The following is a 54,964-nucleotide window of genomic DNA, read 5'->3' as shown; positions in this document are numbered from 1 at the left end:
CGCCCTTGGTGCCCGGCTCCGCACACGGGCCAGGCGCAGACGGTATGGGCTAGGTCGGCCCTTGCTTGATCCCTTTCGGAGCGCTTACGGCCGGTCTTCGTCGCTGGCCGGCGGGGTGCCGGCGCCGTCCGCCGGTTTCGTTTCGCCCCGGGCCTTTTCGATGCGCCGGGCGAACACCGTCATTTCCTTGGCCGCCTGCATGTCGCCCTTGGCCGTGGCGGCGGCGATGCCCTGACGCCAGGCGTCCAGGGCACCGTCGTCGTCGCCGCTGTCGGCCAGGGCGTGGCCGAGGCCCTTCCAGGCGGCGGAATAGTGGGGGTCACGCTCCAGGGCCTGGCGGTAGTAGGGCACGGCCCGGAGCGGGTCGCCGGCCTTGCGCCATTCGGTGGCCAGGGAGAAGCGCAGCAGCGCGCCGTCCCGGGGGCCGCCGAGCAGTTTTTCCAGGGTGGCGATGATGGGGGATGTCATGGTCGTTCTCCAGGGGAATCGGGCGGGGGCGCCGCCCGGATGCGGTTTTTCCGGCAGCGTTCGATTTGCTGCGAATAGCGCTTTCTTTCAATGTTTTAGCCGCTTTTTGGCGGTTTTTGCACAGATCAAATTTCCTTGGGGAGGGCGGGCCTAGAGTTCGCCCTGCGACAAATCGCCGCGCCCTGGGCGTCGGCGAGTTTAGCGGCACACAACGGGGAATGCGCCCCAGGGAGATCACAATGAACAAGCACGACACGCAACAGGTGGAAAATCGCGACGGGGCCGATCAGGGGCGCCGCCGCTTCCTCAACACCGCCGCCCTGACCGGCCTGGCCGGCGCGGGCCTGGCCACCGGCCTGGCGGCCTGTAAGGACGACAAGCCCGCCGCGGCCGGTGCCGCCGCACCTGCTGCGGCCAGCCACGCCGAGGGCGGGATGAAGATCCACATGGCCCCGGGTGAGCTGGATACCTACTACGGCCTGTGGTCCGGCGGCCACTCCGGCGAGATGCGCGTCCTCGGCCTGCCTTCCGGCCGGGAGATCAAGCGCATTCCCGTGTTCAACATGGACTGCATGAGCGGCTGGGGCATCACCAACGAGTCGAAGAAGATCATGGGCACCAAGCCCGACGGCTCGCTCAAGTACCACATCGGCGATACCCACCACGTTCATGCCTCGTACACCGACGGCACCTACGACGGCAAGTACGCCTGGGTGAACGACAAGATCAACAGCCGCCTGGCCCGTATCCGCCTCGACACCTTCGAGTGCGACAAGATCACCGACATCCCGAACATCCAGGGCTTCCACGGCATCTTCCCGGACCGCTGCGACCCGGTGGACGAGAAGATCAACCACACCACCCGCGTCTTCTGCGGCAGCGAGTTTCACCTGCCCCAGCCCAACGACGGCCGGGACATGGACGATCCGAAGAAGTACGGCACCCTGTTCACCTGCGTCGACGCCGAGACCATGGACGTGCGCTGGCAGGTGAAGATCGACGGCAACTGCGACCTGGTGGCCACCTCCTACGACGGCAAGCTGACCGCCACCAACCAGTACAACACCGAGGGCGGCGCCAAGTACGAGGACATGATGTCCGCCGAGCGCGACGCCTGCGTGTTCTTCAACGTGGCCCGCATCGAGCAGGCGATCAAGGACGGCAAGTTCAAGACCATCGGCGACTCCAAGGTCCCCGTGGTGGACGGCACCAAGGCCGCCAACACCGATCCGAAGACCGCCCTGACCTGCTACGTGCCGGTGCCGAAGAACCCCCACGGCGTGAACGCCAGCCCGGACGGCAAGTACTTCATCTGCTCCGGCAAGCTGTCTCCCACCGCCACGATCATCGAGATCGCCCTGGTGCACAAGTACTTCGCCGGCGAGCTGAAGGAGCCCCGTGACGCCGTGGTCGGTGAGCCGGAACTGGGCCTTGGCCCCCTGCACACCGCCTTCGACGGCCGCGGCAACGCCTTCACCACCCTGTTCCTCGACAGCCAGATGGTGAAGTGGAACGTGGAAGCGGCGATCAAGGCCTTCAAGGACAAGAACGTCAAGTACGTCATCGACCGCCTCGACGTCCAGTACCAGCCGGGCCACACCAACGCGTCCATGAGCGAGACCAAGGAAGCCGACGGCCAGTTCCTCGGCGTGGGCTGCAAGTTCTCCAAGGACCGCTTCCTGCCGGTGGGCCCGCTGCACCCCGAGAACGAACAGCTGATCGACATCCGCGGCGAGAAGATGGTGCTGCTGGCCGACCACCCGGTCTACCCCGAGCCCCACGACTTCATCATCGTCAAGCGCGACAAGATCAAGACCCGTCAGGTGGGCACCCTGGACGACTTCCCGCTCGCCACCAAGGACCCGAAGGATTCCCGCATCGAGCGCAACGGCAACAAGGTCACCGTGCATCTGGTGTCCCAGGCGCCGGCCTTCTCGATGCGCGAGTTCAAGCTCAAGAAGGGCGACGAGGTCACCATCATCCTCACCAACCTGGACAAGGTGGAAGACCTGACCCACGGCTTCGCCATTCCCAAGTACGACGTGAACTTCATCGTCAACCCGCAGGAAACCAAGTCGGTGACCTTCAAGGCCGACAAGCCGGGCGTCTTCTGGTGCTACTGCACCCACTTCTGCCACGCCCTGCACCTTGAGATGCGTTCGCGCATGATCGTGGAGAAGTAAGGCCACGTTGCTTCACCCGCATGGAGAGTTGGGGAGACGCTTGCGTCTCCCTTTTTTTCCTTGCGGCGCAGTTCGTGACGATGGAATGTGGCGTGTGTTTTTTGCTCTTGATTTGCGTTAAGGGCAGATGGGGCGCCGTAAATCACCATTTGCTGAAGTAACGCTCAGGGAGTCGTAAATGATGTTCGCCCGCCTTTGCCGGCGTTTTCAACGGTCCATCGCCGGCGGCCTGCTCGGCATGGTCATGGCCGGCGCGCTGGTGCTCCTGTCGGAGCCGGTCCGCGCCGATTCCTACGAGGCGGCCCTGCCGCCGGAGCTGCACAGTTCGCCGCGCATGTGCGACTACGTGGCCTGCACCGAGGTGCTGCCCGGCGCCGACAGCTTCTCCGAGCGGCGCGGCCAGCCGCCCTTCGTCGAGGGCTACAAGACCGAGGGCGGGCAGAAGACCCTGGTGGGCTACGTCATGCTGTCCACCGACATCGTGGACATCCCCGCCTACTCGGGCAAGCCGGTGGTCACCCTGATCGGCATGGACGCCACCGGCCACTTCGTCGGGGTGAAAATCCTCAAGCACTCCGAACCGATCCTGCTGCTCGGCATCCCCGAGTCGGCCCTGATCAAGTTCAACCAGCAATACCTGGGCAAGTTCGTCGGCGACCAGATCGAGATCGGCAAGGCCCGCCCCGAAGAGAACATCATCGGCCTGGACGCCATCACCGGCGCCACGGTCACCGTGATCGCCCAGAACCAGGTGATGATGGTGTCCGGCGGCGAGGTGGCCAAGCAGGTCGGCATCCTCAAGCCCCAGGTGCGCCCGCCCGCCACCTTCATCGACACTGGCGAGACCCTCACCTGGGACCAGCTGGTGGCCGAGGGCAGCGTCGCCCGGCTCACCGTCAAGCCCCAGGACGTGGGCCTGGTGAGCACCGGCCAACCCTACGTGGACCTGTGGTTCGGCCTGCTCAACGTGCCCACAGTGGGCCGCAGCATCCTCGGCAAGGACGGCTACGAGCGCCTGATGGCCGGGTTGCACCCGGGCGAGCAGGCCCTGTTCGTCGTCAAGACCGACGGTATCGAATCGTTCAAGGGCTCCGGCTTCGTCCGCGGCGGCCTGTACGACCGGGTCCAGGTGCGCCAGGAGCGGGACACCTACACCTTCCGCGACCTGGACTACCTCAACCTCTACGGGGTCCAGGCCGCCGGGGCGCCGAGCTACACCGAGTCGGCCATCTTCATCGTGCGCGGCAAGACCTTCTCCGCCGCCTACCCCTGGCAGTTCGTCTTCCTCGCCAACAAGCTCGACAAGACCACCGGCGCCAAGACCTTCGCCAACTTCGACCGGGAAGTGTGGCTGCCCGCCCGCTACCTGGAAGGCGGCCGTCCGGCCTACAAGCGTCCCGACGCCCCCTGGCTGAAGATGTGGAAGGACCGGGCCGTGGAGATCGCCGCCTTCGTCGTCCTGCTCGTCGCCGTGGCGGCGGTCTACTCTCGCCGCGACGCCCTGGTGCGCCGCGCCGACCGCAAGAACAAGTGGCCGGTGAACGCCTTCAAGTACACCGGCTGGGTGGTGTCCATCGGCTTCGTCGGCTTCCACGCCATGGCCCAGCCGTCCATCACCCAGGTGCTCACCTGGTTCCATTCCCTGCTGTTCCAGTGGAAGTGGGAGCTGTTCCTCTCCGACCCCTTCATCTTCATCTTCTGGATCTTCATCATCGTCACCGTCTTCCTCTGGGGACGGGGCCTGTTCTGCGGCTGGCTGTGCCCCTTCGGCTCCCTGTCCGAGCTGCTCTACAAGGTGGGCGAGCGCATCGGCCTGAAGCGCTTCCAGGGCAAACTGCCCAAGCCGCTGCACGACAAGCTGAAGTGGGTGAAGTACGGGGTCTTCCTCGGCCTCCTGGCGGTGTCGTTCTTCTCCATGCCCCTGGCCGAGAAGCTGGCCGAGGTGGAACCGTTCAAGACCACCTTCCTGGTTGGCCTGTTCAACCGTTCCTGGCCCTACACCCTGTTCGCCGCCGGCCTGCTCGGCCTGTCGATCTTCATCGAGCGGCCCTTCTGCAAGTACCTGTGCCCCCTGGGCGCCTCCCTGGCCATGCCCACCACCTTCCGCTGGTTCGGCCTGAAGCGGAAGCAGGAGTGCACCAGTTGCAACGCCTGCGCCCACGGCTGCGGTTCCCAGGCCATCGACGCCGACGGCCGCATCGACCAGCGCGAATGCCTGCTCTGCCTCGACTGCATGGTCCTCTATCACGACGACCACGCTTGCCCGCCCCTGGTCCAGGAGCGCAAACGCCGCACCAAGGCCGGCCAGCCCCTGACCCCAATCGGCCAGGACGGCTATTTCATCCCCATCATCCCGGTGCCTGCCGGCGCCGCAGCGAAGGAGACGACCCATGGTTGATCCGGCCATGCTCACCGAACCCGTCGAGCCGGCCTACGCCGCCGGCGCTACCACCCGGCGCCTGGCCGCCGAGGCCTGGGACCACCTGTGGCCGTGGAGCCGGGCCGGCTTCTCGCGGCAGAAGCTGGTGCAGGCCGTGGGCCTGGCCCTGGCGGTGGCGGTGACCACCGTCTGGGTGCTGGCCGGCATGGGCGAGATGGGCGCCGGCGCCCTGATCGGCTGGTGGGTCGGCTGGAGCGCCTGCGAGGTACTGGTGCGCCTGTCGGCCAAGCCCTACGTCAAGGAAGGCCCCTGGTGGGGCCGGCGCTACCGGGCGGCCAGCGTGATGGACATGCTCTGCTACGTGGCCTTCAAGAACCTGCTGGTGGGCGCCCTGCTGTTCCTCACCCTGAAGGCCCTCGGCCGGGTGGTGGTGTGACCGTCGATTCGTTCAGGCGGCCCGGGCAAACCCCGCGCCAGTATTGGTTCTTCGGGCGGTGCCTGTGGATCGCCGCGTCCCTGCTCGTTCTCCGGGCGGGGGGGCTGGAGGCGGCCGAGGCGCGCGCGACTTGGCACGTTATGCCCGGCCAGTCGATCCAGGCCGCCATCGACCGGGCGGCCCCCGGCGACACCGTGACGGTGGCCCGGGGCCACTACCGGGAAAACCTGCGCATCGCCAAGCCCCTCACCCTGCGCGGCGAGCGGGCCGAGCAAAAGCCCACGGTGGACGGCGGCCTCAAGGGCGACACCATCCGCGTGGCCGCCACCGACGTGACCATCGCCGACCTCAACGTGGTGGCCTCCGGCGAGGACCTGGGCGAGCAGAACGCCGGCATCTACATCCAACCCGGCGCCCACCGCGCCACGATTCGCGGCTGCACCCTGGCCGACACCCTGTTCGGCCTGTGGATCGAGGGTGTCGAGGACGTGGCGGTCGAGGGCAACGTCATCACCGGCAAGCGCGACCTGGGCTCGGCCCAGCGGGGCAACGGCATCCAGCTCTACAACACTGAGCGCGCCCGGGTCGAGAACAACCGCATCAGCTTCGTGCGCGACGCCCTCTACGTGGACGTGTCGCACCACGCCCTGTTCCGCGGCAACCGCCTGCACCACAGCCGCTACGGCACCCACTACATGAACTCCTACCACAACGTCTGGGAGGACAACGAGGTGTACCGCAACCGGGGCGGCCTGGCGCTGATGGAAGTGCGCGACCAGGTGGTGCGCAACAACCGGGTGTGGGGCAACACCGACCACGGCATCATGCTGCGCACCATCCAGGACGCCATCGTCGAGAACAACGTGGTGGCCGGCAACGCCCGGGGCTTCTTCATCTACGATGCCGAATACAACACCCTGCGCGGCAACCGGGTCATCGACAACGACGTGGGCGTGCACCTGTGGGCCGGCTCCACCCGCAACACGGTGGAGAACAACGACTTCATCGCCAACCGGGAGCAGGTCAAGTACGTCGGCGCCCGGGACGAGGTGTGGGGCGGCAAGGGCGACGGCAAGGGCATCAGGGGCCACGGCAACTACTGGAGCAACTACGTGGGCTGGGACCGGGACGGCGACGGCATCGGCGACGTCGGCTACGAGGCCAACGACCTGGTGGATCGCCTCTCCTGGCGCCACCCCATGGTCAAGCTGCTCATGGCCAGCCCGGCCATCCAGACCCTGCGCCTGATCGCCCAGCAATTCCCCCTGCTGCGCGCCCCCAGCGTGGTGGACCGCTACCCGGCGATGCGCCCGGCGGACCCCCACTGGAACCACTGGTTGAATACCCATGAACGCTGATACTTCCCTCTCCCTGGCCGCCCTGTCGGGTGGAACCGGCGTCGCCGTATCCCCGCCCATCGCGCCTCCGATCATTCTTGCCGGGGTGGAAAAGCGCTTCGGCCCCACCGGGCAGATCCGCGCCGTGGACGGCGTGGACCTGGAGGTGCCGGCCGGCGCTCTGTTCGGCCTGATCGGCCACAACGGCGCGGGCAAGAGCACCCTGTTCAAGATGATGCTCGGCCTCGTCACCCCCAGCGCCGGCAGCATCACCGTGCTCGGCCGGCCGGTGAACGGCCCGGACTTCCGCCAGGTGCGCCGCTCCATCGGCTACCTGCCGGAGAACGTGGTCCTCTACGACAACCTCACCGGCCTGGAAACCCTGCGCTTCTTCGCCGATCTGAAGGGCGTCACCCACGCCGGCTGCCCGGCGGCGCTGGAACGGGTCGGCCTGGCCCACGCCGCGGGGCGGCGGGTACGCGAATACTCGAAGGGCATGCGCCAGCGCCTCGGTTTCGCCCAGGCCCTGCTCGGCGACCCGCGCCTGCTGTTCCTCGACGAGCCCACCACCGGCCTCGATCCGGAAGCCATCCGCGACTTCTACCGCATCGTTGCCGAGCTGCGCGGCGACGGGGTGACCGTGGTGCTCACCTCCCACATCCTGGCCGAGATCCAGGAACGGGTGGACTGCCTGGCCATTCTCGAATCGGGCCGCATCAAGGCCCAGGGCACGGTGCAGCAACTGCGTGACGGCCTCGACCTGCCGGTGACCCTGGCGCTTAGGCTGGCCGAGGGCCACGGGCCCTTGCTGCGCGCCGTGCTGGCCGGCCTGCCGGTGACCCTGCCCGAAGATGACGGCACGGGTGGCGGAGTGTTGTCCCTGGCCTGCCCCCGAGACGCCAAGCTGGCGGTGGTGGCGGCCCTGATGGGGCTGGGCGACCGCCTTCTCGATCTCCAGGTGCAGGAACCGTCCCTGGAAGACGTCTTTTTCGGAGCCCGGGGATAAGCCATGGCCATGCTCGATCTGCACCCCATCGCCGTCATCGCCGGCAAGGAATTCTGGGACCGCATCCGCAACCGCTGGGTGCTGGCGGTGGCCCTGGTGTTCACCGTCTTCGCCCTGTCGATCGCCTACTTCGGCACCGCCCAGCAGGGCAGCGTCGGCTTCCGCTCCATCGACCTGACCATCGCCTCCCTGGTCAGCCTGGTCATCTACCTGATCCCCCTGATCGCCCTGATGCTCGGCTTCGACGCCATCGTCGGCGAGAAGGAGCGGGGCTCTCTGGACCTGCTGCTGACCCTGCCGGTAACCCGGGTCGAGGTCATCCTCGGCAAGTACCTGGGCCTGGCCGGGGCGCTCACCTTCTCGTCGGTGGCCGGCTTCGGCCTGGTGGGGCTGATCCTCTCGCCCCAGCTCAACGTCGCGGCCCTCATCCACTACGCCGGCTTCATGGGCAGCGCCATCCTGCTCGGCATGGCCTTTCTCTCCCTGGCGGTGATGGTCTCGGTGCTGGCCTTGGACCGCACCCGGGCCTCGGGCCTGGCCATCGCCCTGTGGTTCTTCTTCGTCCTCATCTTCGATCTGCTCATCCTGGGCATCCTGGTGGTGAGCGGCGGCCAGTTCGGCGGCGACGCCTTCCCCTACCTGCTGCTGCTCAACCCGGCCGACGTGTTCCGGGTGCTCAACGTCTTTTCCCTCGACGAAGTGCGCACCCTGTACGGGCTGGCCACCGTCTTTCCCCCCGCCCTGTCCCATCCCGCCCTGCTCTGCGCGGTGATGGCCGCCTGGATCGCCGCGCCCCTGGGCGTGGCCATGTGGAGATTCAAGCCGTGATTCCCTTCGTTTCCATTGCCCGCCCGGCCCTCGGCGCCGGGCCCCTGGCCGGCCTGGCCGCCGCCGCCCTGGTGGCGCTGCTGGCCGGCTGCGGCCCCGCCGCCTCCTCCGGGCCGAGCGTTCCGGTGGAACTGTCCCGGGACACCTCCTGCGCCCTGGACGGCATGCTGCTCGCCGACTTCCCCGGACCTAAGGCTCAGATCCACTACGCCGGCGCCGACAAGCCGGACTTCTTCTGCGACACGGTGGAGATGTTCTCCCTCTACCTCAAGCCGGAACAGCAGAAGCGGGTGCGCGCCCTCTACGTCCAGGACATGGCCCAGACCGACTGGGACGCGCCGCAAGGCCACTGGATCGACGCCAAGGCCGCCTTCTACGTCAAGGACAGCAAGAAGCGCGGCTCCATGGGCGCCACCCTGGCCTCCTTCGCCCAGGAGGCCGACGCCCAGGCCTTCGCCGCCAAGAACGGCGGCACCGTGCTGCGCTTCGACCAGGTGACGCCGGAAATGGTGGTCCTGGACGGCGGCGCCCTCCACGACAAGCGCATGTGATCGGCGCCACCACCGCACGCAAAGGACACACCACGATGCACGTCTTCTACGAAGGCCTCGCCCCCGACGAAGCCCTGGCCCTGGAACAGCTGGCCAAGCTCCTCTACGAACTGCGCGAGAACCGCCAGCAACTGCTCGCCGCTCACGGCGCCGCCGACGAAGCCGCCTTGCTGGCGGCGATCCAGGCCGGCGGCGTGGCCGAGCACCCGGGCTACGAAAGCTACCTGTCGGCCCTGACCCTGGCCGCCACCCAGGAGGCGGTGCGCGCCGACCTGAAAGCTCGCACCCTGGCCCTCAACGGCGCCCCCCTGGCGGCGGACGAGATGCTGGGCAGCGACGCCCCGGCGGCGGTGTGGCTGCTGGAAGTGGCCGAGCCCCTGGAAGAGCGCTGCGGCGAGTGCCTGGAGCAGCCGGTGGCGGTGAAGCAGGACGCCCTGGTGATCCACATCGAGGGCGGGGTGCGCCTGGAAGCCCGCTGGGCCGGCCCGGACGCCTATGCCTACCGCTGGACCTGGGGCGACGCCGAGCTGTGCCTGGACACGGCGCCCCGGCCGGCGGACCCGGCCCTGGGCGCGGCCAAGGCCCACCTGCACCGGCCCGACGGCAGCGTCGGCCCGGCACCGGTCACCGTGCCCGGCGAGCCGTCCCTGGACAACCTGGAGGCCCTGGTGCGGGCCCTGGCCGACGATCCCCTGCTGGGCGGCGGCCTCGCCTGAACATCCCATGGCCAGCGCCCCCGTCACTCCGCCGCCGCCGCTGGAAACCACACCGGCTGGCGCCCGCGCCGCCCGGCGCGGCTGGTGGCTGATCCCCCTGCGTACCCTGGGGTTGGCGCTGGTGGTGGGCTTTCTCGCCGGAGGCGTGGCGAAGATGGCGCCGCACTGGCTCGACCCGTTGCAGCAGCGCCCCTTCCCGCCCCACGTGGTGACCGCCGACGACCGTTGCCCGGTATGCGGCATGTACCCGGCGCGCTTCGCCAAGTGGCGCGCCCAGGCGGTGTTCCACGACCAGGGCTACGCCGCCTTCGATTCGGCCGCCAGCCTGTTCCGCTACCTGGGGCGGATCGAACGCTACACCCCCGCCCGGCGTCGGGAGGATGTGGCCGACCTGTACCTGACCGACTACGACAGCGGCGCCTGGCTGCCCGGCGAGACAGCCCTGGTGGTGCTCGGCTCGAGCCTGGCCGGCCCCATGGGGGACCCGGGGCTACCGGCCTTCGCCAGCCAGGAGGCGGCGGAGCGCTTCGCCGCCGCCCGGGGCGGGCAGGTGCTGCCCTTTTCCCAGGTGCTGGCGGCGCCGGAATTGCAGGGGCGTATCACCGCCGGGCGTTGAGATTCAGCGGAACCCCGCGGTGCCCGCAATGGGCGCCGGGGGACCGAGGCGCGCGGCGCGCAGCCCCTGGCGGCGGTGCCTGGCGCCGGATTCAGCGCGAGCAGATGACCCGCCGGTTGCCCCGTCCCGCCTGGGTTTCGGTGAGCTGGCCGGTGCTCTTCACCCGGCCACTGGTCCGGTCGAAGATGGCGTAGAAGCGGGCCGCCTCGTCGTAGTCGTCGCAGAAGCGCCATTCCCATACTTCTTCGTTGCGCCGGTCGTAGAAGGTCACCTCCCGGGGCGGTCCCAGGGTGCGGCGCACCGTCTCCCGGTCGTCGTCCACCTTCACCCGGGCGAAACCCTTCGGTTCCAGCACGTTTTCGACGCCCACCAGCCGGCCGCTGCCGTCCAGGGTGACGCGGAAGGTGTGGAAGCCCTCGGGTCCCCGGGGATAGAGCAGCACCCGGCTGCCGGCGTCGTCGAAGGCCAGGGCCGGTTCGCCCATGGCCGCGCGCACGTCGGCCTCCCGGGCCTGGCCCGGCGCCAGGCCGTGGCCGCTGTAGTGGGCGGCAGTGGCGCAGCCGGCCAGCAGGACGGCGAGTAACAGGGAACGGAGGAGGGCGGGGCGGCGCGGCCGGGCGTTCATGGGAACGGGAGGGGCGACGTGGGCGGGGGCGGCAGGGAGGGGGCGGGACATGGTGCGGCAATCAAGCATCAAGGGGGGGAGGTATGAGTGCGTCGGGCACGCCCAGTTCCCGGGCGGCGGCGGTGATCTGGGCCCAGACCTTGTCGCCGTAGTCGATGCCCCGTCCCAGCTGTTCGGCGCGCCGGGCGGCCTCCAGCTCGCCGGGCAGCACCACCGGGCGGCCGGGGTCCAGGGGGCGGGAATCGACGATCCAGGCGCAGGCGTTGCGTACGTGCTCCTCGAAGGCGTCGCCCCCCAGCTTGTGGGGGTCCACCAGGATCATCAGGGTGTTGTTGGTGATGACCCGGGGCGCGTCCGGCGGCAGGCCCCGTTCGATGCCGCCGCCGGTGGCGGCGCCGGCCAGCAGTTCGATCATCACCGCCAGGGCGTAGCCCTTGTGGCCGCTCTGGCTGCCGCCGAAGGGCAGGATGGCGCCCGGCGGCGTGGCGAACAGGGCGCCCGGGTCCAGGGTCGGATTGCCGGCGGCGTCCACCAGGACGCCCGGGGGCAGCTGTTCGCCCCGGGCGTGGGCCACCCGGATCTTGTTCAGGGCCATGGCCGAGGTGGCGAAGTCGAGCACCACCGGCGGCTGGCCGTCGGGGCGCGGCACGCCCATGGCGATGGGGTTGGTGGTGAGGCGCGGGTCCCGGCCGCCGTAGGGCACCACGTTGGGGTCGATGTCCACCACGTTGGTCATGACGATGGCGGCCAGCCCGGCCTGGGCCGCCAGCTCCACGTAGTAGCCGACCCGGGCGCAGTGGTAGCTGCGGCGCACCGCCACGGCGGCGACGCCGAACTGTCGGGCGATTTCGATGCCGGCCTCGGCGGCGCGCTTGACCGCCACGTGGCCGAAGGCCATCTGGCCGTCCCACACCGACAGGGCGCCGACGCGGGACAGCTCGATCCCTTCGGCCTGCACGTCCACGCCGCCTTCCCGGGCGGTCTTGGCGTAGGTGGGCAGCATGGAGAAACCGTGGCTGAAGTAGCCCACCAGGTCGGCGGCGATCATGTGCTCGGCGACGGTGGCGGCGACGCCGGGGGCGCAGCCCAGGGCGGCGAGGCTTTCCCGGGCGAGGGCCTGGGCGGCGGCAGCAGCGATCCGCATGGGAATTCCTTGGCGAGTGGTCGACAAGGACGATGGTAGGCCGGTCGGGCACCGCCGGGCAATGCGCGGGGGCAAAAACGACAGGAGCGCCCGGTGGGCGCTCCTGAGGCGTTGCGTTGCGGCTGGGATGCGAAGGGGATCAGCCCTGGGCGTTGCCGCCCAGTAGTTGCTGCAGTTCGCCGTTCTGGTACATCTCCCGGGCGATGTCGCAGCCGCCGACGAACTCGCCGTTCACGTACAGCTGGGGCAGGGTCGGCCAGTTGGCGTAGACCTTGACGCCTTCGCGGATGGCCGGGTGCTCCAGCACGTTGACGCTGAAGATGTCCTTCAAGCCGCAGGCCTTCAGGATTTGCACCACGGTGCCGGAAAAGCCGCACATGGGGAACTGGGGGGTGCCCTTCATGTAGAGCACCACGGGGTGGCCGGTGACCTGTTCGCGGATGAGGTCCTGGATGGCGGGACTGGTGGGGTCCACGTGGGCGCCGGTATCGACGGTCATGCTGGTTTCTCCTAGGGGGTGAGGCTAAAGCTGTTGTTGGACGGAAAGGGAACCGCCAGGGTTCCGTCCCGGGCGGCAAATTCTAGCCGAGGGCGGCGGTGGCCGGCGTAACGCCGATCAAATCCGGGGCCGCATCAGGCCGCTGCGCTTCCGGTGCCGCCGGCCCAGACGCCGCCGCTGACCCGGTCCAGGCCGGCCAGGTCGGTCCAGGTGGCGACCTGGGCGAAGCCGGCGGCGGCGAGCAGGTCGCGGCACAGGGGGCCCTGGTCGTAGCCGTGCTCCAGCAGCAGCCAGCCGCCGGGATGCAGGTGGGCCGGGGCGGCGGCCACGATGGCGCGCAGGCAGGCCCCGCCGTCGCCGCCGGTCACGCCATCGGTGAGCGCGCCGCGCGGTTCGAAGGGCAGGCCGTCGCCTTCCAGGTGCGGGTCCCCCTCGGCCACGTAGGGCGGGTTGCCGGCGATGAGGTGGAAGCGTTCGCCGGCCAGGGCGGAAAACCAGTCGGAGAGGACGAAGCGCACCGCCAGACCGAGACGCCGGGCGTTGCTCTCGGCCACCGCCAGGGCGGCGGGGGAACGGTCCACGGCGGTGACCGCCACGGCGGGGCCGGCCTCGTGGGCCAGGGCCAGGGCGATGGCGCCGCTGCCGGTGCCCAGGTCGAGCACCTGGAGGGGCTGGTCGGGGGGCGGTGACGGAGGGGCTGCCTGGAGATCAAGGACTGGCGCGGGGTTTGCCGCTGCACCCTCGGAGAATGACGTCCTGCCTTGGGGCCAGACGGCGATGGTCTGGAGCGCCCGATCCACCAGCACTTCCGTGTCGTCCCGGGGAATCAGCACGTCCGGGGTGACCGTCAGGTCCAGGCCACGGAAGGGGGCGTGGCCGGTCAGGTAGGCTAGCGGCTCGCCGGCGGCGCGGCGCGCCACCAGGGCGGCGTAGGCGGCGGCTTCCTCGGGTGTGAGCGGCGTGTCGGGCCGGGTGAGCAGTTCGGCGTGGCTGATGGCGCAGACGTGCTCCAGCAGCAGCCGCGCCTCCAGCCGGGGGATGCGGGCGCTGGCGTCGCGCCAGGCCTGGGCCCGGGCGAGGGGCGGGGTGCCGGCCCCGTCGCTCATTCCTGCTCGGCCAGGCTGGCCAGCAGTTCGGCCTGGTGCTCGTTGGCCAGGGCGCCGACCATTTCGTCCAGATCGCCGTCCATGATCGCGGCGATCTTGTACAGGGTCAGGTTGATGCGGTGGTCGGTGATGCGCCCTTGCGGGAAGTTGTAGGTACGGATGCGCTCGGAGCGGTCGCCGGAACCGATCAGGCTCTTGCGCGTGGCCGCCTCCTTGGCCTGGGCGGCGCGGATCTGGGCGTCCTTGATGCGCGCCACCAGCACGCGCATCGCCGATTCCCGGTTCTGGTGCTGGGAGCGGCCGTCCTGGCACTCGGCCACTGTGCCGGTGGGCAGGTGGGTGATGCGCACCGCCGATTCGGTCTTGTTCACGTGCTGGCCGCCGGCGCCGGAGGCCCGGTAGGTGTCGATCTTGAGGTCGGCCGGGTTGATGTCCACGTCGGACACGTCGTCGGCCTCGGGCATCACCGCCACGGTGCAGGCTGAGGTGTGGATGCGCCCCTGGGTCTCGGTCTCGGGCACGCGCTGGACGCGGTGGCCGCCGGATTCGAACTTGAGCCGGGAATAGGCGCCGTTGCCGATGATGCGGCAGATCACTTCCTTGTAGCCGCCCAGGTCCGACTCGGAGGCGGACAGCACCTCCAACTGCCAGCGGTTGCGCTCGGCGTAGCGGGAGTACATGCGGAACAGGTCGCCGGCGAACAGGGCCGACTCGTCGCCGCCGGTGCCGGCGCGGATTTCCAGCACGATGTTGCGGTCGTCGTTGGGGTCCCGGGGCAGCAGCAGCTTTTGCAGGTCCAGCTCGATCCCGGGCAGCTTTTCCTTGGCGGCGGCCAGTTCCTCCTGGGCCAGGGCCTTCATGTCCGGGTCGGCGAGCATGGCCTCGGCGTCGGCCATGTCGGCCTCGGCCTGGCGGTAGGCCTGATAGCGGGTTACCACCGGCTCCAGCTCGGCCCGCTCCCGGGAGAGCTTGCGGAACTGGTCCAGGTCGTCGGCGGCGTTTTCCGAGGAGAGCAGGGCGTCCACCTCGGCCAGGCGCCGGGCGAGGGTGTCGAGTTTTTCGCGGATGCTGGATTTCATGGGGGCGGAGTTTACTTGCTCCGGTCCGTTCCTCCCACCCTGGGGTAGGATGCCGGCCGGAATCCATCAGGCGACATGACAGGGGGAAGCGATGCCGCAGGGAACGATCGTGCGCTGGGTCGAGGCCCGGGGCTTCGGTTTCATCGCCCCGGACGGGGGCGGCGACGACGTGTTCGTCCACGCCCGGGCCTTTGCAGGCCGGAACGTGCAGCCGGTGCCGGGGGCCAAGGTGTCCTACCGGCTGGCGCGGGATGGTGCGGGGCGCTACCGGGCCGAGGACGTGGCCCTGGCCGGGGCCTCGCCACGCTCCAGCGCTGCACGCCGTGGCCCGCGAGATGGACGGGACAGCCGCGCGGCCGACGAGCCCGGCCAGGGGGCTTTGTGGGGGCGGGCGATCCTGGGCGTGGTCGCGCTGTCGGCCGGGGTCTGGCTGGTGCGCAGCGGCCAATTGAGCGCTGCGGCAGGCCTGATCCTGGCCGGCCTCAGCGGGGTGACCTTCATCGCCTACGGCGCGGACAAGCTGGCGGCGGTGCAGCGGGAATGGCGCTGGTCGGAAAACAGCCTGCACCTGCTGGCCCTGCTCGGCGGCTGGCCGGGGGCGCTGCTGGGCCAGGCCCTGTTCCGCCACAAGCATCGTAAGGCGGCGTTCCTCGCCCAGTTCTGGGTCACCGTGGCGCTCAACGTCTCAGCCCTGGGCTTCGCCATCGTCCAAGGGCCCCGGCTTTTGCCCGGCTGGGCGGGGTAGATTAGGCTTTTGCACGGGCGGACCGGTTTGCCCGTACCGCTGCGTTTTCACCGTTTGTCCAGAAAAGGAGCCGGGCCATGATCTACAAGGGAAGCTGCCACTGTGGCCGCACTGCCTTCGAGGTGGAGGGCGAGCTGGCCCAGGTGGCCGATTGCAACTGTTCGATCTGCTCGCGCAAGGGCGCCCTGCTCTGGTTTGTATCGCGGGACCAGTTGCGCCTGCTGACGCCGGACGAGAACCTGGCGACCTACACCTTCGGCAAGGAGCGCATCCGCCACCGCTTTTGCCCGGTGTGCGGCATCCACCCCTTCGGCGAGGGCACCGACCCGGGCGGCCGGGCCGTGGCGGCGATCAACGTGCGCTGCTTGGAGCACGTGGACATCGCAGCCCTGCCCGTCACCCACTTCGACGGGCGCGCCCTCTGATTTTGCCGGGGGCCGCCGCGGGGCGGCGGGCCTTTACGCAGGGCCGGGCGCAGCGGTGCGGCGTCGGCCGCGTTTGCCCGGCGTTGTCCGCCCGCAGCGGAGGCCGGCGGCAATGGCGCCGCGGCACCAGCGCCACAGGGCCGTATCGTCGTCGGCCGCCTCGTCGGGCAGGGGATAGTAGGGCAGCACCTGGATGCGGCCGGACGGCGCCTGAAAGGTCAGGGGCGTGAGGCCGAGCCGGGTGAAGTCGTCCCGGTTGACGTCGTCGGCCTTGAGGTAGAACTGGCCGTCGGCGTAGATGGCGAAGAACACCCCGTCGCAGTACAGCCCGCGGCTACCGAACATGCGCCGGGCGGTGATGTGCCCCAGGGGCCCGAGGCGGTCGAGCAGCCAGGTCAGGTCGTCGTTGGTCATGGCATCCCCGGTCGTGGGTGGGAATCCTTTTTGCTATGGCAGGGTAACGGGACCGCCGGGTCCCTGAAACGCGCGGGGCGCGTCGGATTGCCGACACAGGGCGGGGTCGCCTGATCGGAAATGTCTGGCCTGCGACACTCTGCGCTCGCACATTGCGACATTGCCCTTTGCCGAGGCTGCCATCATGCCCCTCCACGATTTCCGTTGCCAGGACTGCGCCGCCGCCTTCGAGGCCCTGGTGCGCGCTGGCCGGGCCCCTGTCTGTCCGCTCTGTGGCAGCGGGCGCCTGGAAAAATGCGTGTCGCTCCCCGCTGCACCGGGCAAGAGCGCCGCCCTGATTCGGGAAGGCCGCGCCCGGGCGGCGCGGGCAGGGCATTTCAGCCATTACGGCTTGGCGGAGCGGGTGCGGCTGAAGAAGAACGGATGAGCGGGGCGCGGCGGTGCCCGCCGGGGAAGGGCCGTCAGTCGCCCTGGTGCAGATGGAACAGGCGCTGCACGGCGGCGTGCAGGTTCACGTCCTGCTCGGGCTGGGCGGCGGCCTGGTTGAGCGCCTGGGTCGGGGCGTGGAGGAACTTGTTGGTGAGGCGCTGGGAGAGGGCTTCCAGGACCTTTTCCGGGGCTTCGCCCTTGGCCAGCAGCTTCATGGCGTGCTCGACCTCATGGCGGCGCATGCGCTCGGCGGAGTCGCGCAGAGCGCGGATGGTGGGCACCGAGTGGCGCTGCTCGATCCAGTGCAGGAAGTGCTCGACCCGGGCGTCGATGATCGCCTCGGCTTCCACCACAGCGGCTTGGCGGGCCTCCATGCCGGACGCCACCACCTGGGAGAGGTCGTCCACGGTGTACAGGAAGACGTCGTCGAGTTCACCGACCTCGGGTTCGATGTCCCGGGGCACGGCCAGGTCCACCATGAACATGGGCTTGTGGCGGCGTGCCTTGATCGCCCGCTCGGCCAGGCCCAGCCCGATGATCGGCAGGGGCGCGGCGGTGCACGAGACGACGATGTCGTGCTGGGGCAGGGCCTCGGCCAAATCTTCGAGGCGGATCGCTCGGCCGTCGAAGCGGGCGGCCAGGGCCTGGCCCCGCTCCACGGTGCGGTTGGCGATGGTGATGGCCTTGGGGGCCTGGGCGGCGAAGTGGGTGGCGGTTAGCTCGATCATCTCCCCGGCACCGATGAACAGGATGCGCTGGTTGGAGATGGAATCGAAGATGCGTCCGGCCAGGTGCACCGCGGCGGCGGCCATGGAAACGATGTTGGCGCCGATGGCGGTGGTGGTGCGCACCTCCTTGGCCACCGCGAAGGAACGCTGGAACAGCTTGTTGAGCAGGGTTCCCAGGGTGCCGGCCTCTTCGGCGGCGCGCACCGCATCCTTCATCTGGCCGAGGATCTGGGGCTCGCCGATGACCATGGAGTCGAGGCCGGAGGCGACGCGGAAGGCGTGGCGCACCGCTTCCCGCTCGGGCAGGGTGTACAGGTAGGGGGTGATGCGGTCGATCGGTAGGCGGTGGAAGTCGGCCAGCCAGCGGGCGGCGTCCTCCGGGGTTTCCGCCGCGCAATACACCTCGGTGCGGTTGCAGGTCGACAGGATCGCCGCCTCCCGGGCCGGGCCGCCCGCCAGGCTGGCCAGGGCCTGGGGCAGCTTGTCGGCGCCGAACGCCACCTGTTCGCGCACCGAGACGGGGGCGGTGTGGTGGTTGATGCCGAGGGTGTAAAGCCGCATGGGGAAAAATCGGGGCGGGAAGCCGGGAGAAGTGCGAGGAATGCAGGGAAAGCGGCGCCGATTATAGCACCGGGGTTTTGGCCCCCCGGCTGCCGGCGGGAGACGCCCTTGATTTACCGCAAGTCGTTCCGCCGCGCCGGCACAACGCCGGCGCCGGACGCAAGGCCGGGGCGGAACGGCCCGCTATTGGCGCCCGCCTCACCAGCCCCGAGCACCCCAGATCATGCGCCGGGCGACGAAGTGGCGGGCCGGCGGCACCAGGTCCAGGGCGAGCAGGCCCAGGCCCCGGGCGATGCGCAGCGGGGCGGCGTCGTTGGAGAAGAGGCGCACGATGCCGTCGGTGAACACGGCGCTGCCGCGCCGGTCGAGTTGGCGGGCGGCGGCGTAGGCCGCCAGCGTCCGGGCTTCCCCCGGGTCCCGGACGGCCAGGCCGTGGGGCGTCAGGGCCTCGGCCAGTTCCCAGGCGTCGCGCAGGCCCAGGTTGAAGCCCTGGCCGGACACCGGGTGCAGGGTCTGGGCGGTATTGCCGATCCACACCTCACGCTCGCCCGCCAGGGCGCCGCGCAGGCGCAGGGCCAGGGGAAAGCTGGCCCGGGGGCCGGCGGCGGTGAAGGCGAGGCGGCGGCCAAACTGGGCCTGCAACGCCGCGACGAAGGCCGCATCGTCCAGGGCGAGCAGGCGCTCGGCCTTTTCCGGCGGCACGGTGAACACCACCGCCAGCTTGTCCTCCAGGGGCAGCAGGGCCAGGGGGCCGTCCGGGGTGAAGCGTTCCCAGGCCCGGTTGCCGTGGGGCTGGGCGGTGCTCACCTCGGCGAGCACCGCGTGCTGGCCGTAGTCCTTCACCGATACCGCCGGGTCGTCGTAGGGCGTGCCCTCGGCGTGCACCAGCAGGCGGGTGGTGCAGGGCAGGGGCAGCCGGCCGTCGCGGTGCAGGGCAAGGCGGCGCTGGCCGTCGGCCACGCTGCCGTGGTCGGCGACCCGGGTGGTGTCGCGCCAGGCCAGGCCTTCCTGTTCGGCCCGGGCGGCCAGGGCCGTCCACAGGTCGCCGTAGCGCACCACGTAGCCGAGGGCGGGAACCCCTTCCTCGGCGGCGGTCATCTCGGTGCGGCCGAAGCCGCCGCGCTGGGAGACGTGGATGGTGGTGATCGGCGTGGCGGCCCGCGCTGGCCAGGCGCTGAGTTGTTCGAGCAGCTGGCGAGTGCCGTGGGACAGGGCCAGGGCCCGGGGATCGGCCCGGGAGGCGTCCCGGGGGCGGGCGTCCACCAGCAGGCTGGGCTGGCCGCGGCGGGCCAGGGCCAGCGCCAGGGTCAGGCCCACCGGGCCGGCGCCGGAAATCAGGATGTCGGCGTGCAGTGCGTCGCTCGCAGCGGCGGTGGCGGCAGGGGTGAGGAGGGTGTCAGCCATGGGCCATCACCTCCTCGATCTCGGCCACGGTCTTGGGCGGGCTGGTGAGCACGTGGCAACCGGCGGCGGTGACGGCCACGTCGTCCTCGATGCGGATGCCGATGTTCCACAGGGCCTCGGGCACCTTGTCCGCCGGGCGGATGTACAGGCCCGGCTCCACGGTCAGTACCATGCCCGGTTCCAAGGGCATCCAGTCGCTGCCGCCGCCTTCCACCGGGCGTTTGTAGTCGCCGGCGTCGTGCACGTCCAGGCCCAGCCAGTGGCCGGTGCGGTGCATGTACCAGGGCTTGTAGGCCTCGCTCTCGATCAGGCCGTCGATGTCGCCGGACAGCAGCTTGAGGTCCACCAGCCCCTGGGTGAGCACCCGCAGGGCGGCGGCGTGGGGGTCCTGGAAGGTGGCGCCGGGCTTGATGGTGTCGATGGCGGCCAGCTGGGCGGCCAGCACGATCTCGTAGACGTCCTTCTGGGTCGGCGAGAAGCGGCCGTTCACCGGGTAGGTGCGGGTGATGTCCGAAGCGTAGCCGGCCACTTCGCAGCCGGCGTCGATCAGCAGCAGGTCGCCGTCCTTGAGCACGGCGTTGTTCTCGACGTAGTGCAGCACACAGGCGTTCTTACCTCCGGCGACGATGGGCGGGTAGGAGTGGCCGTCGGCGCCGCGCAGGCGGAAGTCGTGGAACAGCTCGGCCTCGATCTGGAATTCCGCGAGGCCCGGCCGGGTGCGCGCCATGGCGCGGCGGTGGGCCAGACTGGCGATGTCGGCGGCGCGCTGCATCAGGGCCAGTTCGCTGGCGTCCTTGACCAGGCGCAGGGCGTCGAGCACCTGGCGCAGGTCGCGGATTTCGCCCGGGGCGCGGATGCCGGCCCGGCTGCGGGTGCGCACGGTGTTGATGGCGGCGGCCAGGCGCTCGTCCCAGTAATTGTCCACGCCGAGGGTGTGCCACAGGGCCGGCTGGTCGCCGAGCAGGTCAGGCAGCTGGGCGTCCAGTTCGCCGATGGGGTGGGCCTCGTCCACGGCGAAGGCGCCCTGGGCGGCGGCCGGGCCGTGGCGGTAGCCGTCCCAGATTTCCCGTTCCTCGTTCTTCTCGCGGCAGAACAGCAGGCTGCGCCCGCCCTCCGGGTGGGCCGGGTCGGCCACCAGCACCAGCACCGCCTCGGGTTCGCCGAAGCCGGTCAGGTACCAGAAGTAGCTGTCGGCCCGGTAGGGGTAGTGGGTGTCCCGGTTGCGCAGCTTTTCCGGCGCGGTGGGCACCACCGCCACGCCGCCGCCGGTTGCGGCCATGCGTTCGAGCAGGCGGCGGCGCCGGGCGACGAAGGGGGCCGGGTCGAAGGGCGCGGCCAGGGGAGCGGGATCGAGGGGGGGCAGGGCGGCGTGGAGAGGAGCGTTCATGGCGCGATTATCGTCCCCTGCGGCGGGCGCGGGGAAGGCGGAAGTGGATTGGGGCAGGGGGCTCGGCATCGCCTGAGGGCCGCAAGTCGGCCGTGGGGGCGGTTCTGGATGAATGCGTGGGGCCAGTGCTGCCGTTCAGGCGGAGCGACCCGCACGGAGTTCGGCATCCAGGGCGGCCAGACGTTCCGGGGTGCCCACGTCTTCCCAGCGGCCGGCGTGCTGCTCGCCGCTGATGCGCCCCTCGGCCATGGCGGCGCGCAGCAGGGGGGCGAGCTTGGCCGGGGTCTGGCCGTCCAGCCCGGCGAACAGGGTCGGATGATAGAGGCCGATGCCGGCATAGGTGAGCGCCTGCTCTCCTGGAGCCCTAGGACTGGCGCGGATCTTTTGCGAGGCGGTATCGAGGACGAAATCGCCCTCCGGGTGGTGGGGGGGGTTGGGTACCAGCACCAGGTGGGCCAGTTCGCCCAGGGCGCCGGAGCGATCCCGGGGCGCGGGGGCGTGTTCGCCCGCAAGCGTGGTACCGGTGCTGCTTGCCGCCGCCAGCCGGGCGGCCAGGGCCGGGGCGCGGGCCAGGTCCCAGTCGCAATAGACGTCGCCATTGACCACCAGGAACGGGGCATCCCCCAGCAGCGGCAGCGCCCGGGCGATGCCGCCGGCAGTTTCCAGGGCGCCGGGTGGTTCGGCGGAGTAGGCCAGGGTGAGTCCCCACTCACGCCCGTTGCCCAGCCGCTGCTCGATCAGCCGGCCCAGGTGGGCATGGTTGATGACCACCTCGCGGATGCCGGCGGCGGCCAGCCGTTCCAGGTGCCAGACGATCAGGGGCTTGCCGCCGGCCTCCAGCAGGGGCTTGGGGCAGGTGTCGGTGAGGGGGCGCATGCGCTCGCCGCGGCCGGCGGCGAGGATCATGGCCTTGAGCGCGGGAGCGGACATGGAGCGGCGTCAGAAGGTATAGCCGACCTTGTCCTGGTGGTTCTCCAGGGTGTCGAGCAGGCGCAGGAAGGGTTTCAGGGCGATGTAGCGCTCGGCGACGCGGCGGGCGTAGCCGAGGAAGCGGGGCAGGTCGGTGAGGTACTTCTCCTTGCCGTCCCGGTAGTTGAGGCGGCAGAAGATGCCCAGCACCTTGAGGTGGCGTTGCAGGCCCATCCACTCGAAGGCTCGGTAGAACTCGCCGAAGTCGTGGTTGAAGGCCTCGCTCACCGGCAGGCCGGCGCGGCGGGCTTCGTCCCAGTAGCGCACGGTCCAGTCGATGACCTGCTCTTCTTCCCAGGACAGGAAGGCGTCGCGGAACAGGGAGGCCACGTCGTAGGTGATCGGGCCGTAGACCGCGTCCTGGAAGTCCAGAATGCCGGGGCCGTTGCCGCCCAGGGGGGCCACCATCAGGTTGCGCGGCATGTAGTCGCGGTGCACATACACCTTGGGCTGGGCCAGGGCCGAGGCCACCAGCAGATCGTTGGTCTTGGCCAGCACGGCCTGCTCGGCATCGCTCAGGGTGTGGCCCAGGTGGCGGGCGACGAACCATTCGGGGAAGAGGCCCAGCTCGCGGCGCAGCAGGGCCTCGTCGTAGGCGGGCAGCACGCCCTCCCGGGAGGCCCCCTGCCAGCGCACCAGGGCGGTGATGGCCTCGCGCATGTACGGGTCGGCCTGGGCTGGGGCGAAGTCGAAGGTGGCGAAGTGCTCCAGGTAGGTGGCGCCGCCCAGGTCGGTGAGCAGCAGGAAGCCCCGCTCCAGGTCTTGGGCGAGCACTTCGGGGGCGGTAAGGCCGGCGTCCCGGATCAGCCCGGCGACGTGCACGAAGGGGCGGCAATCCTCCTGGGGCGGCGGCGCGTCCATTACGATGCGGGTGGCGCCGTCGGGCAGGGCGATGCGGAAGTAGCGGCGGAAGCTGGCGTCGGCGGAGGCCGGCACCAGGGTCGGGGTGGGCTGGCCGAGGACGTGGGTCAGCCAGGTGGAGAGGTCGTCGAGGCGGGACATGGGCGATGGTCGGCGGAGAAAAGCGGGCGGGGATGGTCGGGCAAGGGGCCGGGCGGTGCGCAGGGCTGGCGTTTCCAGGCGGCGCGGGCGTCGGGGCAGCGCCGGTATGGTGCTAGAATGCGACGATTTTACCATCCGGGCTGACCACGGCCGACCCGATGCGCCCAACCACTTTCCCTTTCCGCCTGACCCCGCTTGCCCTCTGCCTGTGCGCCGGAGTGGCGGGGCTCGCCCATGGGGCGCCCCTGGCGCCCTTCGCCGTCGATCCGAGCCTGCTCGGCCTGACGCCGCCCTCCAATCCGTCCGATGCGCCGACGGCCTCTTCCCCGTCTTCCGCCGCCGAGGTGCGCCCGGTAACGACGCCAGAGGTGACGCCGCTGCCCGCGGCCAGTGCGCCGGCGCCCGCCGCCGCGCCTGCCACGCGTTCGGCCCCGGCGCCGCGCTCCGGTGCCGGCAACGGAGCGGCCACCGACAACGCCGCTCCCGCCCCCGCTCCGACGGACACCATGCCCGGCCTGCGCCTGGCGCCGACGCCTCGGCTGGGTGCCATGCCGGAGCCCAAGGGGCCGCTGCCCACCTTCCTGCTGGCCGACCGCCTGTCCGGCCAGACCGACGTGGTGACCGTGGCCGAGGGCAACGCGGAACTGCGCCGCTACAACAAGACCGTCACCGCCGACCGGATGACCTACCGGCATGTGGCCGACGAGGTGGATGCCGAGGGCAACGTGGTCCTGGCCGGCCCCACCGGTACGGTGAGTGGGCCGCTGATGCACTTGCAGGTCGATTCCCAGGTGGGCTTCTTCACCACGCCCGACTACGTTTTCCGCCAGCAGCGGGTGATCAAGGACAACAACCCCTACGCCATTCCCATTCCGGGCGTGCCGCGCAACGACGAGATCCGCCGCAACACGGTGATGCAGGGCTCGGCCGAGCGCATCCTGTTCGAGGGCGAGGACCAGTACCGACTGGAGAACGCCACCTTCTCTACCTGCCAGGGCCCCAATCCGGACTGGTACGGCCGTATTCGCGACCTGGGCCTGGACTACGAGCGGGAAGAGGGCGAAGGACGCGGCGCGGTGCTGTACTTCAAGGACGTGCCCTTCCTGTACGCGCCCCTGATGTCCTTCGGCCTCAACAACCAGCGCAAATCGGGCTTCCTGGCGCCCACCTTCGGTGCCACCTCGAACAGCGGCTTCGACTTCGCCCAGCCCTACTACATCAACCTGGCGCCGAACTACGACGCCATGATCACCCCGCGCCTGGTGTCCAAGCGCGGCATGATGGTCAATGGCGATTTCCGCTACCTGACGCCGAGCTATAGCGGCGAACTGCAGGCGGAGTACATGCCCGACGACAGCCTCAAAGGCACCAGCCGGCATTCCTACAACCTGATGCACTTCCAGAATTTTGGCAACGGCCTGACCGGCCGGCTGGATTTGCAGGGGGCTTCCGACGATACCTACTTCACGGATCTGGCCAGCCGTTTCGCCATTACCTCCCAGACCCAGCTGCTGCGCCGCGGCCTGCTGACCTATTCGGGCGGGTGGTGGGCGGCGACTGCCGCGGTGCAGAGCTACCAGACCCTGCAGCCTGACCCCACGGCGCCGGTGGCCAAGCCTTACTCCCTGGAGCCCCAGATCACCCTGACGGCGCGGCGCCCGGATTTCTATTCCACCGACTTCGCCTTCACTGGCTCCTATTCGGATTTCCGCCATCCGACCTTGGACGAGGGCAAGCGCTTCTATGCCTACCCGACCCTGGCCCTGCCGTTGCAGACCAGCGGCCTGTTCCTCACCCCCAAGGTGGGCCTGAACATGGCCTCCTACAGCCTCAACCGGCAGCAGACCACGGGCGACTCCTCCGTATCCCGGGCGATCCCGGTGTTCAGCCTGGACGGCGGGGCAGTGTTCGAGCGGGACACGTCCTTCCGCGGCACCGGCTTCACCCAGACCCTGGAGCCCCGGCTGTTCTACGTGCGCATCCCCTACAAGGACCAGAGCAACACCCCCTTGTTCGACACCTCGGCGCCGGACATCAACTTCGCCCAGATCTTCACCGAGAACCGCTTCACCGGCGGCGACCGGGTCGGGGACGCCAACCAGCTCACCGCCGCCGTCTCCTCCCGCCTGATCCGTCCCGACAGCGGGGCCGAGGTGATCAAGGCCATGGTGGGGCAGCGTTTCTACTTCAGCGACCAGAAGGTCACCCTCAATCCGGGGGATTCCCCGTCCACCGCCCGGCGCGCCGACTGGCTGTTCGCCGTCAACGGCCAGGTGGCGCCCAACACCACCGCGGACCTGGGCTGGCAGTACAACCCCCGGGATTCCCGTACCGAGCGCTTCTCCACCCAGCTGCGCTACCGGCCGGAAAGCGGCAAGCTGCTGCAGGTCGCCTACCGGATCAGCCGGGACACGGTGGCTCCCTTCGACACCTCGATCCGCCAGGTTGACGTGGCCGGCCAGTGGCCCCTGGGCGGGCGCTGGTACGGGGTGGGGCGCTACAACTACTCGACCCTGGACAAGCGCCTGCTTGAAGGTGTCGGCGGCGTGGAGTACAACGGCGGCTGCTGGGTCGCCCGGGGCGTGGTGCAGCAACTGGCGGTGACGTCCGCCACCCCGGTGCGCGCCTTCTTCTTCCAGCTCGAGCTGTCCGACTTCGCCAGCATCGGTTCCAACCCCCTCACCATCCTGCGGCGCAACGTTCCCGGCTATTCGCGCGTGCTGCCGTCCGACGGTTCCGTTCCCGTTCCTGCCTCTCAAGACGCCCTATGATTTCCCTGCTGTCCGCCCCTTTCCGTATCCGTCAGGCCGGCCGGCTGGCCGCGTTGGCGCTGCTGGCCTGCGCCCCCCTGCTGTCGTCCGGCGCCTCGGCCGCGCCCCGCAACGAGCCCAAGGAAGCCGACCGCATCGTGGCCGTGGTCAACGACGAGGTGATCACCGCCAGCGACCTGCGCCAGCGCCTCGACCTCGCCCTGGCCCAGTTGAAGAGCCGCGGCACCACCTTGCCGCCCCGGGAAGAGCTGGAGCGGCAGATGCTCGAACGGCTGGTGATGGACCGGGTGCAGCTGCAACTGGCCAAGGATTCCGGGGTGCGGGTCTCCGACGCCGACCTGGACCAGGCCATCGGCCGCATCGCCGCCAACAACAAGGTGTCGGTGCAGGACTTCCGCGCCATGCTGGAAAAGGACGGGGTGCCCTATCCCCGCTTCCGCGAGGAAATCCGCAGCGAGATCACCATCTCCCGGCTGCGCGAGCGGGAGGTGGACAACCGCATCACCATTTCCGACGGCGAGGTGGACAACTTCCTGGCCGGCGAGCAGCAAGGCGGCCCCGCCAGCGGCGAGGAATGGCAGATCGCCCACATCCTGGTCCGCTCCCCCGAGGGCGCCAGCCCGGAAGCCCTGCAAAAGCTCCAGGCCAAGGCCGCCCAGGCCGCCGAGCGCGCTGCCAAGGGCGATGACTTCGCCCAGCTGGCGGCCTCCTACTCCGACGCGCCGGATGCCCTCACCGGCGGCGACCTGGGTTTCCGTACCCCGGACCGCCTGCCCGCCATCTTTGCCCAGGCCGCCGCCCAGCTCAGCCCGGGCCAGGCCAGCGGCGTGCTGCGCAGCCCGGCGGGCTTCCACGTGATCAAGCTGATCGCCAAGAAGGGCGGCGGCGTCCAGCTGCCACCGGTGGAGCAGACCCGGGTGCGCCACATCCTGATCCGGGTGAACGAAGTGGTTTCCGAAGACGAAGCCCGGCGCAAGCTGGCGGCGGTCAAGGAGCGCCTGGAGAAGGGCGGCGCCACCTTCGCCGAGATGGCCCGCCTCTACTCCCAGGACGGTTCCGCCGCCAAGGGCGGCGATCTGGGTTGGATCTACCCGGGCGACACGGTGCCCGAGTTCGAGAAGGCCATGAACGAGCTGCCCCCCGGCAAGATCAGCGACCCGGTGCGCAGCCCCTTCGGCTGGCACCTGATCCAGGTCCAGGAACGCCGCGTCCAGGACGTGTCCGATGAGCGCCGCCGCGCCATCGCCCGCCAGACCCTGCGCGAGCGCCGCGTGGACGACGCCTACCAGGACTGGCTGCGCCAGATCCGCGACCGCGCCTACGTCGAGATCCGCCTGGGGAGCGGCGACTGATGTCCTCCGGCGTCGCAGCCTCAGCCCCCCTGATCGCCGTCACCAGCGGCGAGCCGGCCGGCATCGGCCCCGAGCTGTGCGCCCGGCTCGCCCAGGAGCGCTTTCCGGCCCGGCTGGTGGTGCTCGGCGACCGGGACCTGATCGCCGCCCGGGCCCGGGCCACCGGCCAGGTGGTGGCGATCCGCGACTACGACCCGGCCCAGCCGGCCGGCCGGGCGCCCTTCCCGGGCAGCCTGGAAGTGTTGCACGTGCCCCTGGCCGCTCCGTCGGAAGCAGGCACCCTCGATGCGCGCAACGGCGCCTACGTGCTGGCCCTGCTCGACCGGGCGCTGGCCGGCTGCGTCTCCGGCGAGTTCGCCGCCATGGTCACCGCCCCGGTGCACAAGGGCGTGATCAACGATGCCGGCGTGCCGTTCACCGGCCACACCGAATACCTGGCCGAGCACACCGCCACCCCCCGGGTGGTGATGATGCTCGCCGGCGACGTGGGCGAGGGCGAGGCCCGTCGTCCCCTGCGCGTCGCCCTGGCCACCACCCACCTGCCGCTCAAGGACGTGCCGGGCGCCATCACCCCGGCCCTGCTGCGCGAGGTCGTCACCATTCTCGACGCCGACCTCAAGCGCAAGTACGGCCTGGCCCGGCCGCGCATCCTGGTCACCGGCCTCAATCCCCACGCCGGGGAGGACGGCCATCTGGGGCGGGAGGAGATCGAAGTGATCGCCCCGACCCTGGACGCGCTGCGCGGCGAGGGCATCGAGCTGATCGGCCCCCTGCCCGCCGATACCCTGTTCACCCCCCCGGTGCTGGCGAAGGGCGATGCGGTGCTGGCCATGTACCACGACCAGGGCCTAGCCGTGCTCAAGTACGCCACCTTTGGCCAGGGTATCAACGTCACCCTGGGGCTGCCGGTGATCCGCACCTCGGTGGATCACGGTACCGCCCTGTCCCTGGCCGGCACCGGCCAGGCCGATCCGGGCAGCCTGTTCACCGCCGTCGACGAAGCCTGCCGCATGGCCGCCCTCTCCCGGGCCGGCTGACTCCTCAATCCCGATTTCCGGCGGCGCCGTCCAGGCGCCGTCTTCGCCCATGAAACACATCCCGCGCAAGCGCTTCGGCCAGAACTTCCTGGTGGACCTGCAACTCATCGAGGACATCGTCGGCGCCATCGGCCCGGCCAAGGGCGACATGGTGGTGGAGATCGGCCCCGGCCTGGGGGCCATCACCGAGCCCCTGCTGAAGCGCCTCGACCACCTGCACGTGGTCGAGATCGACCGGGACCTGATCGCCCGGCTCAAGCGCAAACATGCGCCGGAGCGGGTCACCATCCACGAGGGCGACGCTCTGGCCTTCGATTTCACCAGCCTGGCCCCGGCCCCCGGCTCCCTGCGCATCGTCGGCAACCTGCCCTACAACATTTCGACGCCACTGCTCTTCCATTTGGCCGAGGCCGCCGAGTCCGTGCGCGACATGCACTTCATGCTGCAAAAGGAAGTGGTCGAGCGCATGGTGGCCGGCCCGGGCGACAGCGACCGGGGGCGCTTGTCGGTGATGCTCCAGTACCGCTTCGACCTGGAGTGGCTGATCGACGTGCCGCCGGAATCCTTCGATCCGCCACCCAAGGTGGATTCGGCGGTGGTGCGGCTCACCCCCAAGCCCCGTGCGGCGCTGCTGCCCCTGGCCGACTGGGCGGTGTTCGACCGGGTGGTGACCGCCGCCTTTTCCCAGCGGCGCAAGATGGTGCGCAACACCCTCAAGCCGGTGTGTGGCCCCGCCGACCTGGACGCCGTGGGCATCGACCCCCAGGCCCGGGCCGAGGACCTGACCCTGGAAGCGTTCGTCGCCCTGGCCAACCGTGTGGCGGCGCCGGGACGCGAGCCGGCCGGCGCGTAAGGTGGAAAGCTAATCCGTCTGATGGCTCTCGATGATGAGCCGGACGATGAGGTCGCAGGACAGGCCCGTGCGCGCGGCGAATTCGTCGAGCTTGTCGCAGACCGCGGGGTCGATCAGAAACGAGGTCTGCTTGATGTCCTCGTCGATGGCATGACCCGCCTCGAAGCGGGCTTTCAGGGCGCCAATGATGGTCTCGATCGTCGCCTCGGCGATGTAGGTTTCCAGCGCCTTGGCCATGAGCCCGCTTTTCTTGAGCTCATTTTTGTTTTCTTCGGTTATGCGAGCCGTCAGGAATTTGGGGTGCATGGCCGTACTCACTCTTTTTCGTGGCTGGTTGCAATATAAGAGCGCCGATCTGCCAAAAAATTGCCTCGGATCGCCGAAGTCGGCTGGGGCGGAGTTTTCCGGCACTGAAACCCGGTACGAGTTGCCCCATGCAATCAGCTTAGTGGCCGCCGCAAGCCTTTAGTTGCCAGAAGAAAGGCCATGGTTGGGGCATTGCAGCAGCATCGACGGCCGTTCTGCGGCTTTTTTCACGTTCCGGCCCAGGCGGGGCCGGCAGGCGCCTCACCCTGGATTTATGGCCGTCCGGGGTGAAAACACCGGAGTGCGCCGGAGCGGACGAAAAAAAGCGCGGTGCTGACTTTTCAGTCAAACCGCGCCAAGGGTGGAATCCTAGGGCTGGATCGTCGTTCCAGCGCCTTTTATTTGGTCGAGCAGGTCTTGATGCCGAACAGGGAGTAGGCCGGGCACCAGCCCATCAGGCCAGTGGCCAGGGGCACCACGCCGATGTAACCCCAGGGGCCGATCATGCCGGCCAGGGACAGGCCGATCAGCACCACGCCGGCGCCGATACGCGCCACTTTGTCGATACCGCCAACGTTCGCTTTCATGGTTGCCTCCTTCGGTTCATAACCGTTTCATGATAGACCCGGCGGAGTGAAAGCGTCTGTGACTCAAGTTACATAAAGCGAAATTTTGCGGTAAACGGCTTGGAATGGCGCCAATGGCAAGGCATCGGGTACGCGATTTTGCGTAATCCAGGGATATGGCGGGTACTGCCGCCCGACGGGGCAAGCCGGATCAGGCGGGGGCGGCGAAACGGCCCAGGATGTCCCGGTCGAGCAGGTCGATGCCGCCCCGGGAGAGGCGCACCGCACCGGCGTCGGCAAACTGCTTGAGCAGGCGCGAGACGATCTCGCGCACGCTGCCCAGTTCTTCGGCCAGTTGCTGGTGGGTGGCGGCGATCCGCCCGTCGGCGGTCAATCCGCCCCGGGCCAGCAGCAGGCGGGCCAGGCGCTGGTCGAGGCGCTGGAAGGCCACTTCCTCCACCAGGGTCATCAGGTCGGCCAGCCGGTCGGCGAAGAGGTGGAAGACGAATTCCCGGAACGGGGCATGCTCCGCCAGCAGCCGGTCGAACAGGGGGCGGGGCAGCAGGGTCAGGGTAACCGGGGTGAGGGTTTCCCCCCGGGCCGGGTAGGGGCTGCGGCCGAGCAGGCAGCTGCTGGTGATCAGGCAGCTGGCGCCGGGCACCACCTGGTAGAGCATCAGCTCCCGCCCCGAGGCGGCGGAACGGACCACCTTCACCGTGCCGTCGAGCACTAGGGGAAAGCCCTGGCAGGGCTGGCATTCGGAAAACAGCACCGCACCAGCCGGCACCGTCATGGGCGGCGGCAGTTCCGCCAGGGCGGCGGAGGGCAGGCCCGCCAGGCAGGGGTAGAGGGCGGTGAGCCGGGAATCGGTGGCGGCGGACATGGCGGCTGGGGTGGCTGGGGTGGGCAGAAGGGCGGAGAAAGGCAGGGAAAGGCTCAGGAAAGGGTGGCGATCACCGGCGCGTGATCCGAGGGGCGCTCTTTCTTGCGCAGGTGGCGCTCGATGCGCGCCGCGGTGCAGCGCTCGGCCAGGGGGGCGGACAGCAACACGTGGTCGATGCGCAGCCCCAGGTTCTTCTGGAAGCCCAGGTTGCGGTAGTCCCACCAGGAGAAGCTGCGCTCGGCCTGGGGGAACAGCCGGTAGGCGTCCACCAGCCCCAGGCCGACCAGGTCGCGGAACGCCTGGCGCTCGGGTTCGGAACAGAGAATCTGGCCGGCCCAGGCCGCCGGGTCGTGCACGTCCTCGTCTGCCGGGGCAATGTTGTAGTCGCCGCACAGGGCCAGGCGCGGGTGGGCGGCCAGTTCGCCGGCCAGCCAGTCGTGCAGGGCGGAGAGCCATTGCAGCTTGTAGGCGTACTTGTCCGAGCCCACTTCCTGGCCGTTGGGGAAATAGGCCCCCACCACCCGGACGTCGCCGTCGGGGCCGGCCACGGTGGCCGAGATCAGGCGCTTTTGCGGATCGTCGAAGCGCGGGTTGCCCATCACCACGTCGGTCAGGGGCAGGCGCGAGACGATGGCCACGCCGTTGTAGGTCTTCTGCCCGGAGAAGGCCACCTGGTAGCCGGCGGCCTCGATCTCGGCGGTGGGGAAGGCGTGGTCCTCCAGCTTGGTCTCTTGCAGGCAGACCACGGTGGGGCTGGCCTCGGCCAGCCATTCGAGCAGGTGGGGCAGGCGCACCTTGAGGGAATTGACGTTCCAGGTGGCGATGGAAAAAGGTGTAGCAGTGGCGGCGGTGGCGGGAGTATCGGACAAGGGGCTTCTCGTCGGTGGGGCGGCCCGGCGGGGCCGGCGGAAATAAGGGCGGAGAAAGGGAGAGAGAGACGGGGAAAGGGCGGCTGGGCGCTCAGGGCGAGGACCGGGGATAGCCAGCCAGGTCGAGCAGGTTGTTCCAGTCCGAAGCGGCCAGGCCCTTGAGCACCTCCTTGCCCACGGTCAGGGTGGGCACGAAGCTGTCGCCGGTGGCGGCTTTCAGGGCACGGAAATCCTCGTCGCTGCGCACCGCCTTCTCGCTGAAGGGCACGCGCCGGCCGGCGAGCAGGGCCCGGGCGTCGTCGCAGGGCTGGCCGCAGTCGGCGGCGGTGTACAGCACCACCGGGAAGTTGCGGCTGGCCAGTTGCACGTCCAGAGGTAGTGGCGCGCTGCCGGTGGTCGTGGCCCGGGATTCCACGCTGCGGGCGTTGGCCGGCGGCGGCGTGTCGGACACCACCACCCGGCCGTCCCGGTCGATCCAGCGGTAGGTGGTCTGGGCCTGGGCCGGAATCCAGGCCAGGCAGAGCAAGGCTGCCACGGCCGCGGCCCGGCGGCGTGGCCGGGCTGCGGAGCGGAGCGCTAAGGGAGCTGGAAGGTCTAGCGGCACGGGGCGGCGGTCCTAGGCGGCGATCATCCCATTATGCCGCAGGAGTGCATCCACCGAAGGCTCCCGGCCGCGGAAGGCCTTGAACGATTCGATGGCCGGGCGGGAGCCGCCCACGGACAGGATCTCGCGCAGGAAGCGCTCGCCGGTGGCGGCGTCGAGCGGGTTGCCGGCCTCCTCGAAGGCGGCGTAGGCGTCCGCCGACAGCACCTCGGCCCACTTGTAGCTGTAGTAGCCGGCGGCGTAGCCGCCGCCGAAGATGTGGGAGAAGCTGTTGGGGAAGCGGTGCCAGGGCGGCGGCACCAGCACCGCCACCTCCTGGCGTACTTGGTTGAGCAGGTCGAGCACGCCCTGCTGGCCCTTCGGGTCGAAGTCGGCGTGGAGCAGCATGTCGAACAGGCTGAATTCGAGCTGGCGCACCATGCCCATGCCGGCGAGGAAGTTCTTGGCCGCCAGCATTTTGTCGAACAGGGCGCGGGGCAGGGGAGCGCCCGTGTCCACGTGGGCGGTCATGTGGGCGAGCACGTCCCATTCCCAGCAGAAGTTCTCCATGAACTGGGACGGCAGTTCCACCGCGTCCCACTCCACCCCGTGGATGCCGGACACCGGCAGCTCTTCCACCTGGGAAAGCAGGTGGTGCAGGCCGTGGCCGGTTTCGTGGAACAGGGTGATCACGTCGTCGTGGCTGAAGGTGGCCGGTTTGTTGCCGACGGGGGCCGGGAAGTTGCAGTTGAGGTAGGCCACCGGGGTCTGGATGGCACCGTTCTTGAGGCGGCGGGTCACCGCCTCGTCCATCCAGGCGCCGCCGCGCTTGGTCTCCCGGGCGTACAGGTCCAGGTAGAACTGGCCCACCAGGGCGCCGTTGCGTTCGATGCGGAAGAAGCGCACGTCCGGATGCCAGGCGGGGGCCGCGTCGGGCTTCACCTGCACCGAGAACAGGGATTCGATCACCCGGAACAGGCCAGCCAGCACCTGGGGCTCGGGGAAGTATTCCTTCACCTCCTGCTCGGAGAAGCTGTAGCGGGCCTGCTTGAGCTTTTCGGCGGCGTAGGACACGTCCCAGGGTTGCAGGTCGGCCAGGTTCAGCTCTTTGGCGGCGAAGTCGCGCAGCTCGGCTACGTCCTGCTCGGCGAAGGGCTTGGCCTTGGCCGCCAGTTCGCGCAGGAAGGCCAGCACCTGGGCCGGGGATTCGGCCATCTTGGGCACCAGGGAAATCTCGGCGAAGTTGGCGTAGCCGAGCAACTGGGCCTCCTCGTGCTTTAGTTCGAGCAGGCGGGCGATCAACGGGGCGTTGTCCCACTCCGGCTTGCTGCCGTGCTCGGGGAACTCGGCGGCCCGGGTGGCGTAGGCCCGGTACATCAGCTCGCGCAGGGGGCGGTGTTCGGCGTATTGCAGCACCGGCAGGTAGGAGGGGGCGTGCAGGGTGAATTTCCAACCCTTCTCCCCGGCCTTCTCGGCGGCGGCCTGGGCGGCTTCCTGCACGTCTTCCGGCAGGCCGGCCAGCTGGGCGGCATCGGTGACGACGTGGGCGAAGGCGTTGGTGGCGTCGAGCAGGTTTTCCGAGAACTTGGCGGACAGGCCGGCCAGCTCTTCCTGAATGGCCTGGAAGCGGGGCTTCACCGCTTCCGGCAGCTCGGCGCCGGACAGGCGGAAGTCGCGCACCTCGTTATCGACGATCTTCTGCTGGGTCGGCGTCAGGGTGGCGTATTCGGCGCTGTTGCGCAGGGCCTTGTACTTCTCGAACAGGGCCAGGTTCTGGCCCAGCTCGGTGTAGAAGCGGGTCACTTCCGGCAGCAGGTCGTTGTAGGTCTCGCGCCATTCCGGCACGTCGTTCACCGAGTGCAGGTGGCCGACGATGCCCCAGGCCCGGGACAGGGGCTCCAGGCCGTCGGTCAGGGGCGCGGCGAAGCCGGCCCAGGTGGCCGGGCTGCCGGCGGCGGTGAGGGTCTTCACCAGGGCGCGGCCGTCGGCGAGCAACTGCTCGACGGCAGGGCGGACGTGGGCCGGGGCGATGGCGTCGAAGCGGGGCAGGCCGGAGAAATCGAGCAGGGGATTGGTGGTGGTCATGGCGGGAATGAAGCGCTAGGGCAATAGGGCGAAAGGAGTCGGGTTGGGCGCAGGGCGGAAAACGCATCCGCCGCCAGGGGCGGCGGGATGAAGATGGCGGCGGCGGATCGGCCGCCTCGGGTAACTGATCTGGGCCGCGCTGTCATGCCCCTGGCGGACCATCTGGGCAAACCCCGCGCCAGTCGTGGCTTTCCAGAGGGGGGGGCTGGAGAGCTAAGCGGGGCGCGGAGTTTGACGGGGGCCTCGCGCAGGCCAAGGATTGGCGCGGTCTCGGGCCTATTCTACAAGCTCCCGGTAGGCGTGCCATGTGGCATGGCCGAGCAGGGGGACGATCACCACCAGGCCCACCATGAAGGTGGCGAAGCCGACCAGCACCAGGGCGACGATCAGGCCGGACCAGAGCAGCATCGGCACGACGTTTTCAGACACGGCGACGATGCTCGCCTCCACCGCGTCGGACAGGCGCCCGCCCCGGTCCACCAGCACCGGGGCGGTGACCACCGAAACCAGGAAGCACAGGGCGGCGATCACCCCGCCGGAGAAGATCCAGGCCATGGCCAGGATTGGGTGGCGGGGCGAGAGGAACACTTCCCGCAGCAGCCCGGCGAAGTCCCACAGGTCGGCGCTGCCGAGCAGAAAGGCGAGGATGGCCACGGTGAGCCGTTCCCAGCAGAAATAGAACAGGGCGAGCAGCGCCCCGTAGGCGGCCAGGGGGCGCCAGCGGCGGCGCAAGCCGGCCAGGGCGAGCAGGGCGTCCACCGGCTCGTCGGCGGCGATGCGCCGGGACAATTCGTAGAAGCCCACGGCGAGCAGCGGGCCCACCAGCAGGAAGCCGGACAGGGCGGCCATGGCCGATCTCGGGTGTTGGTCGCCCACCAGCAACGCGGCGAAGCCGATGGCAGCGAACAAGGCGCCGAAGGCCAGGCTGGCGGCCGGGGTGCGGCGCAGGTCGGCCAGGCCCAGGCCCAGCCAGGCGAATGGCCGGAGCGGCGCCACGCGGCGGATGCGCAGCTGGGCCGAGGTGAGGTGGGGGGATGAAGCGGAAGGGGCCGGAGTAAGGTCCGGCGGAGAACCGGTGAGCATCGCCGCCTCCAGGGGTCAGGGGTACGGATATGACCCCGGGAGCGACGATGTGGTTCGCCTGGCCGTCGTACCGCAGTGCAGCGTGTCGTGGTGCGCTGCGGCAAAGCGCCGCCGGCGGGGCGATGCGCGGAGGCTCAGTCGGCCAGGGGATGGCCGGCCAGGCGCTCGAAGGCTTCCCGGTACTTGGCGGCGGTGACGGCGATCACCTCGTCGGGCAGCTGCGGGCCCGGCGCCTTCTTGCCCCAGTCCTTGAGGGTTTCCAGGTAGTCGCGCACGAACTGCTTGTCGAAGGACGGCGGGTTGCGGCCTTCGGCCCACTCGTCCCGAGGCCAGAAGCGGGAGGAATCCGGGGTCAGGGCTTCGTCGATCAGGTGCAGGGTGCCCTTGTCGTCGATGCCGAACTCGAACTTGGTGTCGGCGATCAGGATGCCCCGGGTGGCGGCGTACTCGGAGGCCTCGGTGTACAGGCGGATGGCCACGTCGCGGGCCTCGGTGGCCAGTTGGGCGCCGGTCTTGCCGGTGCCGTAGAGGGCGTCGGCGAGCACCGCGGCGCAGTGGGTCTGGGCCTGCTCGAAGGAGATGTTCTCGTCGTGGTCGCCCACCTCGGCCTTGGTGGCCGGGGTGAAGATCGGCTCGGGCAGCTTGGCGGCCATCTTCAGGCCGGCGGGCAGCTTGATGCCGCAGACGGTGCCGGTTTCCTGGTAGTCCTTCCAGCCGGAGCCGATCAGGTAGCCGCGCACCACCGCCTCGATGGGCAGGGGCTTCAAGCGCTTGACCACCAGGGAGCGGCCGCGCACCTGCTCGCGCTCGTTTTCGGCCACCACGGTTTCCGGGTCGATGCCGGTGAGCTGGTTGGGAACGATGTGGGCGAGCCGGTCGAACCAGAAGTTGGCGGCCTGAGTGAGCACCTTGCCCTTGCCCGGGATCGGGTTGGGCAGGATCACGTCGAAGGCCGACAGGCGGTCGGAGGTGACGATAAGGAGCTTGTCGTCGCCCACGGCGTAGATGTCCCGGACCTTGCCCCGGGCGATCAGGGGCAGGCTGGCGATGGTGGATTCGAACAGGGCAGCGGTCACGGTAGGTTTCCTGAAAGTGACGGAATGAAAAGGGGAAAGGGCTAAAAGCAGGGGCAGGAAGCGGTACGGCTCAGTGCAGGCCTTCTTCCTCGGCGGCCAGGGCTTTGCGCATGCGGCGGATGCTGACCGCCACCAGGGCGCCGATGACCGGCACGGCGATGGCGGTGATGGCCTCGTAGGAGGGGCCGCCGGTCACGGGCTTGAGCCCCTTGTAGACGTAGGTCACCAGTTGGGAAGCGTAGTAGGTGATGGCCACCACCGACAGGCCTTCCACGGTTTCCTGGAGGCGCAGTTGCAGCTTGGCGCGCCGGTTCATCTGGGTCAGCAGTTCCTGGTTCTGGCGCTCCAGTTCGATGTCCACCCGGGTACGCAAGAGGGCGCTCTTGCGCGCGATGCGGGTGGACAGCTCGGTCTGGCGCCGCGCCACCGACAGGCAGGTGCTGATGGCCGGGGCCAGGCGGCGCTCCATGAATTCCTGGATCGGCGGAAAGCCGGGGACGCGCTGTTCGCGCAGGTCGCGGATGCGTTGCTGTACCAGGGTGTAATACGCCTCGGCGGCGCCGAAGCGGAAGGCGGTGCGGGTCACCGAGCGCTCCACCTCCGCCGCCAGACGGGTCAGGCGGGTGAGCAGGCCGCGCTCGTCCTCGGTGCTGCGCGCCTCGCCCATGCGGTCCATCAGGTCGGCCAGCTCGCCCTCGGCCCGGGCCAGGAAGCGGCCCACCTCCTTGGCTACCGGAAAGGCCAGCAGGGCCATCATCCGGTAGGTCTCGATCTCCAGCAGGCGCTGCACGGTGCGCCCGGCCTGGCGGTGGGTCAGGTGGTCGTCGAGGACCAGGAAGCGGGAATAGCCGTCGTGCAACTGAAAGTCGGAATACACCCAGGCAGCGTTGTCGGCCACCTGGGTCGCCACCACCGCGTCGCCGCGCTGGGCCAGGTCGGCCAGCACCGCTTCCGGCGCCATGTCGGCGGCGGGGCGCAGCTCGATGTGGGTGGCCACCATCACCGTGCCCGGGATGCCCGCCAGCCAGTCCCCCGGCAGGGCCGACAGAGCCGAGGTGTACAGGGGATCGCCGGGCTGGCGGCGGCGGAAGAAGGTGTAGCTGGAAAATTCGTTGTGCCGCTCCCACTTCAGGCGCAGGTCGCCGGCTTCCATCATCCAGTGGTCGCCCTGGATCACCGGGCACAGCTGGGTGCCCAGGGCGCCGCACAGCTGGTGCAGGTGGGCTTCCTCGGTGGCGGCGTCGCCGCCGTCGTGGAGCACCGCCAGGTAGCTGATCCATTCCGCCCCGGACAGCGCCATGGGCGGCCGGGAATGGACCTCGTCGTTGAGGCGCTGGCGCAGCGGGTGTTCGCGGAAGGCGGGCATAGGGATGGGCTAAAGGGTGGGGGCGCGGGTGGGGGCGAGAGTGGCGGTCGACTTTGCCAGCCGGGGCGGCGGCTGACAAGAATGCCGGTTCAGGCGATTTTGCTCCGGGCGCAACCCGTGCGACAGGGGGGCTTGCAAGCAAGACGGCATCGCCGTGGCGATGCCGTCCTGGTGCGGAGCAGGCGCGAGCCTGGTGAACGCTTAACGGACGATCTGGTTCAGTTCGCCCTTCTTGTAGCGCTCGGCCATCTTGTCCAGGGACACGGGCACGATCTTGCTCGCCTGGCCCTCACAGCCGAAAGCCTGGTAGCGGGCCACGCAGATCTTCTTGGCCGCTTCCCGGGCGGGCTTGAGGAAGTCGCGGGGGTCGAACTTGGCGGGATTTTCCACCAGGTAGCGGCGCACCGCGCCGGTCATGGCCAGGCGGATGTCGGTGTCGATGTTCACCTTGCGCACGCCGTGCTTGATGCCCTTGACGATCTCTTCCACGGGCACGCCGTAGGTTTCCTTCATGTCGCCGCCGAACTGGCGGATTTCTTCCAGCAGCTCCTGGGGGACGGAGGAGGAGCCGTGCATCACCAGGTGGGTGTTGGGGATGCGGGCGTGGATCTCGGCGATGCGGTCGATGGCCAGGATGTCGCCGGTGGGCTTCTTGGTGAACTTATAGGCGCCGTGGCTGGTGCCGATGGCGATGGCCAGGGCGTCGCAGTTGGTCTGCTTGACGAAGTCGGCGGCCTGGTCCGGGTCGGTCAGCAGCTGGTCGCGGGTCATGGTGCCCTCGGCGCCGTGGCCGTCTTCCTTATCGCCCTTCATGGTTTCCAGGGAACCGAGCACGCCCAGTTCGCCTTCCACCGACACGCCGATGGCGTGGGCCAGTTCGGTGACCTTCTTGGTCACGGCCACGTTGTATTCGAAGGAGGCGACGGACTTGCCGTCCTCTTCCAGGGAGCCGTCCATCATCACCGAGGAGAAGCCGGAGCGGATGGCGGCCATGCACACGGCGGGGGACTGGCCGTGGTCCTGGTGCATCACCACGGGAATGTGGGGATAGGCTTCCAGGGCGGCGAGGATCTGGTGGCGCAGGAACGGCTCGCCGGCGTACTTCCGGGCGCCGGCGGAAGCCTGCATGATCACCGGGGCGTTCACCTCGTTGGCGGCTTCCATGATGGCCCAGACCTGCTCCATGTTGTTCACGTTGAACGCGGGCAGGCCATAGCCATTCTCGGCAGCGTGGTCGAGGAGTTGGCGCATCGAAACGAGAGGCATGGTGGTCTTCCTAAATAGCAAAAGGCCCCGGGGGCGAAGGCGGGCATTTTACCCCGTTTCCTTGCGCTCCCGGAGCCCGGCCTACGGGCCGCGATGGCGGGGGGTCAGAGCTTGCGTTCCCGGGCCGCCCGGGCCTGGTCGGCTTGCAGGTGGGGCACCAGGGCCTCGGGCACCGGGGCGCCGAAGCGTTCGGCGTGGACCAGGGTTTCCAGGGGCAGGCGGGAGCGCCAGCCGGCGGATTCCAGTTCCGGCTTGGCGTAGAAGTGGCTGACCCGGCCGATGCACAGGTAGGCGATGGGAATCACCCGCTCGGGAATATCCAGGATTTCCTTCAGCCGCGCCTGGTGGAAGATCGACACCCAGCCGACCCCGAGGCCTTCGGCCCGGGCCGCCAGCCACAGGTTCTGCACGGCGCAGACGGCGCTGTAGATGTCCATCACCTTGAGGTGGGTGCGGCCGATCACCACCGGGCCGGCCCGGTCCCGGTCGCAGGTGATGCACAGGTTGATCGGCGCCTCCTGGATGCCTTCGAGCTTGAGCGAGCGGTAGAGGCCCTGGCGGTGCTGCTCGAACATTTCCGCCGCCTCCCGGTTGGCCTCGTCGAAGGCGCCGTGGACCGCCGCCTTGGTGGCCGGGTCCTTGACCACGATGAAGCTCCACGGCTGCATGAAGCCAACCGAGGGGGCGAAGTGGGCGGCGGTGAGCAGGCGCGACAGCACCTCGTCCGGCACCGGGTCGGGGAGGAACTGGCCGCGCACGTCGCGGCGCGAAAAGATGGTGTGGTACAGGGCTTCCCGGGCTTCGGCGGTGAAGTCCGGGTCCGGCTGGTGGCCGGGGGCGGCCGGGGCGGGAGTGGCTGGTGCGGCGAAAGGATGGCCGGCGGTCGTGCCGATGGGTTCGATCTTCATGGAGTCCCCTTGTGAAGAACGGTGGCGGGCCCGCCTGGCCGTGCGGTCCGTCGAATCCTTCCTGGCCGGTCTTCTGACTCGGGATCGTCCCGCCGGCGCGCCTTCCCGGCCCGGATCGCTGAAGGGTGCGATCCCGGTGGCCAGTGGCGTGTGCGTCGGCGGTCCCCCTCACAGCGTTGGGCACGTCGCGGAATTGCCCCGCCGGCAGGGCGGGGCGCACCGCGTTCCCGATTCTCCCTTGCGGGCACCTGGAAGGCGTGGTGGCTGCCCGGCGGACCGGGCGATGGCGATTCTAGCAAAGCCGGCAAGGCCAGGTGCGGGGGCGGGGCCGTCAGTCCGGTGGCGGAAACGTTCCGCCGTCGCCGCACTCCAACGGCTGTGAATGACAACGTGCAGAGGAGAGCGCCATGGGCTGGATCGTCACGCTGCTGGTGGGCGGCCTGATCGGCTGGGTCGCCAGCCGCGTCATGAATACCGATGCCCAGCAGGGCATCATCGCCAACGTCCTGGTGGGGGTGGTCGGCTCGGCCCTGGGGCGCTGGCTGTTCGGCGACGTGATCGGCATCGGCGCCGCCGAGACGGCCGGGGCCTTCTCCCTGGCCGGCCTGGCCTTCGGCGTGCTGGGGGCGGTGGTGCTGGTGGCCCTGCTCAAGGTGCTGGGCGTGTTCCGCTGAACCCGGGGGCGGGCGGCTGCATTCCGCACCCCATTGATGAAACCCCGCGCCCCTGGCCGATCTTCACGAGGCATGCCTCAAGATCGGCCAGGGGCGCGGGGTTTGGTGGAGGCATCGCGGAGATGTCCGTCCTGCTTGGGGTTTGGCGGTGTGGGTCAGCCGGTTTGCAGCTGATGGTCGCCGACCCGCACGATCTTCATGGTGTTGGTGCCGCCCGGGGTGCCGATCGGTTCGCCGATGGTGAGCACGATCAGGTCGCCCTTTTCCACCACGCCCTTGGCCAGCAGCAGCTGCTCGGCGTCGGCCAGCAGCAGTTCCCGGTCGGTGTGCTGCTCGCCCATGAGCAGGGGACAGACTTCCCGGTAGAGGGTCATGCGCCCCACGGCAGAGGCTTCGGGGGTGAGGGCATAGACCGGCACGCCGCAGTTGAGCCGGCTCATCCACAGGGCGGTGGAGCCAGACTGGGACAGGGCGGCGATGGCCTTCACCTTGAGGTGGTGGGCGGTCCAGATGGCGGCCATGGCCACCGACTGGTCGATGCGGGTGAATATCCGGTCGAGGAATTCCCGGTCCAGGGTGACCTCGGCCGAGCGCTCGGCCTCGACGCACACCCGCACCATGGCCTCCACCGTTTCCACCGGGTAATGGCCCGAGGCGGTCTCGGCCGACAGCATCACCGCGTCGGTGCCGTCGAGCACGGCGTTGGCCACGTCGGACACTTCGGCCCGGGTCGGCACCGGCGAGTGGATCATGGATTCCATCATCTGGGTGGCGGTGATCGCCACCTTGTTCTTCTCCCGGGCCATGCGGATCATCTTCTTCTGCAAGGCTGGCACGGCGGCGTCGCCCACTTCCACCGCCAGGTCGCCCCGGGCCACCATCACCCCGTCGGAGGCATCGAGCACCTCGGCCAGGTTCTCCACCGCCTCGGTGCGCTCGATCTTGGCGATCAGCAGGGCCCGGCCGCCGGCGGCGCGCATCAGCTGGCGGGCCATGTACATGTCGGCGGCGCTCTTGGGGAAGGACACGGCAAGGAAATCGACGCCCAGCTGGGCGGCGATCTTCAAATCCTCCATGTCCTTGGCGGTCAGGGCCGGGGCGGACAGGCCGCCGCCCTGGCGGTTGATGCCCTTGTTGTTGGACAGCTCGCCGCCGTGGCGCACCGTACAGTGGATTTCCGGCCCGGCCACCCGCACCACGTCAAGGACGATGCGGCCGTCGTCGAGCAGCAGCACCGAGCCGGCGGACACGTCCTTGGGCAGGTCCTTGTAATCGAGGCCGACACGCTCGTCATTGCCCAGGTTGCAGGCCGCGTCGAGGATGAAGGCCTGGCCCTTGGCCAGGGTCACCTTGCCCTCGGCGAACTTGCCGACGCGAATCTTCGGCCCTTGCAGGTCGGCCAGGATGCCCACCGGGCGGCCCACCTGCTCGGCGGCGGTGCGCACGGCCTTGACCCGGGCGACGTGGTCCTCGGCCTTGCCGTGGGAAAAATTGAGCCGCACCACGTCCACCCCGGCGGCGATCATGCGGGTCAGGGTGTCGGCATCGCTGGAGGCGGGGCCGAGGGTGGCGACGATCTTGGTATGGCGGGGCATGGACGGTCCTCCGTTCTGTGGTTATGGTGAGGATTCTAGCGCGCCGGCGACGGCGTCTCCCGCGAACCCTGCCACGTCCGCTCCGCCGGGCACCCTACGCACCGCCATGCTCATCAACTGTGCCGCCTACCAAGAAGGCAAGAAACTCGCCGACATCACCATCGCCGAAATCAGCGATTACCTGGCCATCCCCGGCTGTTTCGTCTGGGTCGCCCTGCGCGACGCCACCCGGGACGAGCTGGAGGAAATGCGCCAGGAGTTCCATCTCCACGAACTGGCCGTGGAAGACGCCCTGCACGGCCACCAGCGGCCCAAGGTGGAGGAATACGGCGATTCCCTGTTCGCCGTCATGCAGCTGGTCGAGATGCAGGACGGGGAACTGAACTGCGGCGAGGTGGACGTCTTCGTCGGCCACAACTACGTGCTCTCGGTGCGCAACCGCAGCAGCCACGACTTCCTCGGCGTGCGCGGCCGCTGCGAGCGGGAGCCGCAGCGCCTCAAGGACGGCTCGGGTTTCGTCTTCTACGCCCTGATGGACGCAGTGGTCGATCGCTACTTCCCGGTGTTGAGCGAATTGGAGGCGGAGCTGGAAATCGTCGAGGAGCACATCTTCGCCAAGGGCGCCGCCCGTTCCAACATCGAGCGGCTGTACGAACTGAAGCGCAAAGTCACCGAGCTGCGCCACGCCGTGACGCCCCTGCTGGAAGCCGCCGGCAAGCTCACCGGCGGCCGGGTGCCCGAGGTCTGCGCTCGCAGCCAGCACTACTTCCGCGACGTGATCGACCACCTGGCCCGCATCAACGCCTCCCTTGACGCCTGCCGGGACACCATCGGCACCGCCATGCAGGTCAACCTGTCCATGGTCGCCATCGAAGAAAACGAGGTGAACAAGAAGCTGGCCGCCTGGGCCGGTATCTTCGCCGTGGCCACCGCCTTCGCCGGCATCTGGGGCATGAACTTCAAGGCCATGCCCGAACTGGACTGGGAATTCGGCTACCCCATGGCCCTGGGCCTGATCGCGGCCACCTGCGGCTACCTGTACTACCGCTTCAAGCGGGCGAAGTGGCTGTGAGGGCTGTGCCGCCCAGATTTTGCCCGGGTGGCGGAATATCGCGCCCATAGCGGCAATGCCGTGGTGCCGGGTTTGGCTATAGTGAATGTTCACCAACCCTCAACGGAGGCGGGAACATGAACAGGATCGGCGCCGCGCTTGCGGCTGTGGTGATCGGGGTCGGCGGCCTGGGCGGTTGTGCCGACATGAGCGAAACCCAGCGCACCACCGGGACCGGGGCGGCCATCGGGGCCCTGGCCGGGGCGGTGGTGGGCGGCGCGACCCACGGCGGGCGCGGCGCGGCCACCGGAGCGGTGATCGGCGGCGCCCTGGGGGCGGGGGGCGGCTACCTGTGGTCGCGGCACATGCAGGAGCAGAAGGCGGCCATGGAGCAGGCCACCCAGGGCACCGGGGTGAAGGTCAGCCAGACCGCCGATAACCAGTTGAAGCTCGACATTCCCAGCGACATTTCCTTCGACACCGGCAGCTACGTGGTCAAGCCGAACATGCGGCCGATCCTGGATCGCTTCGCCACCACCCTGAACCAGAACCCGGTGACCACGGTGCGCATCGTCGGCCATACCGACAACACCGGGTCGGACGCGATCAACCAGCCCCTGTCGGTGAACCGGGCCAGCTCCACCCGGGACTACCTGGTGGAGCGGGGCGTGGCGATGAACCGCATCAGCATCGACGGCCGGGGCGCCCGGGAGCCGGTAGCCGACAACGGCACCGCCGCCGGCCGGGCGAAGAACCGCCGGGTGGAGATTTTCGTTGCCGAGGCGGCGCAGGGGTAGGCGCGGTTCGCAGCACTGAGCGCAACCGGCAAGACAAACGACAGGGCGGCTCGTGGGCCACCCTGGACTACTGGCCAGGCCTCCCGGGTGGAGGCCTGGCCGTTTTCAGCGCTACGGAGCCGGTGACGGGAGTGGGCCGGCGGCGCGCCTCACTGGCACGCCGCTTGGAAGCCGGCCTCGATGGCGGCGGCGTCCAGGCGGCGGCCGATGATGACGATGCGGCTCTCCCGGGTTTCGCCCTCGCCCCAGGGGCGGCCGTAGTCGAAGCCGGTGATGCGGTGCACGCCCTGGAAGACCAGGCGCTGCGGGTTGCCGCGCACGGCCAGCACGCCCTTGTAGCGCAGCATGTCGTTGCCGTTGGCCTCCAGCAGCCCTTCCACGTAGGCGCCGATGCGCGCCACGTCCACCTCGCCGGGGTGGTGCAGCACCAGGGATGAGACGTCGTCGTCCCAGGAGCGGGTGTGCTCCCCGGCAGTGGCGATGCCGCTGCGGGCCAGGCCCTGGGGGTGGTGGCCGGTGAGGAAACCGGGGTCGACTTCCAGCACGTCGTCCAGGTGGAAGGCGTTGAGGTTGAGCAGGGCGGCCACGCTGGTGTCCGCCGGGGGCGGGGCGATGGGCGCGCGGGCGTTGATGCGGCGCAGCCGCTCGGTCAGGGCTGCCACCCGGGCCTCGTCCACCAGGTCGGTCTTGGTCAGCAGCAGCCGGTCGGCGAAGCCCACCTGGGCGGCGGCCACCCGTTGCTCGTCGAGCTGGGCGGGGGCGTGCACCGCATCCACCAGGGTGAGGATGCCGTCGAGCACGTAGCGCTCGCGCACGCCTTCGTCCACGAAGAAGGCCTGGGCCACCGGAGCCGGGTCGGCCAGGCCGGTGGTTTCCAGCACCAGCCGGTCGAAGGCCAGGGCGCCGGCATCGCGCCGGTCGGCCAGGTCGGCCAGGGCCCGGCTCATTTCGCCGCGCACGCTGCAACAGACGCAGCCGTTGGCCAGCTCGATCACTGTGATGTCGGGGCGGCCGGCGGCCTCGATCAGGCCGCCGTCAATGCCGACAGCGCCGAACTCGTTTTCCACCACGGCGATGCGGGTGTCGCCGGCGGCGGCGATGAGGCGGTTGAGCAGGGTGGTTTTGCCGGCGCCGAGGAAGCCGGTGAGGATGGTCACCGGAATCGGCGGCAGGGGTTGGGAAGATTGTCGGGTCATGGTCGTCCAACGAAAAACCGGCCGGCGCGACGCGAGGTCGGCCGGCCGGCGGGAGGGTCGGGATGGTTCCGCCCGGGCGTTCAGCAGCAGCGCCCGGGGCGCCCGTCGGCACCGCCGTAGCGGGCTTCCTGGCGCTCGCGGAAGAATTCCTCGTAGCTCATGGGCGTCTGCTCCGGATGGGTCAGGCGCATGTGCTGCACGTAGGCGTCGTAGTCGGGCACGCCCACCATCAGGCGGGCGGCCTGGCCGAGATACTTGCCGACGCGGGCGAGGTCAGAGAACACGGTGTGCCTTCCTTCTTCCTTAGACGCGGACGCCTTCGGGCATCAGCTCGAAGGGGGTTTCCTTGTCGGTGCGGCTGGGCTTGTCCAGGGCCTTGCGGCAGGCCGGCACGGCAAAGAGCAGGATGCTCACCACCAGGAACAGGAACAGGGCGGCCATGCCCGCATCGATATAGTTGTTGAGCACGATCTGGTGCATTTGTTCCATGGTCTTGGCCGGGGCCAGCAGCTGGCCCTGCTCCATGGCGGCGCGGTACTTGTTGGCCGCGGCGAGGAAGCCGATCTTGGGGTTCTCGTGGAACACCTTCTGCCAGCCGGCGGTGAGGGTACACAGCAGCAGCCAGATGGTCGGCACGATGGTCACCCAGGCGAAGCGCTGGCGCTTCATCTTGAACAGCACCACGGTAGCCAGCATCAGGGCCACGCCGGCCAGCATCTGGTTGGCGATGCCGAACAGGGGCCACAGGGTGTTGATGCCGCCGAGGGGATCGACCACGCCCTGGTACAGGAAGTAGCCCCAGGCGGCCACGCACAGGGCGGTGGCGATCAGGCTGGCGGGGATCGAGTCCATGCGCTTCATCGAGGGCACGAAGGTGCCCATCAGGTCTTGCAGCATGAAGCGGCCGGCCCGGGTGCCGGCGTCCACGGCGGTGAGGATGAACAGGGCTTCGAACAGGATGGCGAAGTGGTACCAGAAGGCCATCATGGTCTTGCCGCCGAGCACGCTGGAGAGGATGTGGGCCATGCCCACGGCCAGGGTCGGGGCACCGCCGGCACGGGAGATGATGGTCTGCTCACCCACGTCCTTGGCGGTTTGCAGCAGCATGTCCGGGGTGACGGAGAAGCCCCACTGGGAGATCACCTGGGCCGCGTCCTGGGCGGTGCTGCCGAGCACGGCCAGGGGGCTGTTCATGGCGAAGTAGATGCCGGGCTCGATCACCGAGGCGGCCACCAGGGCCATGATGGCGACGAAGGACTCCATGAGCATGCCGCCGTAGCCGATGAAGCGGGCGTTCTTCTCGTTGTCGAGGAGCTTCGGCGTGGTGCCCGAGGAAATCAGGGCGTGGAAGCCGGAGACGGCGCCGCAGGCGATGGTGATGAAGAGGAAGGGGAACAGGCTGCCCGCCCACACCGGGCCGGAGCCGTCGATGAACTTGGTCAGGGCCGGCATCTGCAGATTGGGGGCCACGACGGCGATGCCGATGGCCAGGCCGATGATGGTGCCGATCTTGAGGAAGGTGGACAGGTAATCCCGGGGGGCCAGCAGCAGCCACACCGGCAGCACCGAGGCGACGAAGCCGTAGCCGATCAGCATCCAGGTCAGCTGCTTGCCGTCGAAGGTGAACAGGGGACCCCACACCGGGCTGGTGGCGATGTCGCCGCCGTAGACGATGGAGGCCATCAGCAGCACGAAGCCGATCACCGACATTTCACCGATGCGGCCCGGGCGCAGGTAGCGGGTGTAGACGCCCATCAGCAGGGCGATGGGGATGGTGGCGGCGACGGTGAAAGTGCCCCAGGGGGAGCCGGCCAGGGCCTTGACCACGATCAGGGCCAGCACCGCCAGGATGATCACCATGATCATGAAGGTGCCGAACAGGGCGATCACGCCCGGGGCTACCCCCAACTCCGACTTGACCAGGTCGCCCAGGGAGCGGCCGTCGCGGCGGGTGGAGATGAACAGCACCATGAAGTCCTGCACCGCGCCGGCGAAGACCACCCCGGCGAGAATCCACAGCATGCCCGGCAGGTAGCCCATCTGGGCGGCGAGCACCGGACCCACCAGGGGGCCGGCGCCGGCGATGGCGGCGAAGTGGTGGCCGAACAGCACGTACTTGTTGGTCGGCACGTAGTCCAGGCCGTCGTTGTGGCGCACCGCCGGGGTCATCCGGGTCGGGTCGAGCTCCATGACCCGGTCGGCGATGTACAGGCTGTAGTAGCGGTAGGCGATGAGGTAGGTACAGACGGCGGCGATGACGAGCCATAGGGCGTTGATGGTCTCGCCGCGATGCAGGGCGACGACACCGAATGCGGCTGCGCCCAGAAGCGCAACCGCCGCCCAGCCGAGATGGCGCTGGATGGTTTTCATGGATCTCCTCGTTCTTCCTTTGTATGGAAACGACACACCGCCATGCCGGTAGGCGGGCGGTAAACTTGCAGCCCGAGCGCAATGGCGACCGGTTAGCGAAATGTAAGAGGAGCGGGGGATGGAAAAAATCCGAGCTACTACGCAGGGCGACTACGTGCTACCACGTAGTGGCGAGGCCGGCTATCCCGGCGCCGAAGGGCGCTTGCGGCGCAAGATCCTGCTGTTGGCGGTGGTTCCCCTGGTGGTGGCCTGCATCGCCATCGCCCTGGCGATCCGCCAGCAGGGCGAGGCCCTGGCGCGGGAAGAAGGGGCCGCCGTGGCTCCGGTGCTCAATGCCATGAAGGAGGCCGAGCTCAAGCACTACATGGAGCTGGCCCGGGCGGCCATCGCCCCGATCTACGACAGCGGCCGCAACGATGCGGCCGCCCAGCAGCAGGTGAAGGACGTGCTGTCCCACCTGGCCTTCGGCGTGGACGGCTATTTCTTCGTGTACGACCTGAGCGGCAACAACCTGATGCACCCGCGCCAGCCCGAACTGGTGGGGCGCAACCTGTGGGAGTTGCGCGATCCCAACGGCACCCCCACCATCCAGCGCCTGCTCGCCCGGGCCAAGGGGGGCGGCGGTTACGAACCCTACCTGTGGGAGCGGCCCACCACCCACCGCATGGAGCAGAAGCTGGGCTACGTGATCCTGCTGGAACGCTGGGGCTGGATGGTGGGCACCGGCATCTACCTGGACGACGTGGACGAGGCCCTGCAACGCATCCACACCGAATCGGCGCGGCAGATCGAGACCAACCTGCAAGTGGTGGCGGCCATCGCCGTGGTGGCGGCCCTGCTGGTGGCCGTGGCCGGCTTGGCGCTCAACATCAGCGAGCACCGCCTGGCCGACGTCAAGCTGCGCGCCCTGGCCCGCCAGGTGGTGTCGTCCCAGGAAGAGGAGCGGGCCCGCCTGTCCCGGGAACTGCACGACGGGGTGAGCCAGATGCTGGTATCGGTGAAGTTCTTCGTCGAATCGGCGCGGGGCCGCCTCGCCCAGGGGCCGGAGCGGGCCGGCGAGGCGGTGCCCCTGCTGGAGCGGGGCATCGCCCGGCTGAATGAAATCCTCGGCGAGGTGCGGCGTATCTCCCACGCCCTGCGCCCGGCGCTGCTCGACGACCTGGGTCTGGCCGCCGCCCTGGACCACCTGGGCCGGGACTTCGCCGACCGAACCGGCCTGGCGGTTTCCGTGTCCCACCGGGGCGGAGGTGGCGAGCTGCCCGAGGCGGTGGCCACCGCCTTGTTTCGCGTCGCCCAGGAGGCCTTGTCCAACGTGGAGCGCCACGCCGGCGCCGCCTCGGTGGGCATCGAGACCACCCAGGACGCCCTGGGGCTGCGCCTGACGATCAGCGACGACGGCCAGGGCTTCGACGTGGCCGAGGTGGAGCGGCACCCGCGCAGCGGCATCGGTCTGCGCAACATGCGCGAGCGGTTGGCCGCCCTGCGCGGCACCCTGTCGATCGAATCCGACGAACGGGGCACGGTGGTGAGCGTGTTCGTTCCCGCCGACGCCCATCCCTTTTTTGGTTGAAGGAAACACAGCATGAGCGAACAACCGGCCACGGTCCGCGTGGTGATCGTCGACGACCATCCCCTGGTGCGGGATGGCGTGCGGGCCTGCCTGGAAGCCTCGCCCCACCTGCGGGTGGTGGGCGAGGCCGGGGATGCGGTGGCTGCCGAGCAGCTGATTTTGGCCGAGCGGCCCGACCTGGCCCTGGTGGACATCGGTATGCGCGGCGAGAGCGGCATCGACCTGATCGCCCGGCTGCGCCGCCAGGAAGTGCCGACCCGGCTGGTGGTGCTGACCATGTACGACAACCCGGAGTACGTGGCCGAGGCCATGCGTGCCGGGGCCCGGGGCTACGTGCTCAAGGACGCTCCCTCCGACGAGATCTTTGCCGCCATCGACGCGGTGCAGGCCGGGGGCTGTTACTACTCGGCGGGGGTGGACCCGGTGGCCGGTAGCGGCCACCCCGCCGGCCCCCTGCTGACCCATCGGGAGAAGGAAGTGCTGGCCCTGATCGCCGAGGGGCTCAACAACAAGCGCATCGCCAGCGCCCTGGGCATGAGCGTACGCACCGTGGAAACCCACCGTCTCAACATCAAGCGCAAGGTGGGCATCGAAGGCACTGCCGCCCTGCTCAAGTACGCCTTCGGGCGGGAGTGGGCGCGCTGAAGGCACGTTGACGGCGCCGCGGAGAACTCCCTCGCCGATGCGGCGGCGGGAATGAAAAGCAAACGGCCCGGGAAATTTCCCGGGCCGTTTGCCTTTGCGCCCCGAGGGGGCGCGGATGAAGCTCTGGCTCAACCGTTGGCGCGCTGTTCCAGCACTTCCACGGCGGGCAGCTTCTTGCCTTCGAGGAATTCCAGGAAGGCGCCGCCGCCGGTGGAGATGTAGTCGATCTGCTTCTCGATGCCGTACTTGGAGATGGCCGCCAGGGTGTCGCCGCCACCGGCGATGGAGAAGGCCGGGGAGTGGGCGATGGCCGCCGCCAGCATCTTGGTGCCGCCGCCGAACTGATCGAATTCGAACACGCCCACCGGGCCGTTCCAGACGATGGTGCCGGCGTGGGCGATGATGCCGGCCAGCTTGGCCGAGGTCTTGGGGCCGATGTCCAGGATCATGTCGTCCGGGGCCACGTCCTGGGCATCCACCCGGTTGCCGCGGGCGTGGGCGGAGAGTTCGTTGGCCACCACCACGTCTTCGGGGATGGGCACCGAGGCGCCGCGCTTATCCATGATATCCATGATGTTGCGGGCTTCGTCCACCAGGTCCAGCTCGGCCAGGGACTGGCCGATGGGCAGGTCGTTGGCGACCATGAAGGTGTTGGCGATGCCGCCGCCGACGATCAGCTGGTCCACCTTCTCGGCCAGGGACTTTAGGATGGTCAGCTTGGTGGACACCTTGGAACCGGCGACGATGGCCACCAGGGGGCGCTTGGGGTTTTCCAGGGCGCGGGAGAGGGCGTCCAGCTCGGCCGCCAGCAGCGGGCCGGCGCAGGCCACGGGGGCGTACTTGGCCATGCCGTGGGTGGTGGCCTCGGCCCGGTGGGCGGTGCCGAAGGCGTCGTTCACATACACGTCGCACAGCTTGGCCATCTTCTGGGCCAGCTCGTCGTTGTTCTTCTTCTCGCCCTTGTTCACCCGGCAGTTTTCCAGCAGCACCACCTCACCAGGCTTGACCTCGAAGCCGCCGTCCACCCAGTTGTCCACCAGGGCCACCTTGCGGTCGAGCAGCTCGGCCAGGCGGTGGGCGATGGGGGCCAGGGTGTCGTCGGGCTTCATCTCGCCCTCGGTGGGGCGCCCCAGGTGGGAGGTGACCATGACGGCGGCGCCCTTTTCCAGGGCCAGCTTGATGGCCGGCACCGATGCGCGGATGCGGGTGTCGTCGGTGATGCGGCCGGTGTCGTCCTGGGGAACGTTCAGGTCGGCGCGGATGAAGACGCGCTTGCCGGCGAGGTCGAGGTCGGTGAGTTTCTTGAATTGCATGGCGGAAACCGTGGAAAGGGAGAAAGGGAAATGAAAACGGCACGGCGCTGGGGCGTCGTGCCGTCGTAGGGGGCTCAGCGGCAACAACCCTCGCCGCTGTTGTGGATGACCCAGATCAGGTGGCCGGAGCCCCAGTCGCCGCTGAAGCCGGCGCCGCCGGCGAAGATCAGCCGGCCCTGGCCCTTGTAGACCAGTTCGTAGCGGTGCCGGTCGCTGCCGAAGTAGAAGGGAATCCAGGCTTTGCCGGTGATGTAGGCGCCCTGGTCGGTGGGCTGGCCGATCTGGTTGGTGACCTGGGCCATCGACATGCCGATCTTGAGCGAGGTGAACTTGCTGCCGGCGGCGGGGCGGCCGGTGATTTCGCCTTCCCAGTCGTTGATGCCTTTCACCTTCTGGCCGTAGCCGGATTCGACCTTGGACGAATCGACCACGTAGCCGTTCTTCATGCCCGGGCCGTCCTTGCCGGCGGGGGCGGGGGAGGCATCGGTGCTCTTGGCCGCCGGCGCGGCGGCGGTTGCAGCGGCCGGGGCGGCGGTGCTGCCGTCGGTCGGGGTGCAGTCGGTGGGCGGCGGCGTGGTGGCGGCCTTGGATTTGCTGGTCTTGCCCTTCTTCGCCGGGGCCTTGGCAGGGGCGGGGCAGGGCGGCAACGCCTGGGCGGGGGCTGCCGCCGTGGTGGTGGCGGTGGCATCGGTGGCCGGCTGCGCGCCGTCCTCGGGTTTGGCGGCCTTGCCGGCGCAGCCGGCGCCGAGCACGGCCAGGCCGGCGAGCAGTGCGATGTTGCGCAGTGCAGACGTCATGTTTCCCCTCCTGAGGGTTGGCCGGCGTTCCTTGGTGGGCGGCCGGCGGCGTTGGTTTTTTGCAGCCGGATTGTATTACTTGGCGTCGGTCAGGGCCACGGCGGTGTCGAGCAGCCGGTTGCTGAATCCCCATTCGTTGTCGAACCAGACGAACAGGTTGATCAGCCGGGGGCCGCCGGCCCGGGTCTGGCTGGTGTCCACGATGGCCGAATGGGGATCGTGGTTGAAGTCGATGGAGGCGTGGGGATCGCCCGAGGTGGCCAGTACGCCCCGCCACGGGCCTTCGGACGCCTGGCGTAGCAGGTCGTTGACCAGGGCCGGGGTGGCGTCCCGGGCCAGGGTGACGGTGAGGTCGATGGCCGAGACGTTGAGGGTGGGCACCCGGATCGCCTTGGCCAGCACCCGGCCGGCCAGGGCCGGCAGCAGCCGCTCCACGCCCCGGGCCAGGCCGGTGGAAACGGGGATCATCGACTGCATGGCCGAGCGGGTGCGGCGCAGGTCGGTGTGGTGATAGCCGTCGGCCAGGGGCTGGTCGTTCATCACCGAGTGCAGGGTGGTGAGCAGCACCTGTTCCAGGCCCAGTTCCCGGTGCAGCAACTCCAGCACCGGCACCACCGCGTTGGTGGTGCACGAGGCGTTGGAGATCAGCCGCTCGTTGCCGGCGAGGCGGCCGTGGTTGAGGCCGTAGACCACCGTGGCGTCCACGTCGGCGGCACTGTTGGCCGGGTGGGAGAGCAGCACCCGGGGGCAGCCGGCGGACAGGAAGCGCGCCAGTCCGGCCCGGTTGCTGTACTGGCCCGAGCATTCCACCAGCAGGTCGATCTTCAGGCTGCGCCAATCCACCGCCTCGGGCGTGGTGGCGTGGGTGAGGGCGATGGGCTGGCCATCCACCACCAGGGTTTCGTCGCCCAGTTCCACCGGGGCGGGAAAGCGCCCGTGGGTGGAATCGAAGCGGGTCAGGTAGGCAATGCTGTCCGCATTGGCGGGTTCGTTGATCGCCACCACCTGGAGCTGATCGGCCAGGCCGCGCTCGTGCAGGGCGCGCAGGAAGCAGCGGCCGATGCGGCCGTAACCGTTGATGGCAAGGCGGAGAGGCCGGGATGGGCCGGATACGGGAGTCAACATGGGAGCCAACGCGGGAGTCCCTGGTGGGTGGCGGAAGGGCTCGATTTTACAGGCACGCCGCGGCAAATCCGAAGGGCGGCAGGATTGGGGCCGGGGGCGGCGGCAATATTTGCTGCGGAAGCGGCCCGTCTTGCCGCTCCAGGCCGCATCCGGAGCGCCGATGCCGCCGGGAGATGGCTGGGAATGGTTGGAAAAGGCTTGAAAAGCCCGGAAATACCGGTCAAGTAAGCGCGTGCAGATGTGGCACGGGGATTGCTGTGAGTATAACCGTCAAGTTTTGGAGCTTTCCCATGAAAATCGGCAACGTATCCGACAGCAGCCAGGCGAGTGCGTGGCGCAGCACGTCGACGGCCACGGGCGGCAGCGACTTCCAGTCGCTCCTGGCGCGGGCCCAGCAAGCCAGCGGCGGTTCCCCGACCATCACCGGGCAGGTCGCCGCCGGCTCGGCCGCCGAAGCCTCGGCCAAGCAGGCCGGCAAGGCGGAGGCCACCAAGGCCGCCCATGACGCGGCCCTGGCCGAATTCAACGACTACATGAAGAAGACCCCGATGGAGCACCTGCGCGACGCCGTGCTCAAGGAAATGGGCGTCACCGAGGACGATCTGGCCGCCATGCCCCCGGAGAAGCGCCAGGCTATGGAAGGCGAGATCGCCAGACGGATCAAGGAAAAGCTGTTGGCCAAGCAGGATCAGGGCGACGCCCCGAAAACAACCCAGCCCCCGGCGGTGGAGGCTACTGCCGATGGCACGGGCAACCTGCCCAATGTCGCCGGCGCAATACAGCCAGCGGCGGAAGCCAAGTCGTCAGTGTGATGCCGGCGCCGGTCCCGGACTAAACAAAAACCGCCAGCGTTGCCTGGCGGTTTTTGTTTAGTCCGGGTGGCTGCCCATAGTCCCCGGATCGGGTGGCGGCGGGCGACGCTGAGGCTCAATGAGCGAGGTGGGGTGGTGCGTCAGGACCATGCCTCTCCCTGCCGGCTTCAACGTTATGGGCGTCGATGCCGACGCAAGGGTAAAAAACAGCGGTTTCGGCGCGTTAGCGCGGGGCCTTGCGAAAGTGCCTGGTCAAGGCAACGAGCCACGCCAGCGTGGCACTTAGAAACACGACCAGACCGGCAATGAAGTACGGCACAGGCAATAGGAGCGGCACCGCCTGGTTGGCCTGAATCACGAGCCAATGCACGTAGCAAAGAAAAGCCAGGAGCAAGATGGAAAAGCGCACCGACTGCCGGGCGAGGTAGTCGATGGTCGCAGCCCGCCGTTCCGGCGCCAGCCAGTACCTGCGATTGGGGATGTTGATGCGAATACCCGGATTGCGCAGCGCCCAATGCGGAATGACGGCGGTGACCAAGGGCATGGCGACGACCAGCGCCAGCATGAGCCATACATAAGCATCCCGTGGCATGAAGCTATTGGCATGACCGCCGATGTCGAAGTGGGACGCCACGACGCTGGGCAGTGTGTGGCCGGTAGCCCAGACGAAGGCGGTGGCGCAGGTGGTCAGTATGAGTAGCGGTTTCATTGCCTAGCGAGCGAAGTAAGCAGACTTCCGCGTGAGGCGTGCAGAGGAAGCCAAGGCCGATGTTTGGGCTGGATTGTTAGCTATGTCTGGGTTTGCTCGCACGGTTGATGGCGGCGCGCATGAGGATGACAAGAAGTGCGGGTAGGGCACAGAGGAACAGCGGCGGCGCCCGGAATTAAGCCGCGCCGCGGGGCAGCGTCAGCTTGGATGAATTGGGCTGCTGCCGGTTCGGCTGACACCGGCTTAAGCTTTTTGAGCATCCTCGAAC

Annotated in this window: 53 protein-coding genes and 1 riboswitch; of the genes, 22 read left to right on the top strand and 31 right to left on the bottom strand. The window is 69.1% G+C overall.

What is annotated here, in order from left to right; translation table 11 throughout:
* Nucleotides 1-84: 84 nt before the first annotated feature.
* Nucleotides 85-468, bottom strand: a complete 384-nt coding sequence (locus V7Z98_RS17050) for a tetratricopeptide repeat protein (protein ID WP_334159265.1) — start codon at nt 466-468, stop codon at nt 85-87.
* Nucleotides 469-707: 239 nt separating this feature from the next.
* Here V7Z98_RS17050 and nosZ point away from each other — a divergent pair, with 239 nt between their 5' ends.
* The 9 genes from nosZ (at nt 708) to V7Z98_RS17005 (ending at nt 10,521) form a co-directional block, all read left to right on the top strand.
* Nucleotides 708-2,651, top strand: a complete 1,944-nt coding sequence (gene nosZ, locus V7Z98_RS17045; protein WP_293265987.1) for a TAT-dependent nitrous-oxide reductase — start codon at nt 708-710, stop codon at nt 2,649-2,651.
* 238 nt (nt 2,652-2,889) lie between these two features.
* Nucleotides 2,890-5,049: a 4Fe-4S binding protein gene (locus V7Z98_RS17040; RefSeq protein ID WP_334159276.1), complete on the top strand. Its 2,160-nt coding sequence runs from the start codon at nt 2,890-2,892 to the stop codon at nt 5,047-5,049.
* Nucleotides 5,042-5,467: a transcription regulator gene (locus tag V7Z98_RS17035; protein ID WP_293265989.1), complete on the top strand. Its 426-nt coding sequence runs from the start codon at nt 5,042-5,044 to the stop codon at nt 5,465-5,467. Before V7Z98_RS17040 ends, V7Z98_RS17035 begins: the two co-directional genes overlap by 8 nt.
* Nucleotides 5,468-5,607: 140 nt before the next feature.
* Nucleotides 5,608-6,825, top strand: a complete 1,218-nt coding sequence (locus V7Z98_RS17030) for a nitrous oxide reductase family maturation protein NosD (RefSeq protein ID WP_334159262.1) — start codon at nt 5,608-5,610, stop codon at nt 6,823-6,825.
* Nucleotides 6,815-7,810: an ABC transporter ATP-binding protein gene (locus tag V7Z98_RS17025; protein ID WP_334159261.1), complete on the top strand. Its 996-nt coding sequence runs from the start codon at nt 6,815-6,817 to the stop codon at nt 7,808-7,810. The genes V7Z98_RS17030 and V7Z98_RS17025 overlap by 11 nt, the downstream gene beginning before the upstream one ends.
* Before the next feature lie 3 nt (nt 7,811-7,813).
* The gene (locus V7Z98_RS17020; protein WP_293265995.1) at nt 7,814-8,638 is read left to right on the top strand and encodes an ABC transporter permease; all 825 of its coding nucleotides are present in this window, start codon (nt 7,814-7,816) and stop codon (nt 8,636-8,638) included.
* Nucleotides 8,635-9,189: a nitrous oxide reductase accessory protein NosL gene (locus V7Z98_RS17015; RefSeq protein WP_442951855.1), complete on the top strand. Its 555-nt coding sequence runs from the start codon at nt 8,635-8,637 to the stop codon at nt 9,187-9,189. The genes V7Z98_RS17020 and V7Z98_RS17015 overlap by 4 nt, the downstream gene beginning before the upstream one ends.
* Before the next feature lie 35 nt (nt 9,190-9,224).
* Nucleotides 9,225-9,905, top strand: a complete 681-nt coding sequence (locus tag V7Z98_RS17010) for a hypothetical protein (protein ID WP_334159258.1) — start codon at nt 9,225-9,227, stop codon at nt 9,903-9,905.
* Nucleotides 9,906-9,912: 7 nt separating this feature from the next.
* The gene (locus V7Z98_RS17005; RefSeq protein ID WP_334159257.1) at nt 9,913-10,521 is read left to right on the top strand and encodes a nitrous oxide reductase accessory protein NosL; all 609 of its coding nucleotides are present in this window, start codon (nt 9,913-9,915) and stop codon (nt 10,519-10,521) included.
* A 91-nt stretch (nt 10,522-10,612) separates the two neighbouring features.
* On the opposite strand, the gene V7Z98_RS17000 is transcribed toward V7Z98_RS17005, so the two are convergent.
* The 5 genes from V7Z98_RS17000 to prfA form a co-directional block, all read right to left on the bottom strand.
* Entirely contained in the window at nt 10,613-11,197 is a 585-nt protein-coding gene (locus V7Z98_RS17000; protein WP_334159256.1) for a hypothetical protein, read from the bottom strand.
* A gap of 10 nt (nt 11,198-11,207) precedes the next feature.
* A complete protein-coding gene (locus V7Z98_RS16995; protein WP_334159254.1) occupies nt 11,208-12,290 on the bottom strand; it encodes an Ldh family oxidoreductase in 1,083 nt (360 codons plus the stop codon).
* A gap of 139 nt (nt 12,291-12,429) precedes the next feature.
* Entirely contained in the window at nt 12,430-12,789 is a 360-nt protein-coding gene (grxD, locus tag V7Z98_RS16990) for a Grx4 family monothiol glutaredoxin (protein WP_334159253.1), read from the bottom strand.
* Between the two features lie 134 nt (nt 12,790-12,923).
* Nucleotides 12,924-13,895, bottom strand: coding sequence for a peptide chain release factor N(5)-glutamine methyltransferase (prmC, locus tag V7Z98_RS16985; RefSeq protein ID WP_334159252.1), 972 nt, complete (start codon nt 13,893-13,895; stop codon nt 12,924-12,926).
* Nucleotides 13,892-14,974, bottom strand: a complete 1,083-nt coding sequence (prfA, locus tag V7Z98_RS16980) for a peptide chain release factor 1 (protein ID WP_334159250.1) — start codon at nt 14,972-14,974, stop codon at nt 13,892-13,894. The genes prmC and prfA overlap by 4 nt, the downstream gene beginning before the upstream one ends.
* 91 nt (nt 14,975-15,065) lie before the next feature.
* Here prfA and V7Z98_RS16975 point away from each other — a divergent pair, with 91 nt between their 5' ends.
* Both V7Z98_RS16975 and V7Z98_RS16970 read left to right on the top strand, forming a co-directional pair.
* A complete protein-coding gene (locus V7Z98_RS16975) occupies nt 15,066-15,719 on the top strand; it encodes a cold shock and DUF1294 domain-containing protein (protein ID WP_334159249.1) in 654 nt (217 codons plus the stop codon).
* 77 nt (nt 15,720-15,796) lie between these two features.
* Nucleotides 15,797-16,144: a GFA family protein gene (locus V7Z98_RS16970; protein WP_334159248.1), complete on the top strand. Its 348-nt coding sequence runs from the start codon at nt 15,797-15,799 to the stop codon at nt 16,142-16,144.
* A gap of 33 nt (nt 16,145-16,177) precedes the next feature.
* Here V7Z98_RS16970 and V7Z98_RS16965 read toward each other — a convergent pair whose 3' ends face one another.
* Complete coding sequence (locus tag V7Z98_RS16965; protein WP_334159247.1) at nt 16,178-16,558, bottom strand: TfoX/Sxy family protein; 381 nt, start codon at nt 16,556-16,558, stop codon at nt 16,178-16,180.
* Between the two features lie 184 nt (nt 16,559-16,742).
* Between V7Z98_RS16965 and V7Z98_RS16960 the strand changes: the two genes are divergently transcribed.
* Complete coding sequence (locus V7Z98_RS16960) at nt 16,743-16,985, top strand: FmdB family zinc ribbon protein (protein ID WP_334159246.1); 243 nt, start codon at nt 16,743-16,745, stop codon at nt 16,983-16,985.
* Between the two features lie 34 nt (nt 16,986-17,019).
* Here the strand turns inward: V7Z98_RS16960 and hemA are convergent, their stop codons facing one another.
* The 5 genes from hemA to V7Z98_RS16935 all read right to left on the bottom strand — a co-directional run bounded on the left by hemA (nt 17,020) and on the right by V7Z98_RS16935 (nt 23,038).
* Nucleotides 17,020-18,276, bottom strand: coding sequence for a glutamyl-tRNA reductase (gene hemA / locus V7Z98_RS16955; RefSeq protein ID WP_334159245.1), 1,257 nt, complete (start codon nt 18,274-18,276; stop codon nt 17,020-17,022).
* A 198-nt stretch (nt 18,277-18,474) separates the two neighbouring features.
* Nucleotides 18,475-19,680, bottom strand: a complete 1,206-nt coding sequence (locus V7Z98_RS16950) for an FAD-dependent monooxygenase (protein WP_334159243.1) — start codon at nt 19,678-19,680, stop codon at nt 18,475-18,477.
* The gene (locus V7Z98_RS16945; protein ID WP_334159242.1) at nt 19,673-21,067 is read right to left on the bottom strand and encodes an aminopeptidase P N-terminal domain-containing protein; all 1,395 of its coding nucleotides are present in this window, start codon (nt 21,065-21,067) and stop codon (nt 19,673-19,675) included. Before V7Z98_RS16945 ends, V7Z98_RS16950 begins: the two co-directional genes overlap by 8 nt.
* 135 nt (nt 21,068-21,202) lie before the next feature.
* A complete protein-coding gene (gene murU, locus V7Z98_RS16940; RefSeq protein WP_334159273.1) occupies nt 21,203-21,973 on the bottom strand; it encodes an N-acetylmuramate alpha-1-phosphate uridylyltransferase MurU in 771 nt (256 codons plus the stop codon).
* 33 nt (nt 21,974-22,006) lie between these two features.
* On the bottom strand, nt 22,007-23,038 hold the full coding sequence (locus V7Z98_RS16935) for an aminoglycoside phosphotransferase family protein (protein WP_334159241.1): 1,032 nt from the start codon (nt 23,036-23,038) through the stop codon (nt 22,007-22,009).
* A gap of 158 nt (nt 23,039-23,196) precedes the next feature.
* Here V7Z98_RS16935 and V7Z98_RS16930 point away from each other — a divergent pair, with 158 nt between their 5' ends.
* Genes V7Z98_RS16930 through rsmA form a run of 4 tightly spaced genes read left to right on the top strand, consistent with a single transcriptional unit; the run spans nt 23,197 to nt 29,051 of the window.
* Entirely contained in the window at nt 23,197-25,809 is a 2,613-nt protein-coding gene (locus V7Z98_RS16930) for an LPS-assembly protein LptD (RefSeq protein ID WP_334159240.1), read from the top strand.
* On the top strand, nt 25,806-27,161 hold the full coding sequence (locus V7Z98_RS16925) for a peptidylprolyl isomerase (protein WP_334159239.1): 1,356 nt from the start codon (nt 25,806-25,808) through the stop codon (nt 27,159-27,161). Before V7Z98_RS16930 ends, V7Z98_RS16925 begins: the two co-directional genes overlap by 4 nt.
* Nucleotides 27,161-28,198: a 4-hydroxythreonine-4-phosphate dehydrogenase PdxA gene (pdxA, locus tag V7Z98_RS16920; protein ID WP_334159238.1), complete on the top strand. Its 1,038-nt coding sequence runs from the start codon at nt 27,161-27,163 to the stop codon at nt 28,196-28,198. The genes V7Z98_RS16925 and pdxA overlap by 1 nt, the downstream gene beginning before the upstream one ends.
* 49 nt (nt 28,199-28,247) lie before the next feature.
* Entirely contained in the window at nt 28,248-29,051 is an 804-nt protein-coding gene (gene rsmA, locus V7Z98_RS16915; protein WP_334159237.1) for a 16S rRNA (adenine(1518)-N(6)/adenine(1519)-N(6))-dimethyltransferase RsmA, read from the top strand.
* A 9-nt stretch (nt 29,052-29,060) separates the two neighbouring features.
* On the opposite strand, the gene V7Z98_RS16910 is transcribed toward rsmA, so the two are convergent.
* The 11 genes from V7Z98_RS16910 to bluB all read right to left on the bottom strand — a co-directional run bounded on the left by V7Z98_RS16910 (nt 29,061) and on the right by bluB (nt 40,042).
* Nucleotides 29,061-29,357 carry a hypothetical protein gene (locus V7Z98_RS16910; RefSeq protein WP_293266036.1) on the bottom strand — a complete coding sequence of 99 codons (297 nt, stop codon included), beginning with the start codon at nt 29,355-29,357 and terminating at the stop codon, nt 29,061-29,063.
* A gap of 398 nt (nt 29,358-29,755) precedes the next feature.
* The gene (locus V7Z98_RS16905; RefSeq protein ID WP_293266038.1) at nt 29,756-29,944 is read right to left on the bottom strand and encodes a YgaP family membrane protein; all 189 of its coding nucleotides are present in this window, start codon (nt 29,942-29,944) and stop codon (nt 29,756-29,758) included.
* A 190-nt stretch (nt 29,945-30,134) separates the two neighbouring features.
* Nucleotides 30,135-30,806, bottom strand: coding sequence for a Crp/Fnr family transcriptional regulator (locus V7Z98_RS16900; RefSeq protein ID WP_334159235.1), 672 nt, complete (start codon nt 30,804-30,806; stop codon nt 30,135-30,137).
* A gap of 53 nt (nt 30,807-30,859) precedes the next feature.
* Nucleotides 30,860-31,675 (bottom strand): exodeoxyribonuclease III, encoded by an 816-nt coding sequence (gene xth, locus V7Z98_RS16895; protein ID WP_334159234.1) that lies wholly within the window; start codon nt 31,673-31,675, stop codon nt 30,860-30,862.
* Nucleotides 31,676-31,766: 91 nt separating this feature from the next.
* Nucleotides 31,767-32,210 (bottom strand): glutaredoxin family protein, encoded by a 444-nt coding sequence (locus V7Z98_RS16890; protein WP_334159232.1) that lies wholly within the window; start codon nt 32,208-32,210, stop codon nt 31,767-31,769.
* A gap of 81 nt (nt 32,211-32,291) precedes the next feature.
* The gene (locus V7Z98_RS16885) at nt 32,292-34,343 is read right to left on the bottom strand and encodes a M3 family metallopeptidase (RefSeq protein ID WP_334159230.1); all 2,052 of its coding nucleotides are present in this window, start codon (nt 34,341-34,343) and stop codon (nt 32,292-32,294) included.
* Between the two features lie 276 nt (nt 34,344-34,619).
* The gene (locus tag V7Z98_RS16880) at nt 34,620-35,426 is read right to left on the bottom strand and encodes a DUF2189 domain-containing protein (RefSeq protein WP_293266048.1); all 807 of its coding nucleotides are present in this window, start codon (nt 35,424-35,426) and stop codon (nt 34,620-34,622) included.
* Between the two features lie 134 nt (nt 35,427-35,560).
* Nucleotides 35,561-36,502 (bottom strand): phosphoribosylaminoimidazolesuccinocarboxamide synthase, encoded by a 942-nt coding sequence (locus tag V7Z98_RS16875; RefSeq protein ID WP_293266050.1) that lies wholly within the window; start codon nt 36,500-36,502, stop codon nt 35,561-35,563.
* Nucleotides 36,503-36,572: 70 nt separating this feature from the next.
* A complete protein-coding gene (locus tag V7Z98_RS16870) occupies nt 36,573-37,868 on the bottom strand; it encodes a DUF3422 family protein (RefSeq protein WP_293266052.1) in 1,296 nt (431 codons plus the stop codon).
* Nucleotides 37,869-38,069: 201 nt separating this feature from the next.
* Nucleotides 38,070-39,134 (bottom strand): class II fructose-bisphosphate aldolase, encoded by a 1,065-nt coding sequence (fba, locus tag V7Z98_RS16865; protein ID WP_054622132.1) that lies wholly within the window; start codon nt 39,132-39,134, stop codon nt 38,070-38,072.
* Nucleotides 39,135-39,238: 104 nt separating this feature from the next.
* The gene (bluB, locus tag V7Z98_RS16860; RefSeq protein WP_334159229.1) at nt 39,239-40,042 is read right to left on the bottom strand and encodes a 5,6-dimethylbenzimidazole synthase; all 804 of its coding nucleotides are present in this window, start codon (nt 40,040-40,042) and stop codon (nt 39,239-39,241) included.
* Between the two features lie 46 nt (nt 40,043-40,088).
* A riboswitch (cobalamin riboswitch) is annotated at nt 40,089-40,309 on the bottom strand.
* Nucleotides 40,310-40,449: 140 nt separating this feature from the next.
* On the opposite strand from bluB, the gene V7Z98_RS16855 reads away from it, so the two are divergent.
* Nucleotides 40,450-40,716 carry a GlsB/YeaQ/YmgE family stress response membrane protein gene (locus V7Z98_RS16855; protein WP_293266057.1) on the top strand — a complete coding sequence of 89 codons (267 nt, stop codon included), beginning with the start codon at nt 40,450-40,452 and terminating at the stop codon, nt 40,714-40,716.
* 155 nt (nt 40,717-40,871) lie between these two features.
* Here the strand turns inward: V7Z98_RS16855 and pyk are convergent, their stop codons facing one another.
* The gene (gene pyk / locus V7Z98_RS16850) at nt 40,872-42,311 is read right to left on the bottom strand and encodes a pyruvate kinase (RefSeq protein ID WP_293266059.1); all 1,440 of its coding nucleotides are present in this window, start codon (nt 42,309-42,311) and stop codon (nt 40,872-40,874) included.
* A 106-nt stretch (nt 42,312-42,417) separates the two neighbouring features.
* Here pyk and corA point away from each other — a divergent pair, with 106 nt between their 5' ends.
* Nucleotides 42,418-43,383, top strand: a complete 966-nt coding sequence (gene corA, locus V7Z98_RS16845; protein ID WP_293266061.1) for a magnesium/cobalt transporter CorA — start codon at nt 42,418-42,420, stop codon at nt 43,381-43,383.
* Between the two features lie 116 nt (nt 43,384-43,499).
* Nucleotides 43,500-44,159 carry an OmpA family protein gene (locus V7Z98_RS16840; RefSeq protein ID WP_334159227.1) on the top strand — a complete coding sequence of 220 codons (660 nt, stop codon included), beginning with the start codon at nt 43,500-43,502 and terminating at the stop codon, nt 44,157-44,159.
* 149 nt (nt 44,160-44,308) lie between these two features.
* Here V7Z98_RS16840 and V7Z98_RS16835 read toward each other — a convergent pair whose 3' ends face one another.
* The 3 genes from V7Z98_RS16835 to V7Z98_RS16825 form a co-directional block, all read right to left on the bottom strand.
* On the bottom strand, nt 44,309-45,355 hold the full coding sequence (locus V7Z98_RS16835; RefSeq protein WP_334159225.1) for a CobW family GTP-binding protein: 1,047 nt from the start codon (nt 45,353-45,355) through the stop codon (nt 44,309-44,311).
* 80 nt (nt 45,356-45,435) lie between these two features.
* The gene (locus tag V7Z98_RS16830) at nt 45,436-45,639 is read right to left on the bottom strand and encodes a YbdD/YjiX family protein (RefSeq protein ID WP_054622138.1); all 204 of its coding nucleotides are present in this window, start codon (nt 45,637-45,639) and stop codon (nt 45,436-45,438) included.
* A 19-nt stretch (nt 45,640-45,658) separates the two neighbouring features.
* Nucleotides 45,659-47,725 (bottom strand): carbon starvation CstA family protein, encoded by a 2,067-nt coding sequence (locus V7Z98_RS16825; RefSeq protein ID WP_334159223.1) that lies wholly within the window; start codon nt 47,723-47,725, stop codon nt 45,659-45,661.
* Between the two features lie 118 nt (nt 47,726-47,843).
* Here V7Z98_RS16825 and V7Z98_RS16820 point away from each other — a divergent pair, with 118 nt between their 5' ends.
* Nucleotides 47,844-49,295 carry a cache domain-containing protein gene (locus V7Z98_RS16820; RefSeq protein WP_293266069.1) on the top strand — a complete coding sequence of 484 codons (1,452 nt, stop codon included), beginning with the start codon at nt 47,844-47,846 and terminating at the stop codon, nt 49,293-49,295.
* 12 nt (nt 49,296-49,307) lie between these two features.
* On the top strand, nt 49,308-49,940 hold the full coding sequence (locus tag V7Z98_RS16815) for a response regulator transcription factor (RefSeq protein WP_334159221.1): 633 nt from the start codon (nt 49,308-49,310) through the stop codon (nt 49,938-49,940).
* 128 nt (nt 49,941-50,068) lie between these two features.
* On the opposite strand, the gene V7Z98_RS16810 is transcribed toward V7Z98_RS16815, so the two are convergent.
* The 3 genes from V7Z98_RS16810 to V7Z98_RS16800 form a co-directional block, all read right to left on the bottom strand.
* On the bottom strand, nt 50,069-51,253 hold the full coding sequence (locus V7Z98_RS16810) for a phosphoglycerate kinase (protein ID WP_293266073.1): 1,185 nt from the start codon (nt 51,251-51,253) through the stop codon (nt 50,069-50,071).
* A 74-nt stretch (nt 51,254-51,327) separates the two neighbouring features.
* Nucleotides 51,328-52,050, bottom strand: coding sequence for a hypothetical protein (locus V7Z98_RS16805; RefSeq protein ID WP_334159218.1), 723 nt, complete (start codon nt 52,048-52,050; stop codon nt 51,328-51,330).
* Between the two features lie 75 nt (nt 52,051-52,125).
* Nucleotides 52,126-53,175, bottom strand: a complete 1,050-nt coding sequence (locus V7Z98_RS16800) for a type I glyceraldehyde-3-phosphate dehydrogenase (RefSeq protein WP_334159216.1) — start codon at nt 53,173-53,175, stop codon at nt 52,126-52,128.
* Between the two features lie 290 nt (nt 53,176-53,465).
* On the opposite strand from V7Z98_RS16800, the gene V7Z98_RS16795 reads away from it, so the two are divergent.
* A complete protein-coding gene (locus V7Z98_RS16795; RefSeq protein WP_334159215.1) occupies nt 53,466-53,987 on the top strand; it encodes a hypothetical protein in 522 nt (173 codons plus the stop codon).
* A gap of 223 nt (nt 53,988-54,210) precedes the next feature.
* Here the strand turns inward: V7Z98_RS16795 and V7Z98_RS16790 are convergent, their stop codons facing one another.
* Nucleotides 54,211-54,696, bottom strand: coding sequence for a DUF1648 domain-containing protein (locus V7Z98_RS16790; RefSeq protein ID WP_334159213.1), 486 nt, complete (start codon nt 54,694-54,696; stop codon nt 54,211-54,213).
* Nucleotides 54,697-54,964 lie beyond the last annotated feature (268 nt).

The organism is Oryzomicrobium sp. (genome assembly GCF_036820405.1).
GTDB lineage: Bacteria > Pseudomonadota > Gammaproteobacteria > Burkholderiales > Rhodocyclaceae > Oryzomicrobium.
The sequence above is the reverse complement of the archived record's forward strand: the minus strand, read 5'-3'. Positions and strand labels throughout refer to the sequence as shown.

Bases quoted from the DNA above. Each gene is read 5' to 3' on its own strand.
- V7Z98_RS17050 (WP_334159265.1), bottom strand. From the start codon at position 468: ATGACATCCCCCATCATCGCCACCCTGGAAAAACTGCTCGGCGGCCCC.
- nosZ (WP_293265987.1), top strand. From the start codon at position 708: ATGAACAAGCACGACACGCAACAGGTGGAAAATCGCGACGGGGCCGAT.
- V7Z98_RS17040 (WP_334159276.1), top strand. From the start codon at position 2,890: ATGGTCATGGCCGGCGCGCTGGTGCTCCTGTCGGAGCCGGTCCGCGCC.
- V7Z98_RS17035 (WP_293265989.1), top strand. From the start codon at position 5,042: ATGGTTGATCCGGCCATGCTCACCGAACCCGTCGAGCCGGCCTACGCC.
- V7Z98_RS17030 (WP_334159262.1), top strand. From the start codon at position 5,608: ATGCCCGGCCAGTCGATCCAGGCCGCCATCGACCGGGCGGCCCCCGGC.
- V7Z98_RS17025 (WP_334159261.1), top strand. From the start codon at position 6,815: ATGAACGCTGATACTTCCCTCTCCCTGGCCGCCCTGTCGGGTGGAACC.
- V7Z98_RS17020 (WP_293265995.1), top strand. From the start codon at position 7,814: ATGGCCATGCTCGATCTGCACCCCATCGCCGTCATCGCCGGCAAGGAA.
- V7Z98_RS17010 (WP_334159258.1), top strand. From the start codon at position 9,225: ATGCACGTCTTCTACGAAGGCCTCGCCCCCGACGAAGCCCTGGCCCTG.
- V7Z98_RS17005 (WP_334159257.1), top strand. From the start codon at position 9,913: ATGGCCAGCGCCCCCGTCACTCCGCCGCCGCCGCTGGAAACCACACCG.
- V7Z98_RS17000 (WP_334159256.1), bottom strand. From the start codon at position 11,197: ATGTCCCGCCCCCTCCCTGCCGCCCCCGCCCACGTCGCCCCTCCCGTT.
- V7Z98_RS16995 (WP_334159254.1), bottom strand. From the start codon at position 12,290: ATGCGGATCGCTGCTGCCGCCGCCCAGGCCCTCGCCCGGGAAAGCCTC.
- grxD (WP_334159253.1), bottom strand. From the start codon at position 12,789: ATGACCGTCGATACCGGCGCCCACGTGGACCCCACCAGTCCCGCCATC.
- prmC (WP_334159252.1), bottom strand. From the start codon at position 13,895: ATGAGCGACGGGGCCGGCACCCCGCCCCTCGCCCGGGCCCAGGCCTGG.
- prfA (WP_334159250.1), bottom strand. From the start codon at position 14,974: ATGAAATCCAGCATCCGCGAAAAACTCGACACCCTCGCCCGGCGCCTG.
- V7Z98_RS16975 (WP_334159249.1), top strand. From the start codon at position 15,066: ATGCCGCAGGGAACGATCGTGCGCTGGGTCGAGGCCCGGGGCTTCGGT.
- V7Z98_RS16970 (WP_334159248.1), top strand. From the start codon at position 15,797: ATGATCTACAAGGGAAGCTGCCACTGTGGCCGCACTGCCTTCGAGGTG.
- V7Z98_RS16965 (WP_334159247.1), bottom strand. From the start codon at position 16,558: ATGACCAACGACGACCTGACCTGGCTGCTCGACCGCCTCGGGCCCCTG.
- V7Z98_RS16960 (WP_334159246.1), top strand. From the start codon at position 16,743: ATGCCCCTCCACGATTTCCGTTGCCAGGACTGCGCCGCCGCCTTCGAG.
- hemA (WP_334159245.1), bottom strand. From the start codon at position 18,276: ATGCGGCTTTACACCCTCGGCATCAACCACCACACCGCCCCCGTCTCG.
- V7Z98_RS16950 (WP_334159243.1), bottom strand. From the start codon at position 19,680: ATGGCTGACACCCTCCTCACCCCTGCCGCCACCGCCGCTGCGAGCGAC.
- V7Z98_RS16945 (WP_334159242.1), bottom strand. From the start codon at position 21,067: ATGAACGCTCCTCTCCACGCCGCCCTGCCCCCCCTCGATCCCGCTCCC.
- murU (WP_334159273.1), bottom strand. From the start codon at position 21,973: ATGATCCTCGCCGCCGGCCGCGGCGAGCGCATGCGCCCCCTCACCGAC.
- V7Z98_RS16935 (WP_334159241.1), bottom strand. From the start codon at position 23,038: ATGTCCCGCCTCGACGACCTCTCCACCTGGCTGACCCACGTCCTCGGC.
- V7Z98_RS16930 (WP_334159240.1), top strand. From the start codon at position 23,197: ATGCGCCCAACCACTTTCCCTTTCCGCCTGACCCCGCTTGCCCTCTGC.
- V7Z98_RS16925 (WP_334159239.1), top strand. From the start codon at position 25,806: ATGATTTCCCTGCTGTCCGCCCCTTTCCGTATCCGTCAGGCCGGCCGG.
- pdxA (WP_334159238.1), top strand. From the start codon at position 27,161: ATGTCCTCCGGCGTCGCAGCCTCAGCCCCCCTGATCGCCGTCACCAGC.
- rsmA (WP_334159237.1), top strand. From the start codon at position 28,248: ATGAAACACATCCCGCGCAAGCGCTTCGGCCAGAACTTCCTGGTGGAC.
- V7Z98_RS16910 (WP_293266036.1), bottom strand. From the start codon at position 29,357: ATGCACCCCAAATTCCTGACGGCTCGCATAACCGAAGAAAACAAAAAT.
- V7Z98_RS16905 (WP_293266038.1), bottom strand. From the start codon at position 29,944: ATGAAAGCGAACGTTGGCGGTATCGACAAAGTGGCGCGTATCGGCGCC.
- V7Z98_RS16900 (WP_334159235.1), bottom strand. From the start codon at position 30,806: ATGTCCGCCGCCACCGATTCCCGGCTCACCGCCCTCTACCCCTGCCTG.
- V7Z98_RS16885 (WP_334159230.1), bottom strand. From the start codon at position 34,343: ATGACCACCACCAATCCCCTGCTCGATTTCTCCGGCCTGCCCCGCTTC.
- V7Z98_RS16880 (WP_293266048.1), bottom strand. From the start codon at position 35,426: ATGCTCACCGGTTCTCCGCCGGACCTTACTCCGGCCCCTTCCGCTTCA.
- V7Z98_RS16870 (WP_293266052.1), bottom strand. From the start codon at position 37,868: ATGCCCGCCTTCCGCGAACACCCGCTGCGCCAGCGCCTCAACGACGAG.
- fba (WP_054622132.1), bottom strand. From the start codon at position 39,134: ATGCCTCTCGTTTCGATGCGCCAACTCCTCGACCACGCTGCCGAGAAT.
- bluB (WP_334159229.1), bottom strand. From the start codon at position 40,042: ATGAAGATCGAACCCATCGGCACGACCGCCGGCCATCCTTTCGCCGCA.
- V7Z98_RS16855 (WP_293266057.1), top strand. From the start codon at position 40,450: ATGGGCTGGATCGTCACGCTGCTGGTGGGCGGCCTGATCGGCTGGGTC.
- pyk (WP_293266059.1), bottom strand. From the start codon at position 42,311: ATGCCCCGCCATACCAAGATCGTCGCCACCCTCGGCCCCGCCTCCAGC.
- corA (WP_293266061.1), top strand. From the start codon at position 42,418: ATGCTCATCAACTGTGCCGCCTACCAAGAAGGCAAGAAACTCGCCGAC.
- V7Z98_RS16840 (WP_334159227.1), top strand. From the start codon at position 43,500: ATGAACAGGATCGGCGCCGCGCTTGCGGCTGTGGTGATCGGGGTCGGC.
- V7Z98_RS16835 (WP_334159225.1), bottom strand. From the start codon at position 45,355: ATGACCCGACAATCTTCCCAACCCCTGCCGCCGATTCCGGTGACCATC.
- V7Z98_RS16825 (WP_334159223.1), bottom strand. From the start codon at position 47,725: ATGAAAACCATCCAGCGCCATCTCGGCTGGGCGGCGGTTGCGCTTCTG.
- V7Z98_RS16820 (WP_293266069.1), top strand. From the start codon at position 47,844: ATGGAAAAAATCCGAGCTACTACGCAGGGCGACTACGTGCTACCACGT.
- V7Z98_RS16815 (WP_334159221.1), top strand. From the start codon at position 49,308: ATGAGCGAACAACCGGCCACGGTCCGCGTGGTGATCGTCGACGACCAT.
- V7Z98_RS16810 (WP_293266073.1), bottom strand. From the start codon at position 51,253: ATGCAATTCAAGAAACTCACCGACCTCGACCTCGCCGGCAAGCGCGTC.
- V7Z98_RS16805 (WP_334159218.1), bottom strand. From the start codon at position 52,050: ATGACGTCTGCACTGCGCAACATCGCACTGCTCGCCGGCCTGGCCGTG.
- V7Z98_RS16800 (WP_334159216.1), bottom strand. From the start codon at position 53,175: ATGTTGACTCCCGTATCCGGCCCATCCCGGCCTCTCCGCCTTGCCATC.
- V7Z98_RS16795 (WP_334159215.1), top strand. From the start codon at position 53,466: ATGAAAATCGGCAACGTATCCGACAGCAGCCAGGCGAGTGCGTGGCGC.
- V7Z98_RS16790 (WP_334159213.1), bottom strand. From the start codon at position 54,696: ATGAAACCGCTACTCATACTGACCACCTGCGCCACCGCCTTCGTCTGG.